This is a genomic window from Caballeronia sordidicola (assembly GCF_002220365.1).
Classification (GTDB): Bacteria; Pseudomonadota; Gammaproteobacteria; order Burkholderiales; family Burkholderiaceae; genus Caballeronia; species Caballeronia sordidicola_C.
Map to the genome: position 1 here is coordinate 1 of NZ_MTHB01000299.1, position 50047 is coordinate 50047.

Consider the following 50047-nt stretch of genomic DNA (forward strand, 5'->3'; position numbering starts at 1 on the left):
GCAGTAGCCAGAAATCGGCATGGGCATCGTGTTGATTAGACGCGAGAACAGGACGTTCGCAGTATGTCGTGACAGCAGGATTCGCTTCGAGCATGACCCAGAGTCGAACTTGATTAACCGAAGTGAGTACCAGTGTGCGTTGCAGCTTCGGCGACCACATATGATGAAGCGTCTGCTTCGGCAGCCGGGAAACTGGCAGGGGTTCGGGTGGGTGCATGGCGAGTATTCCGGACCAGCGACATTGGACTACTTTAGGTCAAATTCAGCAAAATGGACAAATTTGTGGCAATTAAAAATGACGTAAAGTTGTCCAGCGCTGCCCGCTGTGCCTTATAAACTGGTCTTTGGGGCCGGACGACTTTGTGTCATTTGACATCATCGCATTTTAAGAATATGCGATTCGCCGCGAACAACGCCGCACCGGTCGCTCACGCTAGGCGAAACGCCTCGCCACTCACTCTGGTTCGCTGGCCCATATGATCCCCAGACCCGCGGCGTGGCATAGCAACGCCCACGCGGAATAGGGGATGCGCGCGTCCTCGGCAATCCACTTGCGAACCTGGCGGCAGCCGCCCGTCTCCTGGGTGGCTATGCCGAGATACTTCCCGGCTTTGCTCCCGGTAAAACCGGCGCGCTCGATAACCTCGCGAATTTCGGGACCGGTCGGTTGCGACCAGCCGTCAGCTGCTGGGCGCAGGCATTCTGGTCTGATTGAAGTTACTTGATCCATCGTTTCTTCCTCACAAATTGATGACTTACGCTGCCAGCGAAATGCCCTTCGGCATCCAGCCCCCGCTAAAGCGGGGGATACACCGTGGCCTTTGGCCACTGGACGACCCCGAACGGTGGTCCACAACGGCCCAACTGTCGCGCCCCTACGCTTCGCTTCGGGTCCGCGGCTCTCCCCGCGCTACTAGCGCGGGTTCCCGTGCCGCTCGCTCCAGGCGCGACGGTGCGCGCGATAGTTTAGCGGTCGGCTTACCCCCAGTCTGCAAGAAGGGGGGCGTTCCCGAAGCGAGCGGGTGCCCGGCCTTTGGGCCGGGTCCTCCGGTAACTAGTCGATGGCCCTCATTATTAAATCAGATTCCGCATGTTCAGTTGCGAAATCGCGAAGCCAATGATATTGATTGATTAATTTATCGTCGTCATATCGATTGGCCAAATCACATTGCGCGAACAGCGATGCCACGATACCCGCAGCATCCGCGCTCATTTCGCTAGAGAAGTAATTTCCCGATACGTCGATTTTAAATCGTTTATCGTCGCATGGAGCCATATAAAAGCCGCCGTTTGACAAGTCATAGAAGTTCCAAAGCCCTCCGCCATAGTTATTCGAGAGTTTTTCTAGCCATCCGTACACCAGAAACTCGCCTTTCAGCATAAGGCTTCCTAGGTGCCTTGGAAGAAAGTGAGGCCGAAAGTTTTCAGGGACTAGGTTTGCGGTAATTACAGATACATCAGAAGTGTTAGACATCCTGTTTCCTTAAAACGGGCCTTAGCGATATGCTCGGCCACATCAATATAATAAGGAGTTAGAGGTGGTCGGTAAAGACAATTCAGCGATAAAATGTGTAACTCTGAGTTTACAATTAAGAGATTTATAAATAGGTACAAAAGGCCTATTATGTATTTAGTGGTCGAGCACATCGCTAAGACCAAAATCGGAGAAGTAAATCATGGGTGATCGTTCAGTTGATGTTGCAGTAGCAGAGGATGCGAACATTTCGAATGCAATCGGATCGTTATTAGAAACAAAATTTGTTGAAGCACCGATTGCGTTTGTTCCACTGTCGCGCTTAAGCGTCTCGCCGCTCAACGTGCGGCGCAAGGTGCTGACGGGTATCGAAGGGTTGGCCGCTAGCATTCTAGCCAAGGGCTTACTACAGAATTTGGTCGCCCACCCCGAGAAGGGTTCACGCGGCAAAAACCCGAAGCTGTGCGTGTGCGCCGGTCAGCGGCGCCTCGCCGCGCTCCAGTCACTAGCCGAGCAAGGCAAGATCAGCGCGGATCAGAGCATCCCTGTCAAAGTGCTAACCGAAGCCGAAGCCGTGGCCGCTTCGTTAATCGAAAACGAATCTCGCGAGCCTATGTGCGCTGCAGATCAAGCGATCGCGTTTCGCTTGTTACTGGAAGAAGGGCGCAGTATCGACTACGTGGCATCCTTATTTTCGATTTCGACGCTTGCCGTGCAACGCCGTTTGAAGATCGCCAACGTATCGCCCAAGTTGCTCGACCTGTACCGCGACGATGGCATGAGCACCGAGCAGATTCAAGCGCTTGCCTTGTGTGACGACCACGAAAAGCAAGAACACCTCTGGTTCGACGCGGCGCAATCGTGGTTACGCGATCCTTATCATCTGCGTGCAGCCATCGTGGAGGAAGAAATCAACGTGAGTGAAAATCCGCTGGTCGCTTTCGTGACGCTCGATGCTTACGTCACCGCTGGAGGTTATGTGCGCCGGGACCTGTTCAGCGAGTCCGCCAACGCGGGATACATCACGGATATGGCGTTGCTCCAACAACTTGCCACCGAGCGCCTTCTGGTAGTCGCACAGGATATTTCGGCGGAAGGATGGAGCTTTGTCGAAACGAGGGTGAAGCGCGACTTCAGCGAGCTTTCAGCTTACACGCATATCACGCCGCAAGCGCGCGATATGACAAAGAAGGAAGCCGCACAGTATGCCAAGCTCGAAAATACTCTGAACAAGGCAAGCAGTGCCCTCGACGCCTATTACAGCGATGAAACCATCGACGAGGACGACGACAAGCGTGGCGCGCTTGAGGACGCCGCACGCGACGCCCAGAACGCGTGTGAGCAGTTCGTGGAAGCACTGGAAGCGTGGACGCCCGAGCAACTCGCGAGCGCCGGTGCGTTTGTCTTGCTGAACCACGCCGGTAAGGTTGTGATCGAGCGCGGATACGTGAAGCGAGGCACAACGGCGAGCACCGCCCGTGAAGGCGACGGGCAAGACGCACCGAAGAAAGTGAAACCGGTTCACAGCGACAAGCTTTGCCGTCGCCTGACCGCTCACCGGACCGCCGCCGTTCAGGTTGAGCTTGCAGCCAAGCCGACCATCGCGTTGGCCGTTCTGATGCAACGGCTCATCCCCACTGTATTTTCAAGTCTCTACTACTACGGCGAGGAAACCGGCGTACACGTAACGGCCACGTGCTCGCACGAGAAATTGCTGCGTGAGGCTGACGATATGGAAGCAAGCGCCGCATGGCAGGAGATCGACGCCGAGCGTAGCAAGTGGGCTGCGATGTTGCCGAAACGGCGCTCGAACCTGCTGCCTTGGTTGATTGAGCAAAGCGACGATGTGATGGCAAACCTCTTTGCCTTCTGTGTTGCAGCGACGCTCGACAGCGTCACCGGCACTGACGCCGCGCACCCAGTCAATGCGCTGGCTGACTTGCTCGACGTCGATATGACCAAGTACTGGACGCCGACGCAGGGTAGTTATCTGAACCACGTATCGAAGGCGCGAATTGCAGAAGTCGTATCGACAGCGGTTTCCCCCGAAGCCGCCGCGCCGCTCGCTGCGATGAAGAAAGACGATGCAGCTGCGACTGCCGAGCTTCGTCTTGCGGGTACGGGCTGGCTTCCAGAGGTGCTGGCAAAGCGGGATGCTTCGACCGGCGAGGTCGACGAATGCCAGAGCGATGAATTCGCAGACCCGGAAGATCAGGAAATTCCGTATTAATCGGGCGTTGAAAGCTTAGGGAGCACGGGCGCATCCGAAGAAATTCGGGTGCGCCTTTTTTTATCAGTCTAGCGTCGATCAACTTGCGTGTTATACCCATATGTATATAATAGGCGGTATGGAAAACATCAAGACTCTGCGGTGGATCGCGTCTTCCAAGAAGGATCTGAAAGCGATGCCCGAGGTAGTACAAGACACCTTCGGATTTGCGCTGCATCAGGCGCAGATAGGTCTTAAACACGTGGATGCGAAGGCGTTAAAGGGATTTGGTTCTGCGGGCGTGCTTGAAGTTGTCGAATCGGCGGAAGGCGGGACTTACCGGGCGGTCTACACGGTGCGTTTTGCCGACGCGGTATATGTGCTGCATTGCTTTCAAAAGAAATCAACGCACGGAATCGCGACCCCGAAGCCGGATATGGACCTGATCAGGGATAGACTGAAAATCGCGGAAGAACTCGCTAAGGAAAGGAAATGACCGACTATGAAGAAAGCAGCGGCAATGTCTACTCAGACCTAGGGTCAGCCGATGCGGAGGAAATGCTGGTCAAGGCACAACTCGCCTCAAAGATTGGCGAGATTATTAAGGGCCGCCGATGGACGCAACAGCAAGCAGCGGAAGTGCTGGGCATGACACAGCCCAAGCTGTCCAATTTGCTGCGGGGCCAATTCCGTGGTGTCAGTGAAGCGAAGATGCTCGAATGCCTCGCGAAACTCGGGCGCGACGTAAAAATCGTCGTCGGCCCGGCGCGCCGTTCGACCAAACCGGGCCATGTCGAAGTGGTGTTTGCTGCATAGCATAAGCTTGACGCTTTAGGTAAACGGAGCAAAGAGCGCTGAACCACACGATGGTCAGCGCTTTTTATTTATCTACAAATTCTAAAATCTATCTTCCATATCTAAAAAAGCATTTTTGCAGACCGCTTTTAACGGCAAGCAATGACGGCAGAATGCAATTAAGAATTGCTCGACTTTGGTTTGAATCGATTTGGAAAGTATTGCGCAGTTTCCGCGTCGATTTTCGCCCTACTTTGTTGAGGCGAAAGCAGGCGAAACTGAGCGGGTGTCAGCTTGGCTGTCATCCAGTCTCCCGGTAACGCAACGGCACTGGTTTCTGCTTGGCGAAGCGAAGCTTCGCTTCGGGGATTTGATGTTGCCAGAGCGATGCCTTTTGTTTCTGACCTTTCGGGCGGGACAATCAGCGGCTTCGAATCTTTGTCCCGCGATGTACTAGCGACGTGTTTTTTTCGCAGTCGGTAAAGGACGTTATCGAAGTTTTTCAGACTTAAGGTAATGCCGTGACGGTTCAGCGTTTCCAACACGGCAGTTCTCTGAACGCCTGCATTCAACGCAACCTCGATCTCGGCAAAATGCTCGGCGACCTGCGCGGTGGTGGAGCGCTTGTCCGGCGCTTGGGCGAGTTCAAGGAGAGCAGTTTTCAGATCATTTGTCATTTCGGCTGCAATGTCATCATTTTGGAGAACAAGGATGCATTCTTGCGGTAATTGTGCCGTACTTTTGAGGATAAAGGAAGCAGGGTCGCTTTAGTTTAAAGGACTCTGAAGTATTAGTGCGCAGTTACCAGCAATGACTGAGATTCGCGAGGCAACGGAGGCACGTTGCATATGTTCGACAAAAATGCTTCGCACTTTTTCCCGAACATATGGTGCCAAAAGGGGTGCCCCCTTTTGAAACCCCGACGGCTACGCCGTCAGGATCGCGCCCATTGGGCGCTCCTTGTACACAAGGTTCTCGATGTTGCTCAAACATACGAAAACAGCTCGACCAAAAGGCATGTCACCAATGAGCCCGGTCCGCGTAATGTCCTGCCGAGGAATACCGATGTTGGTTCTTAGCAAGCGTGCGGCGAAATCACGGCTTTCTACAGTTCGCGTGCACAAGCAAGCATATTTAGACTTTTTCGAATTTAATCTTGAATCACAGTACACGTGTTTCCAAAAATTCTTAGCTGACGAGACTTACATGTACGTTATTGCTTGCCGTTAAAACGAGGAGGGTGACATGTCCTTGAATCGGAATATCATACCAACATTGACACCCGCGTTATCGGGACTAGGCGGTGTTTGGTTAGGAGGATCGCTAACTTCGAAGCGCGAGCAAATGAGTGAGGTAGCTTTAACGGAAAAAGAAACGAGCTATTTGGCAATTCTTGTCTTTTCACATCTAGATCGGTTTATCGATGGTTGTGTTGCAGTCGTAGGTGATGATGGCACAAGGTGTGGGCAGCCCGCTGGAGAGGGTGGAATTTATCAAGCAACCGTTAAGACTTCTGACTGCGATTCCCCACGCTTAATGTCCATTGGAAGTCGCTACCATCCCATTTAATGTATGAAATACTGAGTTTGCCGTATCAAACTGAAACACTGAATCGCAAGAACTCAAATGCGGGTGAATACGACGACCCACCTGACTATTCGAGTTTGTTTTGGGAACGGCAGCACGGATATGCTGCAACTGGTTTGTAGTTCTTGCGAATAGCTAAATTACTTCGGCAGCATGCGAACCTTCCTCCGCAGTCAGTCAACGGTGAATGGAGTCGCGATGAATTCTTAAGTAACCCAAAAAAGCGGTTTGAGAAAATGCGGGACGATCACCAGCGAACAATGCAGCCAGTGACGCTGGCAAGCGCGACGGTAAGCGTACCAGGTGCGCCAGCCGGGTAATCTAGTGCGCCCACCATACCGTTATAACGATGGCGCAGAGGGAATGGGAGGACGTAAGTCGCCATCCTGCGCCGGATCCGGGCCTTGAATGGGACCTGGGGCACGATCAGGCGCTACTGTCGGCGAGGCTACCGGCAGATCGCGCACGCGTGAACGATCTTGCGATCGCGTTCCAACAGCTGCCGCGCGATCGCCGATCAGCTGGACACGCCGTGCTCGCACGATGTCGTTAAGAGAATTGTCGGAGAACTCGACATACATGCCCGCTTCTGCCGCGACTTTCGCGGCTTCCCGCTGCATTTCGACCGGCCCTTGCAGCTTGAGCGCCGGTCCGAACTTGGCTTGCGCGAGGCGCAATGCCGCTTCAATCGCAGCACGATCCGTTTGCAGCACGCGTACCGCGAGGCCGTGATCCCGAACCACGCTGCGCCCGTCGTGCCGATAGGTCACGGCGCCATCGCGATGCACTTCGTAGCTCAGCTGCGGCGCCCGGTAAATGATTTGGTTGTCATAGCCTGATTCGCTCAAATCTCGTTCGTCCTCTCCTGTAGACGCTTGTCGCTTACCGCGCGCATGCTCCTCGCTGGCTGGCATGATCCAGTTTTCTTGGGGCTGAGGTGTCTCCAGGGTGGTCGGACGCATCCGGCGCAGCTCGACCAGTGCGCGGGTGTCGCCGACTTGCGCGCGCGCCTGCAAGAACTCGCCGAAGGTCGCGCCGTGCCGCTGTCCATACTTCGCTTTCAACCCATCGCGTTCGAGTTGGATCTGAGCGCGCAGCGTCTGTTCTGCGTCAGCCTTTGTCATTCGGGCGATCGACATCAGTGCGCGCCGGCCAGACGGCCGCAAATCTAGATGGTTGCGTGCCGCGTCGCGAGCAACAATGAAAGCCTGCTTGATTTGAGCGCGGCGTGATTGTTCGCTGGATTGCTGCGTCGCCATGGCGTCCAGGCGCGCGCGCCGGAAAACGTCCCGTTCGATCGTGTACTCGCGCCAGAGTGCGGCACGTGGAAGCTCGCGGGCTAAGGGGAGGGCAGCGCCCGACATCTGACGCTGGTACGAACCGCTAAGAATCTCGGATGCGTCGCGCCAGGGCAGGTGCAGTTCCTTGGTCAAGAAATCCGAGACGTTCAAATGCCGGCCACCAGCGCGGATACGACTCGCGCCATCGCGGCCAGCTGTGATCCCGTATTTCTCCGGCCGCACGCCGTGAGAGTGCGACAGCTCGGTAAGCAGTCGATGTGGATCCAAGTTCGCGCGAATTTCAGAGTATTCATCGCGGGCGGAACGCTGCGCGATCCGTTCGCGCTCGTCGCGCATACGCTGCGACAGCACGCTATCGGCACGTCGACCAGTTGCCCTTACGCCTGCTCGCTCGCGATGGCGATTCCGTCGCACGCTATCCGCTGGTACGGCGCGTTCGTGCTCCAGCTCGTGAAGTGCATGATCCGGCACCAGCACTGCACGTCGTGGGGCGAAGCGGTCCACAGGGACGCCGGACATACCTCGCATACCGTTGAAGGCCGGGGACGGCGTTCCTTGGGAATCTGGGAGAGCGCCATGCTGCCGGCGTTCGGCAATAGTTCCGCGGGATCCGCCGGGGATGTCTCGCCGGGGATCGGGCGGGAGGCCGCCGAGGCTTCCCGATCCGGGGCCGCGTGGGAATCGGGCATCACCCCCGGCGTCGAGCCGGGGAACGACTCGAGGTCCAACTCCGGCGCTGCTGTCGAATTCATATAGTCGTCCATCGCCGCGAACACGTCCGTCGCCGGCGTCGCGTTCGCCGAGTCCTCGTGCTTCGCCTGGTGCATATCCACCGGATGCGCCATCTGGTTGTCCGCTTGTTTGTCGTCCTGATCCTGACTCATGATAATCGTCCAAATGTTTTAAATAGAACGCGTCACGCCGCGCCTCAAGCATGGCCACGCGTTCATTGAGAGATGCCGCTTGGTAAGCGGGGAAACTTTTGGTGTTGCCGTTATTCAGATATTTCACTTCGAGCGCGCGGGTTTGCTCCCACTGCGATAATGCGTCGAGATAACGTGCGTCGGTCTCACGGGCCCTGCCGGTTTCCTCATACGTCACGGAAACGTCTGCCGAGAGTTGCAATAATTTGTCTTGCGTGGGCAGTTCGATGAACGCACGTGAAAACACCCGTTCTTTCAGATTGACACCCTTCAGCGCATCCTGAGGCTTCACGTTCGCATACTCGGTGTTGCGTCCTTCGTTGCGTAGCCGCGCTTCACCGTGCTCAGCCAGGAGAGCCAAAAAATCGTCGTAGCGCTCGATCTCCCGATCCAGCATTGCATTCAATACCGTCTCTTTGATATCGCGGCTCGCGGGCTTAAAGAGGTCGCCCTTGTAACGGCTGATCATTTCAGACTCGTTTGTAAATCCCGCGCGCCGATGATCCTTGGGACTTGCCAAACCGTACTTCGCGTTCACGTGTTCTTGAAACGCCTCGACGAACTGGATGTTTGATTTGTAGAAGCCGAGCGCTTCAAGGTGACCGCCCGAAATCAAATTCAGCTTTGGAATTACAATATGAATGTGGGGCTTTCGTTCGACAAACGCACCGGTATCGTCGAGATAGCTTTTGACTTTCGGAAGATGCGCTTCCGCGTAGAAATTGAACTCTTCCGGGAGATACGCGACGCCGACGAATTTTCGAAAATCTTCAGTGATCGCTTCGAGCGTCTCGCGGCTGACCTCATCTTCTTTAAAGCTCATCGTGACCGACAAATACCGGTCGACATCGGGCGCGACGTCGATGGACTGGATGATCGAATCCGTTAATTCCAGGTCGCCGGCAAGAACCACGCGCTCGTCCATCTCGTCGCGTTCCAGCTCGCGGCCGAGCTTGCGGCCTTTCTCGAGATATTCCTTTACGCCATCGTGGCGCCCCTTCGCCCTAAGCAACATTTTGCAGGTGCGCCTTTAAAAGCAGTTCAATGCTTTCCAATGCGTCGAGGGCCGCGAGATAGGTGCTTTCCGACGCGCTACTATCCAAACGCGCTGCATTTAACACGTGGGCGATCTGATTCAGATTGTTGCCGGATTTATTGACAACCAGTAGTACACGCTTTTTATCGTTGCTCAACGGTTGGCGCGCCACGATCCGCGTGCGATTGGTCAGTACACAATCGCGAAAAAATTCGGACGCGCTCATGCCGGATGATTCAACTTTTGCCAGATACGCACGGTGTTCCGCATCGGTCAGCCGAAATCCGACCCGCTTGGCTAACTGTGTCTCGGCTGCCATTGCACGGCGTCCACGTTTAGTGGATTTTGCGATGTGGCTCATTTCACACGCGCCCCATGTTGACTTCGCGAATGCCTTTGGCGTCGCGTCGCGCGATCGCTGCAAGATTCATCCATTCTCGCAAAGCCTCGACATCGGGCATGCCGCGCAATGTCCAACGCGGATGATTGACGTCGCTGCTCTCGACAACCAGCGTCCCGAAGCCCATTAGCCGTTCCCACCAGATGCTCACGCACTCGACGTTCTGGACGCGGTACATCTCAACGCTTGCCACGCGGCGGCTCAAAATGCCGTAGCGCATTGTCATGCGAACGCTATCGATCACGATCTGTGTTTGCGCCGTTGTGGCCGCACGCAGGCCGATAGCGATAGCAATCCCGACCGCCCCCGCTATCAACAAAAAGAACGGAATGAGCGTGGGCCACGCGGCGGACTCCCACACAACTACCAAACCAACGATCAAGGCCAAAGCGCACTTCAAATAAAATGGCAGGTTCACGGCCCAGCTCGGCGATCCGTGAAACTCGACCACTGTGGGCTGATCGATAGACAGCGGAATTGCGATAGCGCGAACGTTTGGGCGAAAATCATGGTCGGTTCTTTTCATCGTTTAACTTTCACTTAACGATACCCTGGGTTGACTCCGCTTCGTCATACGCACGGACCCATTCGTCTCCATTGCTTGGCATCGGCGCGCCCGCGTTGGCGTCTCGGTCTGGTTGTTCGTGCCCACGTGGCGCGCCGATCATTTCGAGCGATTCGACAACGATTTCGGTGGTGTACCGGTCCTGGCCATTGCCGGACCACTTGCGCGTGCGTAGCCGACCGTCGATATAAATGCGTGAGCCCTTCACCAAAAAGTCTCGTGCAATCTCAGCGTGACGCCCGAAGAACACAAGGCGGTGCCACTCTGTCGCCTCCTTCACGTTGCCCGTCGTCCGGTCCTTGCAGTAGTCGGTCGACGCAAGTCGGCAGTTAGCCACGACACCTGCACTCAGGTCCTTCACGTCCGGGTCGGCGCCCAGGTGGCCAGTCAGCGTTACTCGATTCACCATGATTTACTCCTCGGGATATAGGTTGGCAAAACTACTTTTGCGTGAGGGGGATGTCATCTTCACGTGGTACTACGGGATCCGGATATGCCCAATGCGGCAGTGGTGCGTTTGAAGTCCATGGCTGCGATTCGGCGTAGGCGCTGAAATGCCTACGGGTGAAAGTGAGCGTCCAGAAATCAAGCTCCGGTCGCAGCTGCCGTATGTAGAGGTACGTCAGGAACCATCCGTCTCCGGCACGTGCCGTATCTGCCCATGGGCTCGCATGAATATCTGATGAGTACGCTTCCCATGCCACACCAACCGCATCCGCGGGCCACGTATCAATCCCTACGTAAAACGCCTGCAGCGTCGCGATCGTGGCGCGCTGTGCGATTGACCATGCGTGACCGGCGAGCGCTTGCGCGTCGAATTCGAATCCCTCCCGAGTCGCGTCAAATCGGAATGTCATTTCGGGTCGGTCTCAATGGATCAACGCCCAGACGCCGGCGAGGGTCGCCGCACCCGCCAGCGCCGCACTTGCGAGTGCGACCGCAAACAGCTCGATGAGTCGGCGAGTATTGCTTTCGCGCACGTTCCCTCCAATCGACGCGAGCGTGAGGTTCACTTTGGCCAACATGCCGCCGAGCGAGTCCGCCATGCGCCGTTGGGTGGCGATGCTTGCTTGGGCAGACAGCTCGGCGATCGCGCCCTCGCGTGCATTGGCGAAGTCACTCGATGCCTTGAGAAGATCAGCGATACGGCCGCTCAACCGTTCGTCGGATGTCTGGATGATTGCAGCGAGATCGCTCACCGATTTGTGCAGCGTATGAACGTCACCCAATATCTCCGCCATGATTTCATCGCGAACGTGCGGTGACAGCGGATCTCGGCGTACGCGAGCGTTTGGCTCGCCGGTCTCACTCATCGCGTGCACCAGTAACAGTTGCGACAGCAGGACGAACGATGGCCTCAAATACGGCATCGAGCTCGGCGTTGACGCGTAATGCCAAGCGACGCAGACCTAACAGAGCCACAAGCCGGTTTTTCTCGGTGCCAGCCTGTGTTTTTGCGATTGCCGATTTATAGTCGGTCGGGTCTGTCAACACGTCGTGCATGCTGCGGCCAGCATCAGTGGCGTACTTATAAACGTCGCTTTGATAGATAACTGCGTCACGATCCAGGCGGAACGAACGGTTGTGGTCATAGAAGCTAAAAATCGAGCTGAATTGGCTTTCCTGGAATCCGAGCACTCGATCGACCTGATTGAAGACCACGACGATTCTCTCGCGAGCGATACCCAAATTCGCGAGATTCAAGAGGGTGGCGACAGTGTCTCGTTGCTGTTTTTCGGCGCTGACAACGGGCACGACGAACAAATCGAAGTCATCATGTGAACCATCGAATTCACTCATCAGCGCGACGAAGGACTCGACGTTGGAAGCGCCTACGTCGACTACCACGTTATCGCCCGACAATAAACGCGCTTGCAATTCCGAGAACTGTCGGCCGCGCAGTTTTTCGTCGGTCTCCTGCGCGCCATCGTCGGCATTGATTGATTCTATGGCGATGACCTTGGCATCGCGAATGCGCGGCGCGAGAAGATGCCGCGCGATCGTGCTCTTGCCGACGTTGCCCGAAAAATTGATTACGGCGATATTCATGATTGTTCCTTTAACTGAGTTCGACAGGGGGCGCCATGAGTGCACGCCCAACAATGGGTTGGCTTGGCGTGGCGTGACTTACCGCGCGACGCTCGGTGCCGTCTGTTTCGCGACGTCGCGCTCGGGGTTGCGCTGCGGTTTCGGCGCTTCCGCGATCAGTTGACGGGCCTCGCGGTCAACGTCGACTTGCGCCAGGCGCGTATTGATCGCCGGCTTCAGATCTTGTGCGGGCGAGGCCGCCTTCTGCTGCTCCGTCTGCACTGCAATGCCAGCCTGAAGACGCTCGGCCAGCCGATCCATCACCTCCCGCACGACGTTATCGGGCTGACCTGCGAGCGCTTTCTCGACCTGCTCACGCAAGCCCGCAACGTTCATCGCGGCGGCGGTCTGAGCCTGGCTGCCGGGTGACTGTTTTTCCTGCTTCTGAATTTCCCAGACGTTGAGCCGCGTCTCGATTTGCTCGACTCCTACGACCTTGCCTTGGGCATCTTTAATGGACCGATTGACGGTGACCGGGCGCGAGCCGAGGTTTTCAAGCGTCAATGCATCGCCGGGCTGCACGCCTGAATCACGGATCGCACGCTCCAGATCCTTGCCCCACACCGTCTTCGTGGCGCCGTCGGATTCGCGGTATGAGACGTAGTAACTGTCGGCGTTGTCCTTATCGTTTTTGTACGGTGCTGCGCCATGCGTTAACAGGGTGTTTTGAGTCGGCTGCTCCGATGCCGGGCGATCTTTAGGAGCGATCTGCGCGGCTGAAGCTGTAACGACGGTTGGCGGGGTCGGCGCAACGGCAGCAATCGGAGCGGCGGGTGCTGCTGGGGACGCAGCAGCGGATGTGGCCTGCGCGGGTTGATCCGCCGGCGCAACCGCCGCAGTGGGCGCGACTACGACGGATGCAGCCGCATTAGGGCTGCCCGCTATACGCTCAGACGGCTGCTTCGATGTCGGTGCCGCTGCCGGGGTGGACAGCGGCCGCGAGGCCTCAGGGGCACGCTTACCGGCGGTGATGGTGAGCGAGTCGCGCTCGCGGCGTGCTGCTTCGAGCATCGCCCGGTCTTGCTCTTTCGGCTCGAACCCGTGCGTTTTGATTCCAGCAAGTTGGGCTTCCATCCATGCATTGCGGCGAAACGGTTCGCTACCTTTGAGCGTGACCTGCTGCCAGCCTTTCGCCTGCGCAACTGTCACCATGTCCGCTGCCGTGCCGCGATCGTCTCCACGTGTGGCCAAGCGCGGGCCTTTGTCGGTGAACTTGGGCTCATGCTTATCGGCGTTGCCTGGATCCTTTTCATCAAAGCGCCAGAAATCGCCATCGCGTACGACGTAGCGGGATGCGATCGCTTCCGGCACGCCATATCCGTCCTTCGTCATGACGGCTGGTGACGAAATCTCGTTTCCGCTGCTGGAGCGCTCACGGCCGACAAGCGAACGCGTAAAAGCGTCTAGCAGACGCGCACCGGCATCGCGGATTGGATTGTTTCTCTCGGTTTCCCGGCGCTTCTCGGCGTCCGATACCTGATCGGGCGACTGCTCGAGCTTAGGTGCCGGTACCGCCTCAATGGAGTTTTCCTCAACGGTCTCGCTGCTGCGCGCCGCGCTTGGCGCTTCCGCCGCTTCCGTCGCTGCCGCCGAGGCCGCAGCGGCAGGCAGATCCGCCGGCACGCGCACAGTCGCGATGGCAGATGGTGCTTCCGCCGCGCCATAGGTTGTAGACGTGGGGCTTTCAACATTGACAGTGTCACGGGCATTGAAAGTTCGCAACGCCTCACGCTCAAGACCATAATCGACCAACGACAAGGCTTCGCGGTACTGCGGCATGCGCATGTTGTCGACAATCGTGTCGAACGCTTTTTCACGCGCCTGCGGATCTGCAATTAGCTTCAGATCTTCGGAGTCGCCTGATGCCCACACCCGATAGGCTCTCTCGCTGCCCAGGTCCGACAACACACCAACGGCTAACAAGCCATCGCCGCCATGGCGAGACGCGATCCGCTCCTCAGGGGCCTTGATAGCGCCTGAAACATCACTCGGCGCGCTGCTGACGCCTTGGCCAATCAGCCCTGCCTGGCGCGCCGATGGGGTCGCTGTAGCGGCAGGCTGAACGTCGGACGCCGGAGCATCAGGCGCAGCACGCCCGTCGCGCGCGCGGGCAAAAAACGCGTCACGAGCTGCCCTGACTACATCCATATCGGGCGCTTCAGGAGTCGCGTTGATGGCACCGTTGCCTTGGGTCGACGAATCGACGGGATTATTCTCAGCCTTTTCAGCCATTTGCCATTTCCTCTTGAATAGGCGAACGGGCGCCACCGGGCGCGCTCGCCTGGCTACCTGTGTCCGCAAAGTTGAATTGCATGCCGGTCAGTTCCAGCAGGTCGGCATAAACGCCTTCTGCGAGCGCGGCCGCAAGCGCAACCGACACTTCGGCGTCGCGCATTGCAATAAGATCCGTCGCGCGCGCGACGCGCGTTCCGTCCGCACGCCGTGCTGCGGTTGCGGCCCGCCGCTTCGCCTGCCATTCGACCGGGTCAATAATCGGCACATCACTTGTGCAGAGCTCGTTCGCGCCGGCGGACGCCTTAAGCTGCGTCTCGGTCGGCAGATCTTCGCCAAGAGCGCGCAACAACGGGCTCATTTCCTTGAGACGGTCCACAAAAACCGGATCGTTGTAATAGAACGCTTTCTTGCAGCGGATCGGCTTGCCAAAGCCAAGCAGGATCTCTTCGTCCTGCCCCATTTCCTCGAGTTCTTGCGGCATCATCAGCGCACGCTTTTGATCCGAATGGTTCTCGCCGCGTGGCTTACCTGGCGTCCTGTTTTTCGAAACAGAGGTCTCGGTGAAATAGCCCAGTGCGTCGGACAGATCTTTCGCTTCCTGGTGATCTTTAGGCGGATAGAGCACCTTGGCCGCGTGGTTCACTACGAGCGTGCGCGTACCTTCCTTGCCGTACAACGAGGGCCGTTCCATCTGGGACACGGCCTGGATAATGGTCAGCAAGCGCAGGTCGTAGCCTGCAATAAAGGCATTCGACGTATCGATGATGTTCACCTTGCCAATGGCCGTGAACTCGTCCAAGACCAGCGTGCATTGATATCTGAGCGACGAGTCGTGTTCGGGCAGGACCGATGTATTCAAATCGATCAGCTGCGAGAAGAACAGGTTCACCAGGAGAGCTGCGTCCTCGAGCCGATTCGGTTGGATACCGATGTAGATCGTCATGCGCTGGCGGCGCACTTCGTTGATGTCGAATGAAGAATGGCTTGTCGCCGCATCGACAATTGGATTATCGAAAATCAGCAACGGCGCATTGAAAGTCGACAAGATCGACGACAACACCTCGTCGCCAGATGCCAGGAAGCGATTCAATGCACCGGTACACGCCTCGGACAGACCCTTGGTAGCTCGCAGCTGCGCGATGTGCTCCTTGATCGGCTTGCCCATGCCCGACGACTGACGGAAGATCTCGCCAAGCGTGCAATAGCGCTCTTTGGTCGCGGTCTCCATGAGATACAAGCTCAGACCCACGAACAAATTTCGCGCGAGGTCGTTCCAGAACTTGGTCTTGGCCTCAACATTGGTCGGATAAAACTTGAGGCCAATGGCCTGCACATCACCAATGCGGAGATGCTCCGGGCGATTGGCGATGGAGTCGAACACGTTCCAGCCATGCGATTTGCCGTCTTCAGCGAAGGGTGCCCAGAGGTACACCTTCTGCCCGTACTTTTGGCGGTAGGCGGACGTGTACTTATAGTTCTCCAGCTTCAAGTCCAGTACGACCATCGAATCCGGATAGGTGAGCAGATTCGGGATCGCAATGGCCACGCCTTTACCAGAACGCGTAGGTGCCGCGAGCATGACGAATTGCTGGCCGGGGAAGGTTAAATACTTGCCTCGATATTTGCCGATGATGAGCGCGGGCTTGCCGTCTTCGCTATCGAGCAACCCGGTCTTGCGGATCTCATGCGCTTTCGCAAACCGGGCGCTCCCGTGAAGCTCGCGCTTGGCCGTTCCAAATGCGGCGAAGCAGACTGCAGCGATCGCACCGACGGGAATCGCCAGGGACACAAACGAACACGCGGCCAGCGCTTTTTTGACTGCGGGTACATCGCCATATGCATGCCAATAGTCGCGCAGCGTAAAGATGCCGATCACCGACGGTGGCAGGTGCTGCATCTTGGCGAAAAGTGCCGCGCCCGCGTACTGGCCACCCACCGCGACAGCCGCTGCGCCGGCGGCCGCCAGTGCGCTCACAAGGATTTTTGAATGGCTTGCCATGATCGGTGACCTAGAAGAAGTTGACGGCAACGCCGGCACCAAACTGGCGAATCAGGCAAGCCGATATGCACAGTCCGTCGATCTGGTCGACCACGCTGCAGTCGAGGTGCTCTCCGGTGCGAACCCGCTCCGGTGTCGGCAGTTCGCGATAGCCATCAGTGCGGAGCGTCAGGCAGAGACCCGAGCGAGTGCCGATGACATCAAATGCGACGGTGCTGACGGTGCCGGACTGAAACAGGTTGCAGGTGACATTGATCACTGGGCCCACCACCGCTTCAATGCTCGCGGCCATCTCTGCGATTTGAGCGGCCCAATCACCGGCAGCAACCAAACCCATGGCGGCATCAAAATCAAACATGGGCGTTTCGCACGTTTTGCACCGGTTATTCATGCGAGTCCCCTCAAGAGCTTCCACTTCTCCACTGGGTCGTAATGGATCTGGGTCAGGCGTTTCTTTTCCATGAAGAGCACCAGATCGATCGTGGTCTTCACTTCGTGCAGGATGTAGTTCCAGTCAAGCGTCTGACCGACCTGGCTTGCCTTGACCAGCGTTGCTATCCGCGAAAACGCAGAAGCACAATCGTTCGCATGAACGGAGGTCATACCGCCGTCGGTGCCGGTATTGAGCAGCGTGAGGTAATCCCAAGTCTCGTCGCCGCGCAACTCAGTGAGGAACACGCGGTCAAACTTCATGCGCAGCGTCGAGCGGACGATATCTTTCGCTGGCAGACTGTCGCTAAAGAACATGTGCACGTGATTGGGGTGATTCGGCAGCGACAGCTCATGCGTGTCTTCGATCGTGCCAATGCGCGTGGTGGCCGGGACGAGATCGGCCAGCATCTTCATGAGGGTCGTCTTGCCGGATCCGACACCACCGACCGTCACGATATTGAGCTTGTGCTTGATCGCAAGCTCGAAAAGACGCGCGACGTTGCGCGACGCCTTAGCCGCCAACATCTCCAGCTCGAACGGCGCGAGCGTGACGCCGGCCGGTACGAACTCGATCGGCGCGGCATCCTGGAAACTGTTCTCCAACAGATCCGGCAGGTTTCGCGCAGCGACCGACGACGAGAGAACCGACGGCGAGATATCGTCAAAACCGGCCAGCGTTCCCGCGCGCACATAATCTTCCATGGAGAATCGAACCGTGCTCGGAATGCGGATGGTCATGGAGACCGTGCCCGGCTCACACGCGGGCGCGATCATGACCTGGCCACGTTCACCGTCAGGCAAGCGCACCGGCTTGATCGGTGCGTGCACCGACAGCGGCGGCGTCGCCTTGTTGTAAATCGTCAGCGCGTCCGCCAGCTTCTTGCAAAGGTCGAGCGAGAGGGCAGGCGCTGCGTGTTGCTGCCAGCCGCTCACCGTCTCGGTCCAGATCTCGTGCGGACAGTTGATCGATACCTCGGTAACACCTTTCGTCGCCATCAAGTCGGCAATGCCGGTCGACGCCAGATAGCTGCGTACCGTTTTGCTCGAATCGTAGTGAGTCGTCGGCAGGACATTACTCACCACATTGCTCGCCACGTTACTGTTGATGTTCGAGGTCATAGACGCTCCTGAAGTCCACATCGCGTGCCACGAAAATGTTTAGCGCGGAACCCTGGTTCGAGTAGGCGGTTGGCGGGATATCGACGGTGTTTTTGAGGGTGTCGTCAGCCAGGCTTTGCCCAGCCGACGAGGTGTTGGAGAACTGGATTTGATTGTTGCCACTGCCGAGCGACCGGTTGCTCGCGGCCTGTCCAAAGTCGCCAATGAGGCTCACCATAATGGCGCCGCCGAAACGGTCCCAGAAATGGTTGTCGACGTAGGCTTCGAGGCCGCTTGCGCCAAGCGAGTCGGAACCTGGCGAGTCGAGCGGGATCGTGACGCCATTGGGCATATCGATGCGCGACCACAGCACGAAGATTCGCGCCTGTCCCTGCATGAGGGCGGTGCGCTGTTCGCCGGTCGCTTCACTGCCACGCTCGACCAGGAGAGTCCGGCCGTCAGATGAATACACATCCTGCGTGACGATGCACGAGGTCATGCCCGAATAGGTCGTGACGATCTTGGTTTTTTGAACGCAAGGAATGATGATGCCGCGCTTGAGCAGGTAGTCCAGATCGGGGAGAAAGCTCGCTTTGACGCTGGGCAACGCCGACGGTGTGAGCCGGTCATCCAGTCCGCCGGCGACACCGCGCGCGACGACAGGGACGAGGCTTGCGCCTCTGCCTTCACTGTTTCTGGCGCCGCTTGGCCCCGCTTTGTCGTCGCCGTTGTTCAGCAACACGTCTCCGTCGAGCCGGCGTTCCGCAACAGTCTCGACGTGTGGCGCGGTTTGGGCGGCCGCCCCCGCATGACCGCCAACGCTTGTCACCGCGACAGCGCTAGCGGGCGCACCGCTCGGAACGGGCATCGATGCCCCTGACTGCGCGGCCGCGATCGACGCCTGTTCGGCTGCGGCCGCTTTCTCGCGCTTTAAGCGGTCCGCATCCACCGAAAAGTCATGCCCCGTGTCAGCGCCCATCTCTTTCGGTGCCGTGCGCGCATCGGCCTTCGCCTGGTTGTGCTGGTCCTGTAGCCGCTTGGCGAACATCGCACCGCCTAGTGTCACGGAGCCAAGCGCGATCACGGCGATCGCCACGGCCGTCAATTTGTTGACGTTCGCTTTTTTGCGCGTCTGTTTGAGGTTCGGCATTCCGCGATCGCCGGCAATACCGGCCGCGCCCGCCTCATTGGATATCGACGACATGCCCGATGCATTGCTGTCGCTACCATCAGCTTCGCCGTCACGCCCCGGCCCAGATTCGATCGTATTCATTGGTCATGCTCCTTCGTGATCCGCACGGTGCCGGGAACTGTGGTGCCTGTCGTATTGAACCGACCATCGGGCGTATAACCGTTGTTGCGAACCCCCAGCACCGACTTCCCCAGGCGCAACATGAATCGGGCCGCCGTCTCGTGCACAACGACCGTGTCCCCATCCACATGTGAATTAACCAACGCTTCGGATCCGTCCGGCAGCACGCGATTAATGTCGGGGAGGTCGCGCGTGGTGGCGTAGCGGAAATACGTGAAACGACTGTCATCCCACATCGACGTAGGCGCGAGCACTGTGTCGCCCTGCATGTCGTAGATTTCGTTCGCGTGAAGGGAGGTCGCCGCGCTGCTGCGTGCACGGTCAGCGGCCAGTAACTGTTTCTTGGCTGCCGCTTGGGCTTCGCGCGAGCGCGTGTCCGGATACGTGAAGTTCAACGACCACACAGCGGCTTCGCCGCGATCTGAAGTAACGAGCTCGACTGCGTAGCGCCGGCGATCTGTGACCACGATCAGATTGGTATCTGCATGCGCCTCAGTAGGCTTGAAGAGGATCCAATTGCTCTTTGCGCCTACCTTCCAGGCCTTCGAATCGCCCATGCCCATCCCCGATGCCGGGCCGTCGATCACCTCTCCGGGTTCCAGCTGGATAAGCGTTGCGGTACCGGCTCGAAATGGCACGCGGTAGACTTCGCTCGAATCGAACACGGCACATCGGATATGAGCGTCGGCACCACAGGGCCCAGGCGTCGTCAACGCATAGGCGGGGAGGGCACACACGGCGGCCGCGATCGCGGAGGCCGCGGCCAGCGCCTTTGCGCTACACCTAGATTTCGTCTCAATCGTCATTGCGCGGTACCTCGCTGACCATTGGTAGCAGCCGCACCAGCGGTGGCCGGCGACACAGGCTGCAGACCGGTCGGTGTGAGTGGCACCGGGGCAGGCGCGTCGGACGCTCGCGTCCAGTCGCGATCGACGACGTAACTGATTACGCGAAAACCTGTCGGATCCAGTTCAAGCTCACTCGCCTTTTCAGGGAGGTGGTCATGCCGGTACGCGATAGTCGCCACCCAGTACTCTGTCTTGGGCGGCATGCTGCCACTCAATGAGATCAGCTTGCGCGAGAAAAAAACCTGCGCTGTACTGCCGACGAATGTGATTGCACCTACCCGCGCAATGACGCGAAACTGGTCTTTGAGCACCTTCTGCGGAGCATTGGCCAATGCGTACATAGAGATGAACTGGTCACGCTCCTTGTCGGCCGACATTAGCTTGACGGCATCGAACATGTCCTGAATTGTTTCCCAGTCGTAGCTTTCGCGCATCTCGACATAACGGCGCAAATCGGCGCGGTCGTTCTTCTCGGTGAAAATCTCCCGATTATTAGGGCTCACGTTCAACACGTCGACGACACCTGTCGTATCGTTCATGCGCAACACGGCAGGTGGATTAGGTCTCTTTAGTTGTACTAATGCTGCCGAGCCAATAACAGAAACAACGGCGATTGCGCCCGCGCCGATCGCAACACGCCACGCAAGTTTGGTTTGCTTGGCTTGTTGCTCCTGCTTAGACGTTTCGAACTTCAACGCCTGCTGCAAATACCAACGCCCGGTTGCGATCGCAGATCCGTTCTTGTCGCTCGTCGCAGCTTCCCCGGCGTCGGGTGCAGTAACGGCATCGCTGCTCATCACAAGCTCGGAACCCGGCGAGTGCTTGCGTTTTGAAAACATGGTCATACTCCCTTGGGCGCGGTCGACAAAGGCACTGAGGATGACGACGGCAACGACGGCGGATGATTGACGGGCACCCATGCACCCGACGGTTGCGGCGGCTGGGGCGCAGAGCACCCTGATAGGAACGTGACGACGAGTGCGCTGATCGATAAGGCTTTCATAGGTCCAAAACTCCATGGATGAGGGGAACGAATTAACGGCGACCGGCGGGGGCCAACGGAACCCAACGGAGTCATCCCGCCGACCAAGCACTTATTTCGACGTGTGTTCCAGCTCCTCGCCGGGGCGAATCAGATGACCATTGGTTTTATCGATAATGAATCGCTCGGTGCTATAGCCCCGGTTTGCAACCAGTACATCGCCGTCCATCTCACCCGCATACGTTGGGTATTCACCGGTCAGCGCCTGCACGGATTCCTTAATGACAAAGACGTTGTCGTGCTTGAGGATTGACAGATCTGGGCCATTTCCCGATACCTTGGTCCACGTTCCTACATACTGATCACCGGATTGCTTACATCCGGCGAGCACGAGGGGCAGGGCAAGGGCAATAGAACAGAGAATTTTTGTTTTCATGGTTTTTGAGTCCAATGTATTAGAGATGGAGCACGCAAGCCTGCTCTGCTTATTGGGTAGGCGCGGTGTCGCCCATCATTTGCGAGCGAAACGATTCGGCGGCCTGCTTCTGTGCAAGCGTGGTCTCAACGTCCTGAAGGTGCGATGCGAGGTTGAGCCGGGTTTGCTCGTTTTGAATCATCGCGTTTTCGGATTGCAACCGATTTTGCAGATCCGCTTTTGCCGCAGGGTCTTGCGTTAGATCAGACTGCTGCATCAGGTTTTGGATGTTCTGTAACCGGTCTGCCGAGGACTGATACGCCTGCATCGTGATCGCCTTGTTCGTTGCCAACACATCGTTGTAGCGTTGCTGAGTTGGAGAACTCGCCGTCATTCCTTCCTGATTTTCGACCTGCTGTGCGGCACTGCTCAACCCCTGCAATTGCCCTGACTTAACCTGCGTATAGACCGATTGCCATTGCGACGGCAGATAGCTGGTCAGCGACGGATTGTTGAGGATCTGACCCAGACCACGATTTCCCACGAGCGACGTGTACTGGCTCTGCATCGTGACAAGCTGTGACTGGAGGCTCTTCGCCATCACGAGGTCCTGCGCCAACTCGCTCACGCTAATAACAGGGATGCCTTGTGCGAATGACGGTGCACCGTGGAGTGCGACCACACTCCCCGTCAAAAACGCGATTTGACGAGCATGTCCAAAGCCTTTCGAAAGGTTTCGCTTCATATCCATTTCCTTTTTCGTACAGCATTTGATTGGTTTGCCATCGATGTGGTTACCCATCGATTGAGCCGCCGTTCCCGCGGCCGGCCCGCATCTTTGCGGCTTGAAATGCCTTTCCAACGCCTTTGCCAGCGAGCTTTGCAAACGGCCCGGAATGCTGTGCCATTGCGGATATGCCAACGCCGCCCGCGAGTGCGGATGCAAGTGCTGGCAGATTCATCGAGACGATCCAGAAAACGATGCCCATCATCGCCATCTTGGCCGTGGTGAGAAGGTCACTGAACGACCCGACGGGGAGGTTGTTGAGCGCGAAATTCACCTCAATCGCGCCGGCCGCGGCAAAGAGTGCAGTCAGGATTGCGTAGTTCAGACACTGCGCTGTCCATGCCTCGAAGAACTTACGCGTGCCGGGGAAGAGCGCCGAGGCGATGAACATGGGCCCGATCGCGAGCAGAAGCCCCAACGCAAATTTTGCAAGAATGATGTACGCCGCAGCAATGGCGAGGAATGGCATCCCAACAAGCAAAATCACGAGCGCCATGATGGTCGCGGTGATGTACCCGCCGATATCACTCCAGGTCAACGCGCCGAACATGGTCTTGATCGCGGTGAGGTAAGCGTTCAGCACCGTATCTAACGCCGTGCCCGAAGTAGCACTGTTCGTAATCGCTTGTGCGACGTCGTCACCCAGGCCATTGAAAAACGGTACAACATACTCGGTGTAGTACTGGATGTTCATGCCGGCGGTAATGATTAAGCCCCACGCGGCAAAGCGCATGAAGAAATCAAGCACCGGCTGGTCCGTTGCACCCCGCCAATACGACGTCATGATAAGCAGCATATAAACACCCAGCCCGGCCGCGACCAATGGGCTGATCAGCGAGATCAAGTTCGCGGATCCCGTCACGATGGTTTGATTCACCGTGTTGTCGAACATGGTGATCAACGGCTGAAAGATGACGACATTGGTCGGAGTGACACTCATGATGCCGCTCCCTCCTCAATTCCGGCAGCGTGCGCCGGTACCTGCGATTGAACTATCGCGTGGCGATCGAACTTGGCAGCCTTCTTCTTGCCCTTGCGCCGCGACTGGAAGATCGCCATGCACTTGTCGATATCCGGCCCATATTCCGCCCACACTTCATCCCAAATCGGAATGTTGTCGGTCGTGCCGGAAAGAACCGCGAGCGCGTCCGACATCCCATACAGATCGAGCGTCGCGAATACCGACTGATTGCTCTGTTTGATCAGGAACGTGCGCGATTCCTTGTCGAGGCTTTTGAGTACATCGAACTCTTTGCGATTCATGTTGCATACCTCGTAAGCCTCAAATCTCGCATCCGGATTCGGTAGGTAGATCTTGGTGGCCGTCTGCTGTTGGATTGCAGCGAAGATCGGGCTCGCGATCGCGTCCTCCGGCGACTGAGATACAAGCAACACGAACTCTTCGATCTTTCGACCGGTCTTGAGCGACTTCAAAATCAAGTCTTGTGTCACCGGGTACTGCGCCGGCAACCAGAATTCCTCGACGATCGTCACCAGCAGGCCGCCGTTCTCCTGCATCAGCTTTTTCAGGTAGAAGAGGTACGCAAGGACCGGCTCAGTTGGCTGGTAGTTTTTCTGCAGAAAATCGGTGACATCAAAGCCGATGCGGTGCTGCTTTGTGACGTCGATCATCGTGTTGGGCACGTTATCGAGCGCCCATGCGAATTCGCCATCGGCCGCATGGCACCATTTTGACAGCCGCGTCCAGAGAGAATTCGGCATACCGTCGTCCGCAATGTTTTCGAGAAGACGACTGAATACGCGATCTTCGACCCGCTCGATGGCATAGATAGCATCGACCGCGTTCTTGACCTTGATGGCGTCGGCGTCCGTAATCTGTCCAGCGGAGTCGCGACCACACGAACGCACCAAGCTGTAAAGGAACTGCAAGTTCGCTTCGGTCGGCGGCAGCTCGAACGGCGCAAGCCCTGTGTCAACGCCGGCCCTCAACGGCAGGTAGACACCGCCGAGGTTACGGATGAAGATCTCCATGCCCCGGTCGAGGTCCAGCGCGAAGATCTTCGGGTCGAACCGCTCGAGAAAACCTACGAGCGACAGCTGTAGCGTGGTTTTACCTGTGCCGGTCGCACCAAGGATCAGGGTGTGTCCTGCGAATTTCTCGCCGGTGTTGTCCTGGTCAGGCAGTGACGCATGGAAATTGAAATCAAATCGACCTTTGCCGACGGTCGACAGCGGCATGACAGCAGTACCATCGCCGATCGGATTACCTCTCGCTTTGCCAGTCGAGTAGTTGTGCATAGACGACATCGACGCCAGCGTGCGCGTGGACCGTGGGCTCGGGCGCGGCTTCTTGGTCGCGCCTGGCACCTGACTAAAGTAGGTGACCGGCGCCGACAAGGTCGCAGGCATCCAGCTCACGCCACATTCGTTGAGCGACTGCGCCGCAACATACGTCCCATTCTCTATAGCCTTTTGCGCACTCGATCCGTACACGACGAGCGCACCGTGGTAATCGCCGAACGCGAGCTCGCGCGCGGCAAGCAGCGCCTGCGCGTGATTCAGGTCAACAATCTGATGAACGGCCTTGTCTTGCACTGACGTCAGCTTGCCGATCTGCGTTTCGATATTCGCGTTCGCCTGGTGTGTGCCCAGAAACCCGAAGGATTGCGTCAAGGTGAACTCGACCGGCACGGTCAAGAGCGAGTTCATCTGGCCCCAGCCGCTTTTCGGCAAATCCTTCAGGTCATAGCAAACGGCGTATTTCGTGTTGTTGTCGGAACGCACTTCTAAAACGTCGTAGCCGAAGTGCATCCACGCATTGGGAATCGCCTGATAGCCGGGCATTTCAGTCACCGGTACCCGACGCTCGACGCCATTGATCAGCTCGCCAATGAATTCAAAGGTTTCAGAAAACATCACACCGTTGCGTTCGTAGGCGCACAGGATTTCCGGGTCGTACGCGCTGAGCGCCTTGACGATCGTTGCCCCGAGTTCTTCGATCTCGGCCACGCCTTCGGCGAGGTTATCGTGCTTGAGCACGACGCTTAAGAAATACGTGTTTTCGAAATAATCGGTCTTCTTAAAGCGCGCGAGATATTGCTCACTAAAATCCTTCATGAACGATGAGCGGAACGCGTATGTCTGATCGTGCGCCATGCGACGGCGCTTGAGCGTCGTCGTAATGGAGAGCCGATTGCCTTTGGTCGCTCCAAGAGATGACAGAAAACGATTCAGCGAATCAAAGCGGTTTTCCAGAATGGAGTCGGTTGCCGACTCAAACGGAATGCCCGGCAGACGGATGACGAGCAGGGTCCGGTCGTTGCCGCAGCTCGTCACATGTTCAGAAACGGCATGACCGATCTTCGGCATCTTGTCTTCGACTGCCGGCTGACGTTTCATTTTTTCGTAAATGGACATCATCTTTCCTTGCGCTGCGAGAACTGGTCTCGAAACTGATCGAGGGCGATCAGTGACGGGGTGCGCTCGAACGCCTGACGGAACGTGTCGAGGCGATAGCCGTACTTCATCGGACTGAGCGTGTAGGTGTTGCCAAACATCCGCGCGTTGGTGCGTCCAAGAAAGCAGCGCACTTCCAACAACAATATGTTGAGCGCCTGATCGTCGGTCGCGCAGACTTGCTTGATGAACATCACGGGTGCAAGGCAGGGGACGAACAGGAGAAAGCCCGCCGGGCCGAAGCCAAAGCCGCCCACCATGGCAACCGCAACGCTGATCCCGAAGAGCACCAGGCCGGCCATAAGGGGAACACCCTTAATCATGGCAACGCGGCCCAATCCCGCGTACGACGAATACAGGGCTTTATCGCTCATGATCCGAAAACAGCCCAAGCCCATGCGGCGAGAACCGGAACGGACCCGACGGCCGCGACCTTGGCAATGGCGCCCCCAAAGTCATGCACCCAATCGGCCTTGTTGCTCCAGCACTGGACACCGACCCAGAGCAGGTAGCAGATCGCGAGAATCCCGCAGATCGAAAAGAACCAGGTCTCAAAATTGGTGATGGCGCTTGTGCCCGCAGTGAGGCCTCCCGCATACGCGCTCGCGCTTACCAACGCGACCGCTAAACCAATCACCAGCGATCTGAGCAGGGTAGATATTTTGTTACGTTTCATAGTTGTCCTTATAACGTCACGATCAAGGGGTTAAGACACGGAAAAATGATGCTCGTATTGCCTATTAAAAATCTCCGAATGTGTCCCACGGTTGGTGGGTATGCTCGGGTTCCGGACGGTGTGATGTCGAGGGCGTTCTGATAGTTGCCGATGCCCCTGTTTCAGGGTCGATCCGCGGCACGGTTTGGCCTACCTTCTCGGGCGTTATGGCTGGCACGACCGCAATGGGTCGAACATCTGCTTTGGCCCTTGTCGGGTCTGTTGACGCCACGAAGGAAACGATGCGCTTGACGTAACTCGATGTCCCGGAATCGCGGACATATCCGCGCTTAAAATTCCCGCTGTAGTAGCAGCTGAACGCCGCACGCAATGCGTTCTGGCCAGCACCCATACGGGCGGACGCCCGGCTATAACAGTCCGACAAGATCGCCGCGCCGGCACGCAGGTTGGCGCATGGATCAAATGCAGCATTCGTATCCAAGGCATACCTCGACAGGTTGGACCGATTGACCTGGCTTAAGCCCATGCTGTAGTTCCAGCCTGCTGCATCGAGCGCCTCGACCGTCGCCACCGCTTCATCACGGTTCTGCGGCTGACGCACGAGGCGACCTCCTACGACACCGATTGCAAATGGGTTGAAACCCGACTCGGTGCGAATAACCGCCTGCAAAGTAGTTGGATAAACTCCGGGCGCGCATTGCTGAGCAAGCGTATTGAAATCGATGGGCATCATTGGGCGGGTTCATGGTCAGCGTCTGGATCCGGGTCCGGACGGTTTGGTTTAGCACTCGGAAGCGCAGTCAAAAATGTCGTTTTCCCGCTGCTGGTCGCGCCCAGGATCAACGTCTGTCCAGTTGCTGGCTTATCATCATCAGACGTCAAGTACGCTTCCATGCCGAAATCCCACACCCGGTCTTGTTTGGATTGTTCAGCCATTACATCGCTCCCACTTTCTTAAATCTAAAACCTTTACTCTTGGGCTTTAGCTTCGGCGCGAAATCCGGTGCACCGTCACGGTCCGGATAGGACGCGGAGCACTTGGGGTCCGCCTTGAAATTCGAACAGCCCCAAAAATGACCGTCATTGCCCGCAATGCGACGCAAGTGGCCCAATGCGCATTTCGGACACGCCGGCGCGGGCGCCATGGGCAAATCCATCGATGAGGTGCGTAAGCCGGCGATCACCTTGGTAATGAAAGCAACGTTGCGCTCGACGAACTGATCGTACGAGATTTGGCCGCCGGCCACCGCGTCAAGCGCGATTTTGAACATGCCGGCCATCGTCGGATCCTTGACTGGGGCAGGGAGCGCGTTGAGCAGTCCACGCCCGCTTGCGCTGCTCGTCAGCTTGTTTTTTGTACCCTTGGCGATTTCGAGGAATCCGCGCTCGCGCAGATCCTTGATGATCCCGGCGCGTGTCGCGCTAGTACCGATTCCCTTACCCTCTTTCAAGCGCGCCTTAGCCGCCGGATCGGTCGTGAATTTATGAAGGTCGATCATCGCCGTGAGCAACGAGGCTTCATCAAAGCGCGCAGGGGGCTTTGTCGACCGGCTCGTGGTGGCACACGCCGTGCACATCGAAGCATCACCCTGCGCCATATCCGGGAGCGTCTGTCTGCCGTCGTCCGTTTCTCCGTCGACCGGCGTTTGCGGGGCTGCGTCCTCGTGCGGCGCATAGACCTCACGCCAGCCGGCCGACACCGGCGTCTTGCCGTTTGCGGTCAAACGCTCGCCGACACATGAAACCTCGATGCGGGTTTGCATGAACACGGCGTGCTCGAAGAACTGCGCTAGGTAGCTGCGCACGACCAGGTCGTACACGTTTCGCTCGATCTCCGTCAGCGCAGAGAGGTCCGTCACGCACACCGTCGGCACAATGCCGTGGTGCGCTTGGCCGTCCATCTTAGTGTCGTTAAACGCAGCCGACTTGCGCGTCGTGTCGGCGCGGCCGATCAACGAGCCGAGTCCGGGCACGTTCTGGCTAACCGCAGACAGAACCGACGGCGCTTCTTCGTGCTGCGCCTCCGACAGATAACGGTTCTCAGTGCGTGGGTAGCTCGTGACTTTGTAACGCTCATACAGCACTTGTGCCGCGGCCAACACTTCATCGCCCGTGTAGCCAAACTTGCCGCAGGCGGCCACCGTCAATTCGTTGAGCGACAAAGGCAACGGCGGCGCCTCACGTTTGGGCGACTTGTCGTACGCGCAAACCTCGGCCGGTTGGTTCTGCAAACGGGTGACAAGCGCTCGGGCCATGGGTTCGTCGATCAAGCGGCCGGCATCGTCCAATCCGGCTTGGTCCTCGCCTGCCTTCCAGTTCGCGACAAACACTCCATTCGCATGCTGTACCTTCGCCGCGATAGTGAAATAGGCGGCCGGCTTGAACGTCTCGATAGCGCGGTCGCGTCCGTAGACGATCATTAGAGTAGGGGTTTGGACGCTCCCGACGGTCAAGACGCCGTCGAATCCGAGCTCGCGAGCGCGTAAGGTCGCAGCGCGCGTTAAGTTCAGACCGAAGAGCCAGTCATAGCGCGATCGCGCGAGTGCCCACAAGAACCATGCGCGAAATTGTGGCTCTTCATTGCTGCGCATCGAGTCAAGCGCCTGACGGACCTTGGCTGTGTTGTAATCATTGACCAGCAGCCGTAGCACGGGCTTGGTGTTACCGAGATAGATCAGGACCTCATCCACCAGAAGCTGGCCTTCTTCATCAGGGTCGCCCAGATGCACGACCTGATCGACCTCGGACAATAGTTTTTCTACCGCGCGGACATTGCGCTCCAAATCACCACGGGGAGCCATTAACCAGTCAGTCGGCACGATCGGAAGATCCTGATACCGCCAGATCTTAGAACCGCTTTTGGTACGTGGTACGTCGTCGGGAAGATATTCATCGGGCATTGCTTGTTCGAGTGCGTGACCGGCGAGCGGCACGAACGCGTCGTCACCGACATAGGTCACGACGCCGTCACGACGAGGCGTGCCAGGCAACACCGCGACCACGGCTTGCACGAGACTAGACTTTTCACCGACGAACAATCTACGCATCCTTCAAACCTTTCAGTTGTACTAAGAGCTTCTGCGGAAGACAAGATGTGTCTTTGGCCTCAAACCTGAATGAGTTAGTGATTGCCGCCGCGGTTCACGGCCGTCACGTTTCCGGAACCGGGGGAATCGGTCTTTGAAAGAAACCGTTGTGCAGCCGAGGCGGGGTCATACGGGAGAGCGGTTGAGCCTTGACCATAAAACTCGGTGATGGTCGCTTTCCCATTGATGCCCCACCACACGCGGGTGATCAGCGTGTTGTCGATGGTGACGTTGATCGCCCCGTGGGCGCCGCATGTGAGCATGCTCTGCTCAGGCGGTCCCCAGTAGAAGAGGTCAGGGCTGCAGTAGTTTGGGCCGGCGCCGACATTTTGCGCGCTTGTGCCCTGACCGGCATTGAGTGGGCTGGCGGGCAACGAACTTCTAACATCGGGCGGAAGGTCTGCCGCGCTGCTGTTCAGATCGCATGTGGGAAATGGCCTGCCATGATTGAGCGCATCCCATAGCTTTTCAATGGGAGGTTTGCATTCCGACTCAGTCTCCGGTCCACGGGGGTCAGCGAGGCATAACAGCACCTGGCAGCCCCAGTCGTCAGCGAAGACCGGGGAGGGCGCTACGAATGCAGCGATGAGGCCGCACATTGCAATCAGAAGGTTGCGCCGTTCGAGTTTCGACGGACGAGTTTTTCCACCTATAATGGGCTTAGCCATTCTGAGCCTCGAAAGTTCTAATCATGGTTAGGTTGACGCTGGTGTTAGTAGCACCGGCATCAACCGCTTCTCGTTTTATCGCCTTCTATGTTGCCTCTTTGCGGAGGAGCACGTGAACAGTGCTGATCCGCGGACACGTCTCCTTTACAAAATCCATTGCAATATCGAGGCGCTTCCAGAGCTTCGTGCGGCCCAGAGCAGTCTGGACGACGTAAATTTTCGATTCGCTGGGTATTTTCACCTTCATCAGCCACCATCCTTGGCGCTCGTCTTTCCCATCGTCCTCTCCCGTTTCAACCAAAAACACTTCATATTCGGGTTGAGCACCGTCAAGGACCGCGAGATCTCTTTTGGTCAGTGTCAGCATTTCAGTCCTTGCCATCATTCGAACAGCAAGGAGTAATGCCATGGGATCGATCAGTTTTCCATCTCTGGAAGCAGTAATCTCACGAATAATGCATTTTATTTAACGTTTGATACGATTCGTTATCTATATGAACACGTTTGTAGCGTTGAATCAACTGATTTTTAGTTACCACGTTCTCAGACCTTGCCCCAAAAATGGCGGCACAGTTTCGCTATGGCTGGTGCGCCGGCGCAATGCGTCGCTGACGGTTACGATTGCAGGTGCGGCAAGGGTGATCGACGCGCGGGATTGAGGTCATGTTTGATGGCATGAACTTATGGTAGCCCCACTGCCGTTAGGAACGGTGGTAGCCCGTTTAGTATTGACTTATTTACGTCGTTATGGTGATAGGGCTGAAAATGTACGACCTGGAAACGCTGAAGGGCTTTGATTTGATCATTGATGCCCGAAGCCCGCGAGAGTTCAAGGAAGACCATGTACCGGGGGCAATCAACCTTCCCGTAGTATTCGACGCCGAATATGCTGAAGTCGGGACAACCCACCGAACTGACCCGATGCTTGCCTATAAAATCGGTGTTGCTTATTCACTTCGAAATATTGCGGGGCATCTGGAACTCCCTTTCTTCCGGACAAGCAAGCGAGCAAAAATTCTCGTTTATTGCTTTCGCGGGGGTAAGCGCAGCAAACTTTGGACGGACGCGCTTGAAACGATCGGCTACAAGGTGGAACGACTGCCGACAGGATGGAAGGGCTATCGCAACTGGGTAAGAGAAACGCTTGTACACGCGCCGGCCAAGATGCGCCTGAATGTCTTATCGGGCCCGACAGGGTGTGGCAAGACGAGGTTGCTCCACGCGTTGCGGCAAGCCGGCGCCCAGATCCTAGATTTGGAAGCATTAGCTTCACACCGTGGATCGATCATCGGTGGAATCCCGGGCCACCCTCAACCTAGCCAAAAGTATTTCGACACCCTCTTGTTAGAGGCGGTCAGTCGGCTCGATCTCGCTCAAACTATCTGGATTGAAAGCGAGAGTAAAAAAATCGGTCAAGTTCAACTACCGACCTCGTTGTTCGAGGCGATGCACCACTCACGTTTATTTTCAGTTCACACACCGATGTCGGAGCGGGTACTGATGTGGCATCGGGAATATCCGCACTTCGAAAAGGATCCAGTTGGCCTCGTTGAAAAGCTAGCTTATTTGAAAGCCCTAGTGGGTGGGCCAACCTTGCAGAAGTGGAAGGAACTTGCTGAACGAGGTGACATCGACGGGCTCTTCGAAAGCATTATGGTTGATTACTATGACCCTTCGTATGCGCGGTCTACAAACAAGAATTATGGCAAGACCGGAGAGGTAACCGCGTTCGTATTGGATACGTTGGATTCAGGCTACCTCGCCGAGGTCGCGACAAAACTGATCATGGATGGCGACAAGCTGTCTGCGGCGTCGCTTGGTTAGGACCTCAACGCGTCTGTCCATCACTGAAAACCACAGCGGAGGGACGAGGCTAAGCCAGAGCATTTGAAAGTAGCCGCCGGGCAAGGTGGCGGAGGTCGGAGTAAGTCGCGAGTAGGGCGACTCTCCCTGTTCGTGGTGCACGCCGTGATTTCCATTGTTCACGAGCAAGCAATTAGACAGCCAAAAGTCGACGTCCCACGAATGGATAGCGTTGCGTGCGCTGTGGTTGTCTAACCCGTAGTGCTGCATGTACCCGACCGTCTCGACGATAAAGACGCTGACTAATGCGTAACCGAGAAAGAAAATTGCCATCTGCCATGCGTGCAGACCAAACGGTACAGCGACGAGCAATAGTGCAATCAAAATATTTCTGAGGACGGCACGAGGGATTGCGAGGTCCTCGTATGATCTGAAATTAGCTGATGCGCGCAATGCGAGAAGATACGATCGACCGGCGTGTTTCCATGAGGATGTTCCCATGGGCGCAGTCGAACCGAAGCTTGGATCACCGAGATGAGCATGGTGCAGGTTATGCGAAAACCTGTAATGCGGATACCCCGCGACCGTGAACGCGATATCGCTGATGGCTTGCCACAACGACCCAGACCTGTGCCCCAACTCATGCAAATGCGCCATCGCGGTTGCACTTAACGCGCCGCATGCGACAACCAAACCAATGAATTCTAGTGGCGCGGCGGTAATTGATTTGTGAGCCGCAATTGCGAGCGCCATTGCCCAACACAGAGCAAACCAGCACGGTACCTGTCGTTCAGTCGTATGCTCGACTTCCGCACGCTGCAACGGGGCACCGCGTCCGAGAAAAGCGTCGAACGCGGGGATGATGACCAAGATAATCCCGACGAATATCCAGGCCTTGTTCGCGGCGAAAAGTACGCCAGCGGATAAAGGGAGGCCAAGTGACAACCAAAAGCCTTTTCCAGATCTACACCAGCAGAGCATTGGCTTCCGCAAACTTGACCACCTCGGAAATGTGAGATACCCCAACCTTATCTTTGATCTTCGCGTAGATCCCGTACACGGTTTGCACCGACACGCTCAACTCTCTCGCAATATCCTCTGCGGTAAAGCCATTTTTTAAAAGGCCGACTACCTTCAACTCCTTGCTGGTAATTGATAGGGAATCCAGGATCTCGTTCTTTGCCGCTCGGGTTGACCAACCTAACAGCTCCATTGCAAGTGATACGAAGTACACACGGTTTGCAGCGAATATTGCTTCTCCTTCCTCCTCTGATTTCTCAGATCCGAGGTAAAGCACACCCATTCGTCCTTTGTCGCTGGTATGAACCGGAACGACGAATCCGCTGCGAAACCCATTTTCGTGGGCCGCGGCCAGCATGTCCTTTTGACCTTGAGTTGTCGTTTCTATTTGCGAGCCGCAAACCGGCTCTGTATTCCCCATCGAATAATCCAAGAACGGGTCTGTCATGAACCATTTGTTGGTGTTATAAAGCTGGCACCATTCTGGTCGACAACCTATCAAGAATCGATGCGACGAACGGTTTTCGGTCGATTCCGACGGATTCAAAGAAACGAAAACATATGATTCTGCTCCGAGCGCCGAAACGATCAACCTGACGTAGTGATCCACATCGGACTCATCGTCTGCAGTGAGCAAGTGATCAAACAGTTCCAGAACTGCAAGTCGGTTTTGCGTTGATTCCATAGTGCGAATCCTCCAAAGAAGTGTGGGTCATGGCGCTCATTCACCATCTGTGAGCCGCCGACGTACTTCGTTGTAAAACAGCGTCGTATGACTGCTATACGGGTCAGCGTTAGCGAACCGATCGAAGTCAGCGAGACTTTTGATGAGCAAAACTTGAACCGATGCAGAGGCGTCTTTTTCAACTATGCGACGCTCAAGCAAATATCCTCGGGACATCTTGAACAATTTCATTTCAACTTGCTCGGCATCGACGTTTGCGGATCGTTCAAAGATTAACGTCTTCGCCATCGCCGATCCCGCCCCGATAGTCTGAATATCCGCATTTCGAACAGGTCACACTTGCCGGATCGATGTCAGTCAAACTAGTAACAAATTCATCTGAGCCGCAGGCTTCGCATTCGACCAGCAGCGCATCGAAGCTCACTCGACAGAACTGACATGAAATGCGATGGATTTCGCCCTCGGCAAGAAATTCCCACCCATCCTCCATTGGAATGCTGCATCGAGGGCAAACGAAGCTGGTATGTTTGGTTTCGTTCATAACGTTGAAAGCTAAAATTAATATCTAACGGATACATGCCGTTTCTCGTCTGGGGATTATGTTAGCGCGAGTTTGGTTTGCGTGTTGGTGGACGAAGAAATGGGGCGCAAAATGGCGCTGCCGTCTCATCGAGGAAGCTTACGTTGCCGGATGCTCTCGATTGGCTTGGAGTAACACGACAGTACCGGCAAAAAAAATAGCGCCTTTGAACGTAGGACCTGCTTTGGTTTCGACCAACGAACGGCCCTCAGCCTATCCATAACCAAAAGGACCGGGCGAAACCGAAGGGCAGAGTGCGGCCAGTTTAATTCATTCGACACAGGCACGAAGATTGTTGGCAATCGTTGCGATCGCCCGCGAGCTCCGATGACACGCCGCTCTTCATGGTTCCCCGGGTCCTCGAAGTTCGCTTCATAATTCGACTGATCACCATTCTTGGATCCTCGGGCTTCGGCAAAAACGCTTCTCCGTGACCTATCAGGTTTCTGACGGACCGTCTTAACATCCGTCCAACTTTTTCGACAGGCGTCACCGCGCTTCAAGGCGCTGGAGGAGGCTCTGTTTTTGAGTACCACGGTCAACTAGCTCGTCAACACGCGACAGAAATTGTTTGAGCAGCGCAGAGGTGTTCGACCTGTTGTAGGCCATCATAAGATCGATGGTCGGAACCTCGCCGTGCAGCGGGCGAGCGATAACCGACGGGATCAGCATGTTTTGCGCATAGCGAGGAAGCAGCGTTAAGCCGCCAGTGGATGCCACCAACGACATCCCGCCAGTTATGTTTTCTGCGTCGTAGTTCTGCTTCAGTGTGATTCCGACCTTCGCCGCGTAGTCATTGATGACGGCCCTCAGAACAGGCGCAAGCCGAGCTGGGCTGATGAATATTTCGCGGGCCAGGTCTTGCGGCCGTACTGCCCTGCGCGCGGCCAAGCGATGGTCGTTCGGCATTATCACAACAAGCGGTTCCGAGATGAGGAATATAAAAGCGAGGCCGGCAGTCGGTGTCTCGCGTCGCAGCAGGGCCACATCTACCTTGCCCTGCATCAGCGCATCTGCGAGCTCGGGTGAAGACTTGGTCGAGAGTATGATTTCTACGTCTGGCGCCTCCTCACGCAAGATACGCAGCGCCTCCGAAAGCCATACGACCTCCTGGCCCGCGAGAAACCCTACGACAAACTTCCCCTTCTCGGGCTGTTCCGTACGACGCGCAGCCTCACAAGCCGCCTCGACCTGCATCAACGCCAGCCGTGCGTGATCGAGAAACACCCGGCCAGCCGGGGTGAGCGCTACGCCACGTGGCTTGCGCTCCAGCAGTTTTACGCCGACTTCTAATTCAAGATCACGTATTTGCCGGCTTAGCGACGGCTGTGCGGTGTACAGCCGCCGTTCGGCCGCATTAGTAAGGCTGCCTTCCTCGGCTACTGCAATGAAAAAGCGCAAATGGCGGAGTTCCATTAAGAACAACCTATACTTTTAAAGCATATCTTGACCATAGAAAGTCTTGGTCGCCGCTTCTACAGTAGCGCATCGTACGCCCCGCGGACAACGCTAATCGTTGCCCCACCCCGACCAAGGAGACTTCTATGCCCACGCAGCGCAAACCGAGCATCGTGTTCGTTCACGGTATATGGGCCGATGGCTCGTCCTTCAGCAAATTGATCCCGACTCTCCAGGCGGAGGGGTATGAGGTGATCGCGGCCCAGTACGGCCTTGATACACACGCCGGCGATGTCGCTGCCGTAAAAAGCACGTTAGCGCGGGTCAGCAGCCCTGCGATCCTCGTCGGTCATTCCTACGGTGGCAGCCTTATCACGGCCGCTGGAACAGACCCCCGAGTTGTCGGCCTGGTCTACATCGCCGCGCTCGCGCCGGACGCCGACGAAACGTCGCAGAGCCAGCAGGCAAAGTTTCCCGTCACCGACGTCTTCTCGCATATCGAAGTCGCCGACGGGCGTGTCTGGTTGAAACCCAATGGTGTGGCTTGCTTTGCGGGCGATTTGACTGAAGAAGAGCAAAAGCTGGTCTGGGCTACACACGCAGCGCCAGCCGGGGACCTGTTCAACCAAAAAGTCGAAGGTACCGCCTGGAGGTCGAAGCCCAGCTGGTACATAGTGGCCAACGAGGATCGCACCATCCAACCTGACCTACAACGCTTCGTCGCGAACCGCATGGCCGCGACAACTTTTGAGATCGACAGCAGTCATGTTCCCATGTTGTCCAAACCGAACTTCGTGCTCGATGTGATCCGGAAGGCCGCACAGGCGGTTCAAAAGGATACGACAGAGTAATAGGGGTCGCGGAGGCTACAGTTACTGTATTTCGTAGAGACGGTCGCGAGGCGGTCTACCTTTTTAGTACGTATGCAGCTGCGCGCCGATCGCGACAGTCCGTTGTCAAGCATGCTGAATGGCCTATAGAGGGTCGACTTCTGCCCGACGCGGACTGATCATGTTGGCTCACTGCCAGTTCAACGTCGGACCGGGTTCGGCTACCAAGGACCTTCATGTATCGCTGTCGAATGACCGAAGTTCGATGCGTAGCTGACATGGGTCTAAATTACGTCTTTAAAGACAAATGCGATCGAACTCTTCGAGGTGGACGTCTGCAGGTGCTTGGCAGTTTTGGCTTGGATTAACGTGCGCCGCCACCGTGCGGAGCACTTGAGAATGCAATTATTTCGTTTGCAGTTTTCGGTGTCATTACACGTTGCGGTGGTGATGGCGCTATCTCGGGCATTCGCCCCTACCTTTTCGAGGTTGGTGGAACGTTTTGCAGTCCAAACATAAAGTTAATCGGTTGCCCGATGAATCGCATGATACGTACCAAACTCGGTAAGGCTTGGCTCCTAACGGCCATCGAGGTACCTTGGGCTTATTGCATCAGGAACAACGGCGTCTCTGACAAGAGCGTGCGGAGTAGGGGTGAGCGCGCTTGGGACGTCGAAAAACAAACATTCAAGGAAGTTATTTTGCGATGCGAACAATAATCGATTGTAGATCGATCCATCTCGAAGGTTAGGCCGTTCGCGATAGGTCGCGGCAGTGAGAGCGGCGTCCAATAGGGAGAAGTCAACACCACTGGACGTTGGAGATGCAGTAGACCGTGCGTGTGCGGTCGCGCCAAAGCTAAATTTCCGGTTCGCTTCTCGCGCCGTTCCCATCCAGCAAGACTGATCAACTTTAAGTCAATTTCAGCAAAATGGACGACGTTAGGTCACTTTTGTTTGACGTAAAGTCGTCCTGCATTGCTCGCTTCTCCTTATAAATTGGGGTTTGGGTCTGGACGACTTTATGTCATCTGACAAGACCCGTGCTGCGAATAGTTGCTGCAAGATCGTCGACTGAAGCCGGCCATGAAGCGTCGTTCGCCCGCACCGTTGCTCGGACGTTCACACGTCGGATCCATCCAGCAAGCGCCCATTCAATTCGCGAGGGCTGCGCCGCGCGAACGTTCGCGCTTGCTGCCTGCTGCATGCTGTATTGGCTCAGGCGTAGCGGTTTTATGTTGATCGACCGCATGAGTTCGCTTAGCGCCTTTCCCGGATTCCTCGTGGGACTCGATCGGGCGTGCTCTGTCTTGTGGCACCCATCGCGCTTACGGAACCCGCGGACAACTCGGATCGCGAATCCTGGTTCATGCGCTTCGTTTTAGCTCATCAACCGTAGCTGGACGCCGCCGCAAAGTCCTTGCCGTAGGCGCGCACTACGAGCCCGATTCGCTAGCTAGATTTCGACGCACTGTTCGGGACGAATACCCCGGCTTTGAGTGAACTATGATTCGCTGCGGGATTATCGGTCAGGCGAAGTAAAAACCCCCGAAAGTAAATACTAAGGATAACGTATGAAACGTGGTTAATGTTAACTATGTCAAACTGAAGCTGAAGTATCCCAGTACATGTGCCCCGGCAGATGCGTTTGGGCTAGGCGTCGGGCAACTCCGGCCGAAGCTCGGCTTCGATCTGGTCGATCGACGGCAACTTTGTTTCCAGTGACTCTGGCACCTGTCGAAGCAACTGATATTCGGCCACGCCCATCGGCTTGGCGACACCGCGCAACGCATATTCCGCGACAAGCCGGTTCTTTTCCTTACACAGGAGCAAACCGATCGTGGGTTGATCATCAGGCGCTTTCACCTGTGCGTCGATCGCAGAAAGGTAGAAGTTAAGCTGGCCCGCGTACTCTGGACGGAACGGGGTAGTTTTCAGTTCAACGACCACGTAGCAGCGCAGCTTCAGATGGTAGAACAGGAGATCAATGAAAAATTCGTCGCCGCCGACATCCAGTCGGTATTGCCGCCCGACAAACGCGAATCCCGCTCCTAACTCAAGCAGGAACCGGGTGATGTGACGGGTGAGCCCCTGTTCGATGTCACGTTCCTGTGCATCTTCTGTGAGGTCGAGAAAGTCGAAAATGTAAGGATCTTTCAGGGCCTCCCGGGCAAGGTCAGACTGCGGCGGGGGTAACGTTTCCCTGAAATTGGTCACGGCGCTGCCGGCTCGCGCATAGGCCGCTGTCTCGATCTGCATCGTCAGCACCTGCCGCGACCAGCCGTGTTCGAGCGTCTTGTCGGCATACCAGCTTCGTTGCTCCGGATCTTTGACCTTGTCCAGCAAGGTACAGAGATGGAACCAGGGCAATTGTGCAGCAGGCTGCTGCACAAATTCCGCGTCAGGCCATGCCTGCGCCAGCGAGCGCATATATTTCAGGTTGCGCGGGGAAAAACCGCGCATGTCTGGAAACGCTGCCTTCAGGTCCCGAGCAAGCTGGTCAACTACTCCGGCGCCCCATCCCTGGCGCTGCTGACGATCCAGGATTTCCCGGCCAATCTGCCAGTACAGCGTCACGAGCTCGCGGTTCGCGCTGGTGACTGCGCGAAGCCGGGCTCGCTCGACCCTCTGTTTGAGTTCAGCGAGCCAGCGCTTGTAGTCTTCGCCCCACGAACCGTTGGGGAGGTTATCAGTCATGCAGTCTCTACGGTTGCCGTTGGTCAGGGCTCATTATCCGGTTATCAACAACCTCGAGCAATCTCACGCTTGGAGAGCGGAAAAATTGTCGCCGTCTTACAGACCCGATGTGCGTGAAAGCGATGTAACGCGGCACAAATATGCTGCAACCAACTCCTTGCGTGTCGTCGTACCGATTTGCCTCGTCACCTCGCACCCCTCCTGCCGGACAATTCGACTGGTAACAAACCACATGAGGCAATAGGTCAGCGGAAGTTGCAGTTTTGGAGGACATTGGATTTACTGAAAGGCCTCAGATTGGTGCGTTGCAGCAATTTGTGTTAAAATTTAAGGTCACGCATTTCTTGCGCTGTTCCAAACGAGGCCGCCTGTGTAAGCGGGTCGCGTTCTATGCTCGTTGCGATTCTATAAGTCATGGGTGTCTGAGCCACGAATGTCCGTGGGCGCAGTCGCGATGCCAGTGGTCGCTTTCGCCGAGCAAACCTGTCGAGGAGAGTGTATGGCAAGCTTTGATCGGGAAGATTCAGGGAGAGAGACGGCCGCATCCACGCGGAAAACGCCGGCTCGGCGTGCATCAAAGAGCAAGGCCGCCGCGGCCTCGATGCCCATCGACGCCGTGTCCACAGCGTTGCAAGACGAAGAGCGGCACCGCCAGATGCGCGCGCTCATTCAGTTGGGTAAGGAGCGTGGCTACCTGACCCACGCAGACATCAACGACCATTTGCCTGACAACTTCGCGCAGACCGCTGCGATCGAAGCCATTGTCAGCGCGTTCAATGACATGGGTGTGGCGGTCTATGAGCAGGCGCCCGACGCGCAGACGCTGCTGCTGAACGACGCCGCGCCGGCTGCCGTGTCGGACGATCAGGCCAACGAGGAAGCGGAAGTGGCGCTTTCCACCGTTGACTCTGAATTCGGGCGCACGACCGATCCGGTGCGCATGTACATGCGTGAAATGGGAGGGGTCAGCTTGTTGACTCGCGCGGGCGAAGTTGAGATCGCGAAGCGCATCGAAGACGGGCTTCAGGAAATGATCCAGGCTGTTGCGGCCTGCCCGGCCACTGTCTCCACGATCCTTGAGGCTGCGGAGCAAATCGAGGCCGGTGAACTGCGCATCGACGAATTGGTTGACGGTCTCAACGAAGACTCCGAAGAAGACGAACTGCCGTCGTTAGACACGGCAACTTCACAAGACATCGACGCGGACCCAGCCGACGACGACGCGGAGGGCGATGAGGACAGCGAGATCGAGGAGCTGGATTCGGCGAAGGTGAACGAAGCGCGTCTGAAACAGCTCACGAGCGATAGCCTCGCTATTTTTGCGCGAGTGCGCGATTTGTTCGATCAAACGCTACGTGCTGACGCCACGGAAGGAAAGGGCGCGGTGGCCTTCCTACGCGTGTGTGGAGAGATCCAACGTGAACTGGCACCCATTCGCTTCACGGCGCGAACCATCAACCGGCTGTGTGCCGACGTGCAGCAGCAGGTCGCGCAGGTCCGCACGGTCGAGCGGCACATTCTGCAGATCGCTGTCGAGCGGTGCGGCATGCCGCGTGAACAGTTCGTCGAATTGTTTCCGGGGCACGAGACCGATCTTGGCTGGACCGAAAAGACCGCGGGAGCATCGCGCGAGTTCGGTGCAGCACTTGAGCGCAGTCTGCCGGCGATTCAGGCGGAGCAGAAAAAGCTCATCAATATCGAAGTGAATGCGGTACTGTCGCTGCAGCAGTTGAAGAAGATCAACCGGCAGATGACGGCGGCCGAGTCGAAAATGCGCCAAGCGAAGCGCGAGATGATCGAGGCCAACCTGCGTCTCGTGATATCCATCGCGAAGAAGTACGTGAACCGCGGCATGCACTTCCTGGATCTGATTCAGGAAGGCAATATCGGTTTGATGAAAGCCGTCGACAAATTCGAATATCGACGCGGTTGGAAGTTTTCCACCTACGCGACATGGTGGGTGCGGCAAGCTGTCACGCGTTCGCTCGCCGACCAGGGCAGAACCATTCGCGTGCCGGTGCACATGATCGAGACGATCAACAAGCTCAACCGAATTTCACGTGAGATTCTGCAGCAGACTGGACGGGAAGCGCATCCTGCGGTGCTGGCCGAGCGCATGGAAATGCCGGAAGAGAAGGTTCGCGGCATTCTGAAAATCGCCAAGCAGCCGGTGTCGCTCGAGACGCCAGTGGGCGAGGACGCCGACACGACGCTTGGCGACATGATCGAAGATCCGACGGCGGCATCGCCCGTGGACGCGACCGTACGCGCGAACATGCGCGCCGCGATCGACGACGCGCTCGATGCGCTGTCGCCGCGTGAAGCGAAGGTGTTACGGATGCGCTTCGGGATCGATACGGCGTCGGACTATACGCTCGAAGAGCTTGGCAAACAGTTCGACGTGACGCGCGAGCGGATTCGGCAGATAGAAAACAAGGCGATGCGCAAACTGATGCACCCAAGCCGCGCCGACAAGCTGCGGCCATTTCTCGACCAGTGAGCCACGAACCCGCGCATCGACGCATCGCGTTGCTTGGGCTGATCATTTCGTATCGACGAATTCACCGCGGTTTGACTTGCGGTACCTTACGTTTCCGAGATTCCAGAACGTTTTCGGCGTCGCACGCGTACTTGAAAACGCCAGCGAAAACCGTACTCGCGGACGCCGGCGGTGAGCCAAACGACCGACCGGCGAGATCAGTTGCCATGCCGAATCAGATCAGAGCAACACGATTTGTTGCAATAGCGCCAAGGCTTTCACTTCGTCCAGGCGACCAGTACGTGCTTTGCCCGCGAGTGTCTTTATAAGCGCCTCTGCTATCGGTTCGATACCTAGCAAATCGTCCAAGCTGGTTGCCGAAGCGAGACGGCGCGGCGCCGTGATGACCTGCGTTACAGAGGCTGGCGCAAACTGCTCGCGGGCGGCGGAGAACCAGACATCGTTTTCAACGGGTTGCCGAATCGCCGGAGCGGCGGCGGACGGGAGCGCTTGATCTGGCTGCCCCGTGACCGCATTCGCCACTGTGGGGACACCTGTTGGACCGCCTGTGCCATTCGCATCAGCGGGTAGAGCCACACGAGCACTCGCAGTTTTCGCCTTCGTACCCACAGGTTTCTTTACCGCTGTCGCTTTTGGCTCGATCGCGGGCGGCGGTTCTTGTTGAGCGGACGCATGGCGACGCGACGGGGGAACAAGCAAATCCGACACCGACTCAGGGATGTCCGTTACTGAACGCGGAACATCCAACCAGCCCGTCGGCAAACCAAGGCGTTCGGTGAACCGGTTTGCTTCGGCATCGTCCATCCGTTTTTGTCCATAGAAACGATTGGCCATGTTGGAATCGCTAATTTCCATCACCGTGCCGAGCCGCACCTTGGATCCCTTGCGGGAGGTAAGCACGTGCAAATTGGCACGACGAATGTTTTCCAAAGCTGCGACGTCGTTCAACGGCAAGGATGACTGAGCCCCTGACTTTGAAGGCGCTTTGACTTTCGCAAGTGCCGATTTCGTCGGGGTTGCCGTGGCAGGCTTCGCCGACGCAGTGTTGCTCTTCGCGACGGTCTTGGCCGACCCGCCATTTGTGTTTTTTGGCATTTCTGGTTCTCTGGGCGAGGGATCGGTGAGGGTAGAGCGGTGGTCGGCCTGCGTAACAGGAGCCGGATTCAATACGTGCACGTACGCTATTTCCGGCTCGGTGTTCGCATGAATGAAGTCCAATGGCGACTTCAATCGTTCAATGGTCTCGGTTGTGAGGACAGGATTGGGTTGATCGAAAAATCCGTCCGGCAGTCCAAGCGTTGTCTCGATATGAAAGGCTGTCTCAGGGGTGAATCTTTCGCCACTCACCAATTCGGCCACGCGCGCTAAGTTGGAGTCCAGTCCCAGTGCGATGTTTTCCGCGCCCACCGCCTCTACCAACAACTTAAACGAACGCGTTTTGAAAATTGAAGCCGTTTGGACCGGGTCTCTAGTAGGCGGAGCCTTTACGTATGGCTTGTTCTGTCGGTGGGATGTCGTTTGTGAAGGTTGGCGCGATTGACGCTGGCCCTTGTCTCGAGATCCCGAGTATCGCCCGTGTGTTTGACTCATAAAGTGGGGCTCCCCCGCGAAATCACTATCAGTTTTGGCATTATAGGCGAGGGTGTAATGAAATCGGACTCGCCGTCAGGCAATGAGGCATTCTTGTAACCAGGGTCCTGACTGTCTTGGGTCGGCGACCTCTATGTCAGGATCGAGAGACAGCGTTCGCTAAATAATTCGTAGATGGCGAATCTTGCCGATGCGCACGGAGCGTTTCAGGATGAGATCAGTGATGTATTCGGGAAGAAGGGCGCGCGCAATGTTCGCGGGCACGCCTTCGACAACCTGCGACGGAACCTTGGTGATGTAGTCGTCGGGCGCGCTCGCCAGGCTGTGCTCGTAGCTGACGTGATAGTCCATGATGGGGGGGAATCCGAGGGAAGTCGTTGTCACGCCGGATTTTATCAGCGCGGCCGTTTGGCGGCTCCTTTTACGGTGACGTTCTGGTTTACGTTTTCGGCGTCCACATGAAGGCGCCGAGCGATAGGCGCTTTACCCACGCTCCACGGTTCCCGTGTTTCGCCATCAAACGGACGAGGCCTCTGCGAAATGCGGCGTCGTTTTTGACCCACGCGTAGGCCTCTGCAAGATCCTGAAGAAGTTGAAACGCCTGACCGTATGCGTGCCCGGACCCGCGCTGTAAGGTGGTGTCGATGCGCTCCCATGTCGTGCTTTCTTGTTTGACCAGCGAATCCAAATAGCGGCGACGTTCGGCAATGCGCCGCACCTCTGCGGCGTCACGCGCTGCCCGTTCGCGCCGTATTCGAAGGGCGCGGGCAGCATCGCGCCGGGCGTCTATCTCAGCAATCGTCCGGCGCACCACTGGCTCGGCCCTGCCGGGTTTAGGAGCGCGATCCCAGTTTAGAAACCGAGTGCGCAAACCACGTTCGGTTTCCTGAGCTTTCCCACCAAGCAGTTGGCGCAAAGCATCGCGAATTTCCGCTGCGGTGAGTTCTAGCAGCCATGGCTCGAAGCGCGCGTCGTCGACCTCAGCGGGTAGAGGCGGGCTGGCTTCGGCTGCTGCTGCGAGCCAGTCTGGATCGAGCATCATGAACTCTGCCAGCGATGCCTGCGCGGGTGTAAGTGTTTGTAGCCCGTTCGGCAACGACGGTTCACGGTCGCTGTCGCACATTCGCCATTGCCTAGCCGGGCGAGCCAGCCGAGGTGCAGCGGCCGTGTGTCGCACCTTAGTAGTTCATCACGCAAAGGCAACAGCCTTGCCATCCAGCCTGGACCATCCTCTTGTTCATAAAATCTGGCGTGTTCGCCGGAGTCGTCGCTGAATGACCAGTCAAGAATCGAGTGCTGAGCGGTTTGCATTACCTCGAAAGCCGTCGGCACGGAAGCGCTTGCCGAGCGACCCGGGACGCCCACACAGTCGAGCATGAGCTTCGCATCGATGACGTCGCGTGGGATACGTAGCAGCAGGCGGCAATTTCCCCAACTCGAGGAATAGACATGGGCGTCGAAAAACCGCTCTGCCCAGTCAAGTGGTTCACCCTTCAAATTGCCCCAGTGATATTCGTTGATAAAGCCCGATGCCGTGATCGGCGCTCGTGTGGAGCGGCTTCTCAATTCGCATTGAGCTTGCTCCGTCAGTATTTGGTCAACTGCGGCAAACTCATAGTATTGATATTCGCTCATGACTTATTCTGTAGACGCGTTCAGGGCTGGACGGGCCGATCGAACTTAAACCATCTAAGTCTGGTTTTAGGAACGAACTTGTTCAATGAATGGGCCACCCCTCAAATTTCGTCACTCGGATCGCGCACTTCGAGCTTGAACTGCCATCCTTCAAACGTCATCAACATGCGTCCGAGTTCGCCCCACTCGACGCGACGACCATCTATGACGACACATGGCATACGTGAATCGTCGTCGCCATCCCATTCAATTCTACCGCGGACGGTTTCTTCGGCGATCTGCAATCCGAGATCGCCATCTCTTACGTGGACGACCGCAAGCAAACGGCGCATCTTTTCAATCAGCTTTCCCAGCAAAACGAATTGATCCGATAGCGGATCGCCGATGATCTGAAAGCGATATCCCGATGGTTCTTCCTCGCTGGGCGCTCGAATGCCTCTAGAGAAAGTTTGTCGCCAAATAAAAGGCTTCGAAAATGAAACTCGTGGACGGTTCCATTGGCATCCGACAGGTGCACCGGTTTAAACTTGACTTCGCCGAAATCATCAAGACCGGTGTGGTGAGCCATTTCTTGGTTGAAGCAGGCCGTGCACAACAAGCGATCGCCGTGTCCCTCGCTTACCGTATTGACGGTGTCGTACTGCGGCACGATGGCGCCGCAAGCTGCGCATTGGATAACATACATGACGGAACTCCAGGTGAATCGGATATGCAGCGCGCTGCAAAATGCAAGCCACCTCGCGGTGGCGTGCTGCAGCATAAAAGATCGGTTTCGTCTGCGATGTGCCTATTTTGTCACGTGTGAAAAGACGCTGGAGACTGACCACACGCCGGCAGCGTGCGCAGCATATCGAACCCTCTTGGGGGCATTCCTCGGCCCCTGGTCAGACACTTTACGGCGGAAAGACTAGCGTGCGGATTGCTTCGCTCTATGGCTGGTCGCGCACGGCCAAGCGCCGACCGCGAGACTAGCGATTGAACCGTCGTCTTGCCGGGTTAGCTTACGCCAGCGAATCGGTGTTGTCATCCGATTAGGAATACATATCAAAACTCGAGAATCCGGTCTTTGTTCATCTGGAGGGCGGAGGGGTGCGCTCTCTAGGCCCGGTCGTGCGCCGCATTAACCTTTGGGCCATCAGCCACTCCGTATGCGTCCCGATATCGAGGAGCGCGTAATCAGGATGAGCGGGATTGAGTAGATAGTTAAACTCAGCAGGAACGACCGCGCTGGGAACTGCAAGCACGGCACTCGTTCCTGCGTGCATCCACGCCGCCCCGATTTGTTGAAGGTCATTCCTGGGTGAAAGCTCGCGCCAGTCAGTAGGCAATGTAGCTTGGTCGATCTGCTCGACGAGTTGCTCGGGCACGCGAACTGGAATCATCACATAGCTGGCACGAAGTGGGGCGTCCTGCACCAGCATTTCCAGCAAAGCAAGCGACTGCGTTTGAGCCGTATAAACCATCGCGAGGCCCTTGGGGTTCCACCGTCCGCCATACAACCGCGCGCCTTCCCCCGAAAAAGCCGTATCAGCGTCTCGTTGCGTGACCACTCGCCATACCGGGCGCATCAAGCAAACACACCATGCTCGATGCGACCCAACGTGTCCATCACACTATCGGCCCCGATATCGGTATCTATAAGACTGAGCGGTGTCGCACCTTCCAGAGCCTCAATGGGAGTCTTTAGCCAATTGAGCGCGGCATCGAGCCCTTCGAATACCTCTGCGGCCCGAGCCACCGTCCGCGCGAGTCGTAGCAATTTCGCCGACTCTTCGCTACTGAGCACGCCTTCGCGCTTGCGCCGTGCCAAGGTCCGCTCAGGGATATCAAGTGCCTTCGCAAGTTCCGTCTGCGATAAGCCGATCGACTTCAGCATCGGATCGAGGGCCCGCGCGGAAATGCCATGACGGACCACATCGACCCATTCAAGGCTCGACCGAGGCGCGCGGGCAAATACTGCGCGGCCGCCAAGCAACGCGTCTGCTGAAACAGTCTCTATAGCGCTCATATTCCACCTTCTTCACCTTCTGCCATTTGGCATCCATTTTACGCCAAAATGGCGTCATTAGGACTCTGCGGGTGTGGCGGCACGGGGACGCCAACTCATCGGATTGGAGGTGTGCGCGTCAGAGGATGGGTAGAAAGTCATTGCCTCCCACTCCCGCGCCATAAGTTGGCGTACCGGCAGGGGTGCTTACTGCGTTGCATGGGCCGGCAGATGGTCGTGTTGGATAACAATCATCTGGCGTCCTGTCGGCAATCGTGCATGCGGACTATAATGCACATGTTTTCAAACATGGAGATGCGCATGGGTAAGGCACTCGAAGTCCGGGCGCGCAAGTCGACGAACGTCACGTTGCCGCCCGAAGTCCTGGATCGGGCCAAGGAGCTCGGGATCAACCTTTCGCGCGCGAGTGAGCGTGGTGTGCGCGAAGAAATTCAGGAGACTGAGGCTCGCCGTTGGGCCGACGACAATGCCAGCTTGGTCGCAGCATACACGACGATGGTTGAACGCGACGGGCTGCCGCTCGCGAAGTACAAGACGTTTTAATGGCGCGCTTTGATCTCTACGGTAACCCCGACGATGACACGCGGCGCCTTGCACCGTATCTGCTGGACGTGCAGAGCACGCATGTCGGAATCTTGCCCACGCGCATCGTGATTCCTCTTCGACCTACCTCGGATCTCGGCTTCTCAGGTAAACCGTCCGATTTGCTGCCAGTCTTCGAGATCAATGGTGAGAAACATTTCCTCGATACGCCTGCCATGAGTGCCGTTCCGTTGAATGCGCTCGGCAGGCGGATCGGCTCCCTTGCGGATCGCAGCGACGCCATCTTGGCCGCGCTCGACCGCATCTTCGGCGCCTATTGACCGAAGGCAAGAATGATGGATGAGTCGTCGCTGGCCTGAAGGCTGCCGGAAATGTTGCGGTGATCGTGCTAGACCCTCCAGCCACCAGTCGAATCCGGTGGCAGAACATGAAAAAGAATGTTCACTCCAATGCCGGGGCCAGATTCAGATGTCGGGGTTTGGGCTTTTTAGAAGTGTCTGGTTTTAGCCTTGTTAATCTCCTCTTGAAAGGGTCATTTCCCCACCGCGGCTACCCGCCTTTCGGCAGTTCTCAAGACCGCCGCATTCAAGTCATCGAGTGTCAGCTCGCGTTGCTTTTTGGTCCCCGCTTTACGCTCCTTAGAACGCGGCGCTTCACCCTGGTTGGTGCGCGAAGGCGAGCCCGATGCGCGCCGGTCGTCGCGTTGTGCCTGAATCACCTGCGCGAGCTGCAACGCGTGACTCAGACGCTTGTTATCGATCTCAGCACCTTGGTCGATTTCCGACAGACGGTCGTACTCGACATAGGGGAGAGCGGCCCCATTGACGCGTATCTCGATGCGCCCGTCGGGGTATTCAAACACGTCCAGATACTTGTGGATCAAGCTTCGATTCTCGGCCGTATCGGCCAGTATGTAAATCACCCGGTCGTACTGCACAGTCAACGAATTTGACACACGCCGAGGCACGCGCGAGCTCAGAATCAAGTCGATATCTTCGTCCTCGCGCAGCGGCCGATGCGCGTTGAATGTGCTCTTTGGGACCTTGCCGAAACGGCCATTGAAGTCGGCGATGAAGTGGGGCGCATAAGCATTCGCCGCCTCGCGTGTGCCGATGTTGCGCAGTCGCAGTTCCTTGACCAACCGGTCCTGCAAGGTCAGGTTGGCGCGCTCCACGCGCCCCTTGGCCTGGCTGCTGTTGGCACACCAGGTATCGATGTTCAGCTCGAACATGGCCCGCCCGTATTGAGTTACACCCTTGCCCGGCGTGCTCGAATGGCTGTTGCACGAGAACACGCTCGCGCGGTCGCTGTAGAGCGCGACCGGCTTGCCATAGGCTTCGAGGTACTGGCGCGTCGCCTCGAAATAGCTGAAAGTCGATTCGGTCGCGGTGAAGTGCAGGATCATCAGACGGCTGGTCGCATCGTCGATAAACACCAGCAGCGTGCAGGCCGGCGCGCGTTCCTCAAACCACCGATGATCGCTGCCGTCGATCTGGATCAGCTCGCCCAGACACGCCCGACGGTTCCTCGGCTGGTGGATCTTGGGCGGACGCTGCTTGCGCGGAATCCACAGTCCGGCGTCGCGCATCCAGCGCCGCACCGTTTCCTTGGCCAGCGTCGTGCCATGACATTCGCGCAGCTTCTCGCAGGCCAGTGTCGGGCCGAAATCGGCGTAGCGCTCGCGTACCAGCGCCATCGCCCGAACCCGCACGTCGATCGGCAACTCGTGGTTGCTTGGCTGGCCGCGCCGGCCTGACACCAGCCCGGATGCACCGCTGGCTTCGTAGCGACGGACCAATCGACTCACTTGCCGTTCGCACAGCGCTAGACGCTCAGCCGCCTGCACGACCTTGAGTCGATGCTCGGCCACCGCCGCGATAATCTTGATCCGCTCGAGCTCTTGCATACTCACCGTGACGAAACCACGCTCATTCATGATCAGCCCCTTGACGACACGCTTTACCAGCGTGCGCCAGGAGGACAGAGTCGGACATTTCTAATTAGCCAGAACCGGACATTTCAAAAAAGCTCCGACACTCCAAAATGGTGATTCTTGGCACCTAGGGTGTCGTGTTGCGAAGGTTTTTTCTTCGACTCTTCCTTTATTTATAACGAGGAAGTTATCCACAGGCGCCGCCATTCTCTGTAGAGCTGTTGTGTTACCGAAGTGGGCCTGTCTGTTGCGCGGCGGAGCGACCACTTGCGCAACAATGACGGCTTGATCGTGGCATCGTGTGATCGGATGTTGTTGCGAATCCGTGCCGCCTATGCAGGGAGGGTAAACCTCGTTCCGAGCTGCCACAGCATGTCGATGTTTTTCAGATAGGTCGCGACGTTTTCAGCTGGCGCGTGGATGATCGAATGTTGCGAGCTATCCATGCTGTTGACGTCTGCCGTCCATGGATCCTCAAGACTGGTGCATACGT

50 protein-coding genes and 1 pseudogene are annotated in these 50047 nt (G+C 56.9%); 8 read left to right on the forward strand and 43 right to left on the reverse strand.

What is annotated here, in order from left to right; translation table 11 throughout:
• The 3 genes and pseudogenes from BSU04_RS47280 to BSU04_RS43380 all read right to left on the reverse strand — a co-directional run.
• Window positions 1-217 (reverse strand): annotated as a pseudogene (locus tag BSU04_RS47280) (hypothetical protein); the annotation flags it as partial.
• Window positions 218-454: 237 nt separating this feature from the next.
• On the reverse strand, window positions 455-730 hold the full coding sequence (locus tag BSU04_RS43375; protein ID WP_089166329.1) for a transcriptional regulator: 276 nt from the start codon (window positions 728-730) through the stop codon (window positions 455-457).
• A gap of 324 nt (window positions 731-1054) precedes the next feature.
• The gene (locus tag BSU04_RS43380) at window positions 1055-1381 is read right to left on the reverse strand and encodes an antirestriction protein (protein WP_256983917.1); all 327 of its coding nucleotides are present in this window, start codon (window positions 1379-1381) and stop codon (window positions 1055-1057) included.
• 295 nt (window positions 1382-1676) lie between these two features.
• Between BSU04_RS43380 and BSU04_RS43385 the strand changes: the two genes are divergently transcribed.
• The 3 genes from BSU04_RS43385 (at window position 1677) to BSU04_RS43395 (ending at window position 4499) form a co-directional block, all read left to right on the forward strand.
• The gene (locus tag BSU04_RS43385) at window positions 1677-3704 is read left to right on the forward strand and encodes a ParB/RepB/Spo0J family partition protein (protein ID WP_089166331.1); all 2028 of its coding nucleotides are present in this window, start codon (window positions 1677-1679) and stop codon (window positions 3702-3704) included.
• A gap of 118 nt (window positions 3705-3822) precedes the next feature.
• Window positions 3823-4179, forward strand: a complete 357-nt coding sequence (locus tag BSU04_RS43390; protein WP_086382371.1) for a type II toxin-antitoxin system RelE/ParE family toxin — start codon at window positions 3823-3825, stop codon at window positions 4177-4179.
• Window positions 4176-4499 carry a helix-turn-helix domain-containing protein gene (locus BSU04_RS43395; protein WP_089166332.1) on the forward strand — a complete coding sequence of 108 codons (324 nt, stop codon included), beginning with the start codon at window positions 4176-4178 and terminating at the stop codon, window positions 4497-4499. Before BSU04_RS43390 ends, BSU04_RS43395 begins: the two co-directional genes overlap by 4 nt.
• A 158-nt stretch (window positions 4500-4657) precedes the next feature.
• On the opposite strand, the gene BSU04_RS46145 is transcribed toward BSU04_RS43395, so the two are convergent.
• The 26 genes from BSU04_RS46145 to BSU04_RS43525 all read right to left on the reverse strand — a co-directional run bounded on the left by BSU04_RS46145 (window position 4658) and on the right by BSU04_RS43525 (window position 30742).
• Window positions 4658-5155 carry a hypothetical protein gene (locus BSU04_RS46145; protein WP_144021539.1) on the reverse strand — a complete coding sequence of 166 codons (498 nt, stop codon included), beginning with the start codon at window positions 5153-5155 and terminating at the stop codon, window positions 4658-4660.
• 1251 nt (window positions 5156-6406) lie between these two features.
• Entirely contained in the window at window positions 6407-9304 is a 2898-nt protein-coding gene (locus BSU04_RS43405) for an LPD7 domain-containing protein (protein ID WP_089166334.1), read from the reverse strand.
• On the reverse strand, window positions 9294-9686 hold the full coding sequence (locus BSU04_RS43410) for a plasmid mobilization protein (RefSeq protein ID WP_089166335.1): 393 nt from the start codon (window positions 9684-9686) through the stop codon (window positions 9294-9296). The genes BSU04_RS43405 and BSU04_RS43410 overlap by 11 nt, the downstream gene beginning before the upstream one ends.
• A 1-nt stretch (window position 9687) precedes the next feature.
• Window positions 9688-10251, reverse strand: a complete 564-nt coding sequence (locus BSU04_RS43415) for a PH domain-containing protein (protein WP_089166336.1) — start codon at window positions 10249-10251, stop codon at window positions 9688-9690.
• 10 nt (window positions 10252-10261) lie between these two features.
• Window positions 10262-10699 carry a single-stranded DNA-binding protein gene (gene ssb, locus BSU04_RS43420; RefSeq protein WP_089166337.1) on the reverse strand — a complete coding sequence of 146 codons (438 nt, stop codon included), beginning with the start codon at window positions 10697-10699 and terminating at the stop codon, window positions 10262-10264.
• Between the two features lie 31 nt (window positions 10700-10730).
• Complete coding sequence (locus BSU04_RS43425) at window positions 10731-11147, reverse strand: hypothetical protein (protein WP_089166338.1); 417 nt, start codon at window positions 11145-11147, stop codon at window positions 10731-10733.
• Between the two features lie 12 nt (window positions 11148-11159).
• The gene (locus BSU04_RS43430; RefSeq protein ID WP_086383140.1) at window positions 11160-11603 is read right to left on the reverse strand and encodes a hypothetical protein; all 444 of its coding nucleotides are present in this window, start codon (window positions 11601-11603) and stop codon (window positions 11160-11162) included.
• Complete coding sequence (gene stbB / locus BSU04_RS43435; RefSeq protein ID WP_089166339.1) at window positions 11596-12339, reverse strand: StbB family protein; 744 nt, start codon at window positions 12337-12339, stop codon at window positions 11596-11598. Before stbB ends, BSU04_RS43430 begins: the two co-directional genes overlap by 8 nt.
• Window positions 12340-12417: 78 nt before the next feature.
• A complete protein-coding gene (locus tag BSU04_RS43440; RefSeq protein ID WP_089166340.1) occupies window positions 12418-14610 on the reverse strand; it encodes an LPD7 domain-containing protein in 2193 nt (730 codons plus the stop codon).
• Complete coding sequence (locus BSU04_RS43445) at window positions 14603-16612, reverse strand: type IV secretory system conjugative DNA transfer family protein (RefSeq protein WP_089166341.1); 2010 nt, start codon at window positions 16610-16612, stop codon at window positions 14603-14605. Before BSU04_RS43445 ends, BSU04_RS43440 begins: the two co-directional genes overlap by 8 nt.
• 10 nt (window positions 16613-16622) lie before the next feature.
• Window positions 16623-16970, reverse strand: a complete 348-nt coding sequence (locus BSU04_RS43450; protein ID WP_144021540.1) for a hypothetical protein — start codon at window positions 16968-16970, stop codon at window positions 16623-16625.
• A gap of 29 nt (window positions 16971-16999) precedes the next feature.
• A complete protein-coding gene (locus BSU04_RS43455) occupies window positions 17000-18163 on the reverse strand; it encodes an ATPase, T2SS/T4P/T4SS family (protein ID WP_256983922.1) in 1164 nt (387 codons plus the stop codon).
• A complete protein-coding gene (gene virB10 / locus BSU04_RS43460; RefSeq protein WP_256983923.1) occupies window positions 18141-19415 on the reverse strand; it encodes a type IV secretion system protein VirB10 in 1275 nt (424 codons plus the stop codon). The genes BSU04_RS43455 and virB10 overlap by 23 nt, the downstream gene beginning before the upstream one ends.
• Window positions 19412-20260: a TrbG/VirB9 family P-type conjugative transfer protein gene (locus BSU04_RS43465; protein ID WP_089166343.1), complete on the reverse strand. Its 849-nt coding sequence runs from the start codon at window positions 20258-20260 to the stop codon at window positions 19412-19414. The genes virB10 and BSU04_RS43465 overlap by 4 nt, the downstream gene beginning before the upstream one ends.
• A complete protein-coding gene (locus tag BSU04_RS43470; protein WP_179258637.1) occupies window positions 20257-21222 on the reverse strand; it encodes a virB8 family protein in 966 nt (321 codons plus the stop codon). The genes BSU04_RS43465 and BSU04_RS43470 overlap by 4 nt, the downstream gene beginning before the upstream one ends.
• A gap of 174 nt (window positions 21223-21396) precedes the next feature.
• Complete coding sequence (locus tag BSU04_RS43475; RefSeq protein ID WP_086380040.1) at window positions 21397-21720, reverse strand: hypothetical protein; 324 nt, start codon at window positions 21718-21720, stop codon at window positions 21397-21399.
• Window positions 21721-21769: 49 nt separating this feature from the next.
• Window positions 21770-22501: a type IV secretion system protein gene (locus tag BSU04_RS43480; RefSeq protein ID WP_256983924.1), complete on the reverse strand. Its 732-nt coding sequence runs from the start codon at window positions 22499-22501 to the stop codon at window positions 21770-21772.
• Complete coding sequence (locus BSU04_RS43485) at window positions 22494-23426, reverse strand: type IV secretion system protein (RefSeq protein ID WP_089166345.1); 933 nt, start codon at window positions 23424-23426, stop codon at window positions 22494-22496. The genes BSU04_RS43480 and BSU04_RS43485 overlap by 8 nt, the downstream gene beginning before the upstream one ends.
• Window positions 23423-25864: a transporter gene (locus BSU04_RS43490; RefSeq protein ID WP_256983925.1), complete on the reverse strand. Its 2442-nt coding sequence runs from the start codon at window positions 25862-25864 to the stop codon at window positions 23423-23425. The genes BSU04_RS43485 and BSU04_RS43490 overlap by 4 nt, the downstream gene beginning before the upstream one ends.
• The gene (locus tag BSU04_RS43495) at window positions 25864-26277 is read right to left on the reverse strand and encodes a VirB3 family type IV secretion system protein (protein ID WP_179258638.1); all 414 of its coding nucleotides are present in this window, start codon (window positions 26275-26277) and stop codon (window positions 25864-25866) included. Before BSU04_RS43495 ends, BSU04_RS43490 begins: the two co-directional genes overlap by 1 nt.
• A complete protein-coding gene (locus tag BSU04_RS43500; protein WP_089166348.1) occupies window positions 26274-26579 on the reverse strand; it encodes a hypothetical protein in 306 nt (101 codons plus the stop codon). The genes BSU04_RS43495 and BSU04_RS43500 overlap by 4 nt, the downstream gene beginning before the upstream one ends.
• Before the next feature lie 64 nt (window positions 26580-26643).
• On the reverse strand, window positions 26644-27312 hold the full coding sequence (locus BSU04_RS43505; protein WP_089166349.1) for a lytic transglycosylase domain-containing protein: 669 nt from the start codon (window positions 27310-27312) through the stop codon (window positions 26644-26646).
• The gene (locus BSU04_RS43510) at window positions 27309-27515 is read right to left on the reverse strand and encodes a hypothetical protein (protein ID WP_089166350.1); all 207 of its coding nucleotides are present in this window, start codon (window positions 27513-27515) and stop codon (window positions 27309-27311) included. Before BSU04_RS43510 ends, BSU04_RS43505 begins: the two co-directional genes overlap by 4 nt.
• On the reverse strand, window positions 27515-29626 hold the full coding sequence (locus BSU04_RS43515) for a DNA topoisomerase (protein WP_089166351.1): 2112 nt from the start codon (window positions 29624-29626) through the stop codon (window positions 27515-27517). Before BSU04_RS43515 ends, BSU04_RS43510 begins: the two co-directional genes overlap by 1 nt.
• Window positions 29627-29700: 74 nt before the next feature.
• On the reverse strand, window positions 29701-30333 hold the full coding sequence (locus tag BSU04_RS43520; RefSeq protein WP_089166352.1) for a hypothetical protein: 633 nt from the start codon (window positions 30331-30333) through the stop codon (window positions 29701-29703).
• A gap of 85 nt (window positions 30334-30418) precedes the next feature.
• Window positions 30419-30742 carry a hypothetical protein gene (locus tag BSU04_RS43525; RefSeq protein WP_218827425.1) on the reverse strand — a complete coding sequence of 108 codons (324 nt, stop codon included), beginning with the start codon at window positions 30740-30742 and terminating at the stop codon, window positions 30419-30421.
• 356 nt (window positions 30743-31098) lie between these two features.
• Here BSU04_RS43525 and mnmH point away from each other — a divergent pair, with 356 nt between their 5' ends.
• On the forward strand, window positions 31099-32157 hold the full coding sequence (gene mnmH, locus BSU04_RS43530) for a tRNA 2-selenouridine(34) synthase MnmH (RefSeq protein ID WP_089166371.1): 1059 nt from the start codon (window positions 31099-31101) through the stop codon (window positions 32155-32157).
• Here mnmH and BSU04_RS43535 read toward each other — a convergent pair.
• The 4 genes from BSU04_RS43535 to BSU04_RS43550 form a co-directional block, all read right to left on the reverse strand.
• Window positions 32083-33081, reverse strand: coding sequence for a fatty acid desaturase (locus BSU04_RS43535; RefSeq protein ID WP_179258639.1), 999 nt, complete (start codon window positions 33079-33081; stop codon window positions 32083-32085). The genes mnmH and BSU04_RS43535 overlap by 75 nt on opposite strands.
• Window positions 33082-33100: 19 nt before the next feature.
• Window positions 33101-33841, reverse strand: coding sequence for a helix-turn-helix transcriptional regulator (locus BSU04_RS43540; RefSeq protein WP_089166354.1), 741 nt, complete (start codon window positions 33839-33841; stop codon window positions 33101-33103).
• A 36-nt stretch (window positions 33842-33877) separates the two neighbouring features.
• On the reverse strand, window positions 33878-34129 hold the full coding sequence (locus BSU04_RS43545; RefSeq protein ID WP_089166355.1) for a hypothetical protein: 252 nt from the start codon (window positions 34127-34129) through the stop codon (window positions 33878-33880).
• 781 nt (window positions 34130-34910) lie between these two features.
• A complete protein-coding gene (locus BSU04_RS43550) occupies window positions 34911-35837 on the reverse strand; it encodes a LysR family transcriptional regulator (RefSeq protein ID WP_089166356.1) in 927 nt (308 codons plus the stop codon).
• A gap of 128 nt (window positions 35838-35965) precedes the next feature.
• Here BSU04_RS43550 and BSU04_RS43555 point away from each other — a divergent pair, with 128 nt between their 5' ends.
• Window positions 35966-36670, forward strand: a complete 705-nt coding sequence (locus BSU04_RS43555; RefSeq protein ID WP_089166357.1) for an alpha/beta fold hydrolase — start codon at window positions 35966-35968, stop codon at window positions 36668-36670.
• Between the two features lie 1631 nt (window positions 36671-38301).
• On the opposite strand, the gene BSU04_RS43565 is transcribed toward BSU04_RS43555, so the two are convergent.
• Window positions 38302-39345 carry a PDDEXK nuclease domain-containing protein gene (locus BSU04_RS43565; RefSeq protein ID WP_089166359.1) on the reverse strand — a complete coding sequence of 348 codons (1044 nt, stop codon included), beginning with the start codon at window positions 39343-39345 and terminating at the stop codon, window positions 38302-38304.
• A gap of 499 nt (window positions 39346-39844) precedes the next feature.
• On the opposite strand from BSU04_RS43565, the gene rpoD reads away from it, so the two are divergent.
• Window positions 39845-41845, forward strand: a complete 2001-nt coding sequence (gene rpoD / locus BSU04_RS43570; protein ID WP_089166360.1) for an RNA polymerase sigma factor RpoD — start codon at window positions 39845-39847, stop codon at window positions 41843-41845.
• A 219-nt stretch (window positions 41846-42064) separates the two neighbouring features.
• Here the strand turns inward: rpoD and BSU04_RS43575 are convergent, their stop codons facing one another.
• The 8 genes from BSU04_RS43575 to parS all read right to left on the reverse strand — a co-directional run bounded on the left by BSU04_RS43575 (window position 42065) and on the right by parS (window position 47078).
• Window positions 42065-43435 carry a hypothetical protein gene (locus tag BSU04_RS43575; RefSeq protein ID WP_089166361.1) on the reverse strand — a complete coding sequence of 457 codons (1371 nt, stop codon included), beginning with the start codon at window positions 43433-43435 and terminating at the stop codon, window positions 42065-42067.
• Window positions 43436-43594: 159 nt separating this feature from the next.
• Window positions 43595-43786, reverse strand: coding sequence for a hypothetical protein (locus tag BSU04_RS43580; RefSeq protein ID WP_089166362.1), 192 nt, complete (start codon window positions 43784-43786; stop codon window positions 43595-43597).
• Window positions 43787-43874: 88 nt separating this feature from the next.
• Window positions 43875-44477 (reverse strand): hypothetical protein, encoded by a 603-nt coding sequence (locus tag BSU04_RS48430; protein WP_256983926.1) that lies wholly within the window; start codon window positions 44475-44477, stop codon window positions 43875-43877.
• Entirely contained in the window at window positions 44474-45070 is a 597-nt protein-coding gene (locus BSU04_RS48435) for a hypothetical protein (protein WP_256983927.1), read from the reverse strand. The genes BSU04_RS48430 and BSU04_RS48435 overlap by 4 nt, the downstream gene beginning before the upstream one ends.
• A gap of 101 nt (window positions 45071-45171) precedes the next feature.
• Complete coding sequence (locus BSU04_RS49235) at window positions 45172-45504, reverse strand: DUF7713 domain-containing protein (protein WP_441300105.1); 333 nt, start codon at window positions 45502-45504, stop codon at window positions 45172-45174.
• On the reverse strand, window positions 45411-45755 hold the full coding sequence (locus tag BSU04_RS48445) for a DUF7685 domain-containing protein (protein WP_256983929.1): 345 nt from the start codon (window positions 45753-45755) through the stop codon (window positions 45411-45413). The genes BSU04_RS49235 and BSU04_RS48445 overlap by 94 nt, the downstream gene beginning before the upstream one ends.
• A 385-nt stretch (window positions 45756-46140) precedes the next feature.
• Window positions 46141-46620 (reverse strand): RES family NAD+ phosphorylase, encoded by a 480-nt coding sequence (locus BSU04_RS43595; RefSeq protein ID WP_256983930.1) that lies wholly within the window; start codon window positions 46618-46620, stop codon window positions 46141-46143.
• A gap of 17 nt (window positions 46621-46637) precedes the next feature.
• A complete protein-coding gene (parS, locus tag BSU04_RS43600) occupies window positions 46638-47078 on the reverse strand; it encodes a type II RES/Xre toxin-antitoxin system antitoxin (protein WP_089166364.1) in 441 nt (146 codons plus the stop codon).
• 300 nt (window positions 47079-47378) lie between these two features.
• Between parS and BSU04_RS43605 the strand changes: the two genes are divergently transcribed.
• Window positions 47379-47621, forward strand: a complete 243-nt coding sequence (locus BSU04_RS43605) for a type II toxin-antitoxin system CcdA family antitoxin (protein WP_256983931.1) — start codon at window positions 47379-47381, stop codon at window positions 47619-47621.
• Entirely contained in the window at window positions 47621-47941 is a 321-nt protein-coding gene (locus tag BSU04_RS43610; protein ID WP_089166365.1) for a CcdB family protein, read from the forward strand. The genes BSU04_RS43605 and BSU04_RS43610 overlap by 1 nt, the downstream gene beginning before the upstream one ends.
• A 212-nt stretch (window positions 47942-48153) precedes the next feature.
• Here BSU04_RS43610 and BSU04_RS43615 read toward each other — a convergent pair whose 3' ends face one another.
• On the reverse strand, window positions 48154-49557 hold the full coding sequence (locus BSU04_RS43615) for an ISNCY family transposase (RefSeq protein ID WP_089166366.1): 1404 nt from the start codon (window positions 49555-49557) through the stop codon (window positions 48154-48156).
• Between the last annotated feature and the right edge of the window lie 490 nt (window positions 49558-50047).

Coding starts and splice junctions, on each gene's coding strand:
- BSU04_RS43565 (WP_089166359.1), bottom strand. CDS start 39,345: ATGACTGATAACCTCCCCAACGGTTCGTGGGGCGAAGACTACAAGCGC.
- parS (WP_089166364.1), bottom strand. CDS start 47,078: ATGAGCGCTATAGAGACTGTTTCAGCAGACGCGTTGCTTGGCGGCCGC.
- BSU04_RS46145 (WP_144021539.1), bottom strand. CDS start 5,155: ATGACAAATGATCTGAAAACTGCTCTCCTTGAACTCGCCCAAGCGCCG.
- BSU04_RS43550 (WP_089166356.1), bottom strand. CDS start 35,837: ATGGAACTCCGCCATTTGCGCTTTTTCATTGCAGTAGCCGAGGAAGGC.
- BSU04_RS43480 (WP_256983924.1), bottom strand. CDS start 22,501: ATGGGTAACCACATCGATGGCAAACCAATCAAATGCTGTACGAAAAAG.
- BSU04_RS43440 (WP_089166340.1), bottom strand. CDS start 14,610: ATGGCTGAAAAGGCTGAGAATAATCCCGTCGATTCGTCGACCCAAGGC.
- ssb (WP_089166337.1), bottom strand. CDS start 10,699: ATGGTGAATCGAGTAACGCTGACTGGCCACCTGGGCGCCGACCCGGAC.
- BSU04_RS43575 (WP_089166361.1), bottom strand. CDS start 43,435: ATGAGTCAAACACACGGGCGATACTCGGGATCTCGAGACAAGGGCCAG.
- BSU04_RS43395 (WP_089166332.1), top strand. CDS start 4,176: ATGACCGACTATGAAGAAAGCAGCGGCAATGTCTACTCAGACCTAGGG.
- BSU04_RS43470 (WP_179258637.1), bottom strand. CDS start 21,222: ATGGGTGCCCGTCAATCATCCGCCGTCGTTGCCGTCGTCATCCTCAGT.
- BSU04_RS43445 (WP_089166341.1), bottom strand. CDS start 16,612: ATGGCAAGCCATTCAAAAATCCTTGTGAGCGCACTGGCGGCCGCCGGC.
- BSU04_RS48430 (WP_256983926.1), bottom strand. CDS start 44,477: ATGATGCTCGATCCAGACTGGCTCGCAGCAGCAGCCGAAGCCAGCCCG.
- BSU04_RS43415 (WP_089166336.1), bottom strand. CDS start 10,251: ATGAAAAGAACCGACCATGATTTTCGCCCAAACGTTCGCGCTATCGCA.
- BSU04_RS43525 (WP_218827425.1), bottom strand. CDS start 30,742: ATGGCATTACTCCTTGCTGTTCGAATGATGGCAAGGACTGAAATGCTG.
- BSU04_RS43520 (WP_089166352.1), bottom strand. CDS start 30,333: ATGGCTAAGCCCATTATAGGTGGAAAAACTCGTCCGTCGAAACTCGAA.
- BSU04_RS43390 (WP_086382371.1), top strand. CDS start 3,823: ATGGAAAACATCAAGACTCTGCGGTGGATCGCGTCTTCCAAGAAGGAT.
- BSU04_RS43430 (WP_086383140.1), bottom strand. CDS start 11,603: ATGAGTGAGACCGGCGAGCCAAACGCTCGCGTACGCCGAGATCCGCTG.
- BSU04_RS43375 (WP_089166329.1), bottom strand. CDS start 730: ATGGATCAAGTAACTTCAATCAGACCAGAATGCCTGCGCCCAGCAGCT.
- BSU04_RS43515 (WP_089166351.1), bottom strand. CDS start 29,626: ATGCGTAGATTGTTCGTCGGTGAAAAGTCTAGTCTCGTGCAAGCCGTG.
- BSU04_RS43455 (WP_256983922.1), bottom strand. CDS start 18,163: ATGACCTCGAACATCAACAGTAACGTGGCGAGCAATGTGGTGAGTAAT.
- BSU04_RS43615 (WP_089166366.1), bottom strand. CDS start 49,557: ATGAATGAGCGTGGTTTCGTCACGGTGAGTATGCAAGAGCTCGAGCGG.
- BSU04_RS43510 (WP_089166350.1), bottom strand. CDS start 27,515: ATGGCTGAACAATCCAAACAAGACCGGGTGTGGGATTTCGGCATGGAA.
- BSU04_RS48445 (WP_256983929.1), bottom strand. CDS start 45,755: ATGTATGTTATCCAATGCGCAGCTTGCGGCGCCATCGTGCCGCAGTAC.
- BSU04_RS43385 (WP_089166331.1), top strand. CDS start 1,677: ATGGGTGATCGTTCAGTTGATGTTGCAGTAGCAGAGGATGCGAACATT.
- BSU04_RS43505 (WP_089166349.1), bottom strand. CDS start 27,312: ATGATGCCCATCGATTTCAATACGCTTGCTCAGCAATGCGCGCCCGGA.
- BSU04_RS43490 (WP_256983925.1), bottom strand. CDS start 25,864: ATGTCCATTTACGAAAAAATGAAACGTCAGCCGGCAGTCGAAGACAAG.
- rpoD (WP_089166360.1), top strand. CDS start 39,845: ATGGCAAGCTTTGATCGGGAAGATTCAGGGAGAGAGACGGCCGCATCC.
- BSU04_RS43605 (WP_256983931.1), top strand. CDS start 47,379: ATGGGTAAGGCACTCGAAGTCCGGGCGCGCAAGTCGACGAACGTCACG.
- BSU04_RS43495 (WP_179258638.1), bottom strand. CDS start 26,277: ATGAGCGATAAAGCCCTGTATTCGTCGTACGCGGGATTGGGCCGCGTT.
- mnmH (WP_089166371.1), top strand. CDS start 31,099: ATGTACGACCTGGAAACGCTGAAGGGCTTTGATTTGATCATTGATGCC.
- BSU04_RS43450 (WP_144021540.1), bottom strand. CDS start 16,970: ATGTTTGATTTTGATGCCGCCATGGGTTTGGTTGCTGCCGGTGATTGG.
- BSU04_RS43485 (WP_089166345.1), bottom strand. CDS start 23,426: ATGAGTGTCACTCCGACCAATGTCGTCATCTTTCAGCCGTTGATCACC.
- BSU04_RS43425 (WP_089166338.1), bottom strand. CDS start 11,147: ATGACATTCCGATTTGACGCGACTCGGGAGGGATTCGAATTCGACGCG.
- BSU04_RS43610 (WP_089166365.1), top strand. CDS start 47,621: ATGGCGCGCTTTGATCTCTACGGTAACCCCGACGATGACACGCGGCGC.
- virB10 (WP_256983923.1), bottom strand. CDS start 19,415: ATGAATACGATCGAATCTGGGCCGGGGCGTGACGGCGAAGCTGATGGT.
- BSU04_RS43465 (WP_089166343.1), bottom strand. CDS start 20,260: ATGACGATTGAGACGAAATCTAGGTGTAGCGCAAAGGCGCTGGCCGCG.
- BSU04_RS43540 (WP_089166354.1), bottom strand. CDS start 33,841: ATGGAATCAACGCAAAACCGACTTGCAGTTCTGGAACTGTTTGATCAC.
- BSU04_RS43410 (WP_089166335.1), bottom strand. CDS start 9,686: ATGAGCCACATCGCAAAATCCACTAAACGTGGACGCCGTGCAATGGCA.
- BSU04_RS43475 (WP_086380040.1), bottom strand. CDS start 21,720: ATGAAAACAAAAATTCTCTGTTCTATTGCCCTTGCCCTGCCCCTCGTG.
- BSU04_RS48435 (WP_256983927.1), bottom strand. CDS start 45,070: ATGAGCGAATATCAATACTATGAGTTTGCCGCAGTTGACCAAATACTG.
- stbB (WP_089166339.1), bottom strand. CDS start 12,339: ATGAATATCGCCGTAATCAATTTTTCGGGCAACGTCGGCAAGAGCACG.
- BSU04_RS43500 (WP_089166348.1), bottom strand. CDS start 26,579: ATGAAACGTAACAAAATATCTACCCTGCTCAGATCGCTGGTGATTGGT.
- BSU04_RS43380 (WP_256983917.1), bottom strand. CDS start 1,381: ATGCTGAAAGGCGAGTTTCTGGTGTACGGATGGCTAGAAAAACTCTCG.
- BSU04_RS43405 (WP_089166334.1), bottom strand. CDS start 9,304: ATGTTGCTTAGGGCGAAGGGGCGCCACGATGGCGTAAAGGAATATCTC.
- BSU04_RS43545 (WP_089166355.1), bottom strand. CDS start 34,129: ATGGCGAAGACGTTAATCTTTGAACGATCCGCAAACGTCGATGCCGAG.
- BSU04_RS43580 (WP_089166362.1), bottom strand. CDS start 43,786: ATGGACTATCACGTCAGCTACGAGCACAGCCTGGCGAGCGCGCCCGAC.
- BSU04_RS43555 (WP_089166357.1), top strand. CDS start 35,966: ATGCCCACGCAGCGCAAACCGAGCATCGTGTTCGTTCACGGTATATGG.